At 67.8% G+C, this 51,219-nt stretch carries 42 protein-coding genes, 2 tRNA genes and 1 pseudogene; 23 read left to right on the plus strand and 22 right to left on the minus strand.

Features of this window, described 5'->3' with window-relative positions; all coding sequences use genetic code 11:
- The 3 genes from Q0M60_RS09325 to Q0M60_RS09335 form a co-directional block, all read right to left on the minus strand.
- On the minus strand, positions 1 to 508 hold a 508-nt coding region (locus tag Q0M60_RS09325; protein WP_366855771.1), incomplete at its 3' end, for a hypothetical protein.
- Complete coding sequence (locus tag Q0M60_RS09330; RefSeq protein WP_296818561.1) at positions 472 to 711, minus strand: hypothetical protein; 240 nt, start codon at positions 709 to 711, stop codon at positions 472 to 474. The genes Q0M60_RS09325 and Q0M60_RS09330, both read right to left, overlap by 37 nt.
- 7 nt (positions 712 to 718) lie before the next feature.
- On the minus strand, positions 719 to 1,954 hold the full coding sequence (locus Q0M60_RS09335) for a cation:proton antiporter (RefSeq protein WP_296818563.1): 1,236 nt from the start codon (positions 1,952 to 1,954) through the stop codon (positions 719 to 721).
- Between the two features lie 89 nt (positions 1,955 to 2,043).
- Here Q0M60_RS09335 and zwf point away from each other — a divergent pair, with 89 nt between their 5' ends.
- Genes zwf through Q0M60_RS09370 form a run of 7 tightly spaced genes read left to right on the plus strand, consistent with a single transcriptional unit; the run spans position 2,044 to position 10,107 of the window.
- Positions 2,044 to 3,489: a glucose-6-phosphate dehydrogenase gene (gene zwf, locus Q0M60_RS09340; protein ID WP_296818565.1), complete on the plus strand. Its 1,446-nt coding sequence runs from the start codon at positions 2,044 to 2,046 to the stop codon at positions 3,487 to 3,489.
- Positions 3,482 to 4,192: a 6-phosphogluconolactonase gene (gene pgl, locus Q0M60_RS09345; RefSeq protein WP_296818567.1), complete on the plus strand. Its 711-nt coding sequence runs from the start codon at positions 3,482 to 3,484 to the stop codon at positions 4,190 to 4,192. The genes zwf and pgl overlap by 8 nt, the downstream gene beginning before the upstream one ends.
- On the plus strand, positions 4,189 to 6,096 hold the full coding sequence (edd, locus tag Q0M60_RS09350; RefSeq protein ID WP_296818570.1) for a phosphogluconate dehydratase: 1,908 nt from the start codon (positions 4,189 to 4,191) through the stop codon (positions 6,094 to 6,096). The genes pgl and edd overlap by 4 nt, the downstream gene beginning before the upstream one ends.
- Before the next feature lie 15 nt (positions 6,097 to 6,111).
- On the plus strand, positions 6,112 to 7,089 hold the full coding sequence (gene glk, locus Q0M60_RS09355) for a glucokinase (protein ID WP_366855774.1): 978 nt from the start codon (positions 6,112 to 6,114) through the stop codon (positions 7,087 to 7,089).
- The gene (gene eda / locus Q0M60_RS09360; RefSeq protein WP_296818572.1) at positions 7,086 to 7,700 is read left to right on the plus strand and encodes a bifunctional 4-hydroxy-2-oxoglutarate aldolase/2-dehydro-3-deoxy-phosphogluconate aldolase; all 615 of its coding nucleotides are present in this window, start codon (positions 7,086 to 7,088) and stop codon (positions 7,698 to 7,700) included. Before glk ends, eda begins: the two co-directional genes overlap by 4 nt.
- A 59-nt stretch (positions 7,701 to 7,759) precedes the next feature.
- Complete coding sequence (locus Q0M60_RS09365; protein WP_296818574.1) at positions 7,760 to 9,070, plus strand: sugar MFS transporter; 1,311 nt, start codon at positions 7,760 to 7,762, stop codon at positions 9,068 to 9,070.
- Positions 9,071 to 9,090: 20 nt separating this feature from the next.
- Positions 9,091 to 10,107, plus strand: a complete 1,017-nt coding sequence (locus tag Q0M60_RS09370) for a LacI family DNA-binding transcriptional regulator (RefSeq protein WP_296818576.1) — start codon at positions 9,091 to 9,093, stop codon at positions 10,105 to 10,107.
- Here the strand turns inward: Q0M60_RS09370 and Q0M60_RS09375 are convergent, their stop codons facing one another.
- Genes Q0M60_RS09375 through Q0M60_RS09385 form a run of 3 tightly spaced genes read right to left on the minus strand, consistent with a single transcriptional unit; the run spans position 10,108 to position 15,559 of the window.
- Positions 10,108 to 12,522 carry a glucan 1,4-alpha-glucosidase gene (locus Q0M60_RS09375; protein ID WP_296818578.1) on the minus strand — a complete coding sequence of 805 codons (2,415 nt, stop codon included), beginning with the start codon at positions 12,520 to 12,522 and terminating at the stop codon, positions 10,108 to 10,110.
- Entirely contained in the window at positions 12,519 to 13,475 is a 957-nt protein-coding gene (locus Q0M60_RS09380; RefSeq protein ID WP_296818580.1) for an alpha/beta hydrolase-fold protein, read from the minus strand. Before Q0M60_RS09380 ends, Q0M60_RS09375 begins: the two co-directional genes overlap by 4 nt.
- Positions 13,472 to 15,559: a glycoside hydrolase family 97 protein gene (locus Q0M60_RS09385; RefSeq protein WP_296818582.1), complete on the minus strand. Its 2,088-nt coding sequence runs from the start codon at positions 15,557 to 15,559 to the stop codon at positions 13,472 to 13,474. The genes Q0M60_RS09380 and Q0M60_RS09385 overlap by 4 nt, the downstream gene beginning before the upstream one ends.
- Positions 15,560 to 15,775: 216 nt before the next feature.
- Between Q0M60_RS09385 and Q0M60_RS09390 the strand changes: the two genes are divergently transcribed.
- The 4 genes from Q0M60_RS09390 (at position 15,776) to Q0M60_RS09405 (ending at position 23,507) form a co-directional block, all read left to right on the plus strand.
- Positions 15,776 to 18,508 (plus strand): TonB-dependent receptor, encoded by a 2,733-nt coding sequence (locus Q0M60_RS09390; protein WP_296818583.1) that lies wholly within the window; start codon positions 15,776 to 15,778, stop codon positions 18,506 to 18,508.
- Between the two features lie 90 nt (positions 18,509 to 18,598).
- Positions 18,599 to 20,086 carry a tryptophan halogenase family protein gene (locus Q0M60_RS09395; RefSeq protein WP_296818585.1) on the plus strand — a complete coding sequence of 496 codons (1,488 nt, stop codon included), beginning with the start codon at positions 18,599 to 18,601 and terminating at the stop codon, positions 20,084 to 20,086.
- Positions 20,083 to 21,894 (plus strand): alpha-amylase family glycosyl hydrolase, encoded by a 1,812-nt coding sequence (locus tag Q0M60_RS09400; protein WP_296818587.1) that lies wholly within the window; start codon positions 20,083 to 20,085, stop codon positions 21,892 to 21,894. The genes Q0M60_RS09395 and Q0M60_RS09400 overlap by 4 nt, the downstream gene beginning before the upstream one ends.
- Before the next feature lie 2 nt (positions 21,895 to 21,896).
- Positions 21,897 to 23,507: an alpha-amylase family glycosyl hydrolase gene (locus tag Q0M60_RS09405; protein WP_296818589.1), complete on the plus strand. Its 1,611-nt coding sequence runs from the start codon at positions 21,897 to 21,899 to the stop codon at positions 23,505 to 23,507.
- On the opposite strand, the gene Q0M60_RS09410 is transcribed toward Q0M60_RS09405, so the two are convergent.
- Entirely contained in the window at positions 23,504 to 24,514 is a 1,011-nt protein-coding gene (locus Q0M60_RS09410; RefSeq protein WP_296818591.1) for a substrate-binding domain-containing protein, read from the minus strand. The genes Q0M60_RS09405 and Q0M60_RS09410 overlap by 4 nt on opposite strands.
- A 13-nt stretch (positions 24,515 to 24,527) precedes the next feature.
- Positions 24,528 to 26,051, minus strand: coding sequence for an MFS transporter (locus tag Q0M60_RS09415; RefSeq protein ID WP_296818593.1), 1,524 nt, complete (start codon positions 26,049 to 26,051; stop codon positions 24,528 to 24,530).
- 136 nt (positions 26,052 to 26,187) lie between these two features.
- On the opposite strand from Q0M60_RS09415, the gene Q0M60_RS09420 reads away from it, so the two are divergent.
- Positions 26,188 to 27,183 carry an aldo/keto reductase gene (locus tag Q0M60_RS09420; protein ID WP_296818595.1) on the plus strand — a complete coding sequence of 332 codons (996 nt, stop codon included), beginning with the start codon at positions 26,188 to 26,190 and terminating at the stop codon, positions 27,181 to 27,183.
- On the plus strand, positions 27,180 to 28,697 hold the full coding sequence (locus Q0M60_RS09425; protein ID WP_296818598.1) for a tryptophan halogenase family protein: 1,518 nt from the start codon (positions 27,180 to 27,182) through the stop codon (positions 28,695 to 28,697). The genes Q0M60_RS09420 and Q0M60_RS09425 overlap by 4 nt, the downstream gene beginning before the upstream one ends.
- A 98-nt stretch (positions 28,698 to 28,795) precedes the next feature.
- On the opposite strand, the gene Q0M60_RS09430 is transcribed toward Q0M60_RS09425, so the two are convergent.
- A tRNA-Ser gene (locus tag Q0M60_RS09430) sits at positions 28,796 to 28,885 on the minus strand.
- A 123-nt stretch (positions 28,886 to 29,008) separates the two neighbouring features.
- On the opposite strand from Q0M60_RS09430, the gene msrA reads away from it, so the two are divergent.
- From msrA to upp, 5 genes are all read left to right on the plus strand, one after another.
- Positions 29,009 to 29,626: a peptide-methionine (S)-S-oxide reductase MsrA gene (gene msrA, locus Q0M60_RS09435; RefSeq protein WP_296818600.1), complete on the plus strand. Its 618-nt coding sequence runs from the start codon at positions 29,009 to 29,011 to the stop codon at positions 29,624 to 29,626.
- A 2-nt stretch (positions 29,627 to 29,628) separates the two neighbouring features.
- Positions 29,629 to 29,973, plus strand: a complete 345-nt coding sequence (locus Q0M60_RS09440; protein ID WP_296818601.1) for an MmcQ/YjbR family DNA-binding protein — start codon at positions 29,629 to 29,631, stop codon at positions 29,971 to 29,973.
- A 67-nt stretch (positions 29,974 to 30,040) separates the two neighbouring features.
- A complete protein-coding gene (locus Q0M60_RS09445; RefSeq protein ID WP_296818603.1) occupies positions 30,041 to 31,297 on the plus strand; it encodes a GTP cyclohydrolase II in 1,257 nt (418 codons plus the stop codon).
- On the plus strand, positions 31,284 to 32,516 hold the full coding sequence (locus Q0M60_RS09450) for a URC4/urg3 family protein (RefSeq protein WP_296818605.1): 1,233 nt from the start codon (positions 31,284 to 31,286) through the stop codon (positions 32,514 to 32,516). The genes Q0M60_RS09445 and Q0M60_RS09450 overlap by 14 nt, the downstream gene beginning before the upstream one ends.
- Before the next feature lie 11 nt (positions 32,517 to 32,527).
- Positions 32,528 to 33,157, plus strand: coding sequence for a uracil phosphoribosyltransferase (gene upp, locus Q0M60_RS09455; protein ID WP_296818645.1), 630 nt, complete (start codon positions 32,528 to 32,530; stop codon positions 33,155 to 33,157).
- On the opposite strand, the gene Q0M60_RS09460 is transcribed toward upp, so the two are convergent.
- From Q0M60_RS09460 to Q0M60_RS09475, 4 genes are all read right to left on the minus strand, one after another.
- Positions 33,154 to 33,621, minus strand: coding sequence for a DUF1203 domain-containing protein (locus Q0M60_RS09460; RefSeq protein WP_296818607.1), 468 nt, complete (start codon positions 33,619 to 33,621; stop codon positions 33,154 to 33,156). The two genes, upp and Q0M60_RS09460, sit on opposite strands and share 4 nt — an antisense overlap.
- A gap of 69 nt (positions 33,622 to 33,690) precedes the next feature.
- On the minus strand, positions 33,691 to 34,305 hold the full coding sequence (locus tag Q0M60_RS09465) for a BA14K family protein (RefSeq protein WP_296818609.1): 615 nt from the start codon (positions 34,303 to 34,305) through the stop codon (positions 33,691 to 33,693).
- 66 nt (positions 34,306 to 34,371) lie between these two features.
- Positions 34,372 to 36,180: a DUF885 family protein gene (locus tag Q0M60_RS09470; protein WP_296818611.1), complete on the minus strand. Its 1,809-nt coding sequence runs from the start codon at positions 36,178 to 36,180 to the stop codon at positions 34,372 to 34,374.
- 96 nt (positions 36,181 to 36,276) lie between these two features.
- Positions 36,277 to 36,636: a VOC family protein gene (locus Q0M60_RS09475; RefSeq protein WP_296818613.1), complete on the minus strand. Its 360-nt coding sequence runs from the start codon at positions 36,634 to 36,636 to the stop codon at positions 36,277 to 36,279.
- 125 nt (positions 36,637 to 36,761) lie between these two features.
- Between Q0M60_RS09475 and Q0M60_RS09480 the strand changes: the two genes are divergently transcribed.
- Complete coding sequence (locus Q0M60_RS09480) at positions 36,762 to 38,627, plus strand: monovalent cation:proton antiporter-2 (CPA2) family protein (RefSeq protein WP_296818615.1); 1,866 nt, start codon at positions 36,762 to 36,764, stop codon at positions 38,625 to 38,627.
- Positions 38,624 to 39,325, plus strand: coding sequence for a DUF599 family protein (locus Q0M60_RS09485; protein WP_296818616.1), 702 nt, complete (start codon positions 38,624 to 38,626; stop codon positions 39,323 to 39,325). The genes Q0M60_RS09480 and Q0M60_RS09485 overlap by 4 nt, the downstream gene beginning before the upstream one ends.
- A gap of 120 nt (positions 39,326 to 39,445) precedes the next feature.
- Here the strand turns inward: Q0M60_RS09485 and Q0M60_RS09490 are convergent, their stop codons facing one another.
- On the minus strand, positions 39,446 to 40,234 hold the full coding sequence (locus Q0M60_RS09490) for an N-formylglutamate amidohydrolase (RefSeq protein ID WP_296818619.1): 789 nt from the start codon (positions 40,232 to 40,234) through the stop codon (positions 39,446 to 39,448).
- Between the two features lie 116 nt (positions 40,235 to 40,350).
- Here Q0M60_RS09490 and cpdR point away from each other — a divergent pair, with 116 nt between their 5' ends.
- Together cpdR and Q0M60_RS09500 are read left to right on the plus strand one after the other, a co-directional pair.
- Positions 40,351 to 40,707 carry a cell cycle two-component system response regulator CpdR gene (cpdR, locus tag Q0M60_RS09495; RefSeq protein WP_296818622.1) on the plus strand — a complete coding sequence of 119 codons (357 nt, stop codon included), beginning with the start codon at positions 40,351 to 40,353 and terminating at the stop codon, positions 40,705 to 40,707.
- A gap of 65 nt (positions 40,708 to 40,772) precedes the next feature.
- Positions 40,773 to 40,847, plus strand: a tRNA-Val gene (locus Q0M60_RS09500).
- Here Q0M60_RS09500 and Q0M60_RS09505 read toward each other — a convergent pair.
- The 5 genes and pseudogenes from Q0M60_RS09505 to motA all read right to left on the minus strand — a co-directional run bounded on the left by Q0M60_RS09505 (position 40,848) and on the right by motA (position 46,559).
- Entirely contained in the window at positions 40,848 to 42,926 is a 2,079-nt protein-coding gene (locus Q0M60_RS09505; RefSeq protein WP_296818624.1) for an exostosin family protein, read from the minus strand. It abuts the tRNA gene before it with no gap.
- Positions 42,927 to 43,044: 118 nt separating this feature from the next.
- Positions 43,045 to 43,425 (minus strand): DUF6491 family protein, encoded by a 381-nt coding sequence (locus tag Q0M60_RS09510; protein WP_296818626.1) that lies wholly within the window; start codon positions 43,423 to 43,425, stop codon positions 43,045 to 43,047.
- 51 nt (positions 43,426 to 43,476) lie between these two features.
- Positions 43,477 to 45,252: pseudogene (mnmD, locus tag Q0M60_RS09515) on the minus strand (tRNA (5-methylaminomethyl-2-thiouridine)(34)-methyltransferase MnmD).
- Between the two features lie 74 nt (positions 45,253 to 45,326).
- Positions 45,327 to 45,581 (minus strand): hypothetical protein, encoded by a 255-nt coding sequence (locus Q0M60_RS09520; protein WP_296818628.1) that lies wholly within the window; start codon positions 45,579 to 45,581, stop codon positions 45,327 to 45,329.
- A 105-nt stretch (positions 45,582 to 45,686) separates the two neighbouring features.
- Complete coding sequence (motA, locus tag Q0M60_RS09525) at positions 45,687 to 46,559, minus strand: flagellar motor stator protein MotA (protein WP_296818631.1); 873 nt, start codon at positions 46,557 to 46,559, stop codon at positions 45,687 to 45,689.
- 818 nt (positions 46,560 to 47,377) lie between these two features.
- On the opposite strand from motA, the gene rpoH reads away from it, so the two are divergent.
- Positions 47,378 to 48,265 (plus strand): RNA polymerase sigma factor RpoH, encoded by an 888-nt coding sequence (rpoH, locus tag Q0M60_RS09530; RefSeq protein ID WP_296818633.1) that lies wholly within the window; start codon positions 47,378 to 47,380, stop codon positions 48,263 to 48,265.
- Here rpoH and Q0M60_RS09535 read toward each other — a convergent pair.
- The 3 genes from Q0M60_RS09535 to Q0M60_RS09545 all read right to left on the minus strand — a co-directional run bounded on the left by Q0M60_RS09535 (position 48,262) and on the right by Q0M60_RS09545 (position 51,092).
- Positions 48,262 to 49,074, minus strand: coding sequence for a response regulator (locus Q0M60_RS09535; protein WP_296818635.1), 813 nt, complete (start codon positions 49,072 to 49,074; stop codon positions 48,262 to 48,264). The two genes, rpoH and Q0M60_RS09535, sit on opposite strands and share 4 nt — an antisense overlap.
- Before the next feature lie 43 nt (positions 49,075 to 49,117).
- Positions 49,118 to 50,413, minus strand: a complete 1,296-nt coding sequence (locus tag Q0M60_RS09540) for an adenylosuccinate synthase (RefSeq protein WP_296818637.1) — start codon at positions 50,411 to 50,413, stop codon at positions 49,118 to 49,120.
- A 61-nt stretch (positions 50,414 to 50,474) separates the two neighbouring features.
- A complete protein-coding gene (locus tag Q0M60_RS09545; RefSeq protein WP_296818640.1) occupies positions 50,475 to 51,092 on the minus strand; it encodes an acyloxyacyl hydrolase in 618 nt (205 codons plus the stop codon).
- Positions 51,093 to 51,219 lie beyond the last annotated feature (127 nt).

Consider the following 51,219-nt stretch of genomic DNA (forward strand, 5'->3'; position numbering starts at 1 on the left):
CCACCCACCCACCGGCTCCATCGCCCGCGCCCACGCACCGCGCGCCCCGCCCAACCCCCGTACCCACCCCCTCGAGCTCGCCCCCCCCCACGACGCCGGCGGCCATCGACAGTAACAGGACGTTCATGGCGGCGTAGGCCAGAACGTCGGGCCGCGGAATTCGCGAGGTCAGGGCCTCGCGCCCGGTCACCGCGTCGGCCACGGCCAGCACCACCAGTTGGAAGGCGACCCCGCCCAAAAGGTTGTTGACCGCCAGCTGCGGCCCGGAGAACAACGCCGCCGTCGTCGAGGTCGCGATCTCAGGCAGCGACGTGACCCCGCCCAGCACGACGAGTCCGACCACGGCCCCACCCAGCCCGGTCGCGGTTGCGAGGCGGTCCGCGTAGCGGGCCAGCCGGGTCCCGGCATGCCACACCGCCGCCGCTGCCAGCGAGAACAGAACCAGGGAGGGGCCAAGGCCACCCTCGCCGTTCAGCCATCCGAGAATTTCGTCCAGCGCGCCGTCCACCGCCGGAAAGCCTGCGGGCCCGACGAATGTTCCGACTGTCCTGGGGCCGCGCGGGCTGAAACCTTGGCGGTCGAAACGGGTTGGAGGTCCATGCCGTAGGCGATGACCTGGTCGCCGGCGGGCGTCTCCATGAAGTGGTCATCTTCGCTCATGAGGGCCAGATAGTACCGTCCTGCCCGATAGGCCACTGGCGCGCCTTTCATGACGCTCTCAGCGGTTGTGGTGCGTCGCGGTGACGAGATTGAAGACCGGCGTCGCCATCAGGGTGGTCACGATCGCCATGACCACCAGGATCGAAAAGACTTCGGGTCCGATTATGCCGTGGGCCAGGCCGATGTTGATGATGATCAGCTCCATGAGGCCGCGGGCATTCATCAGGGCGCCGACGCCGGCGGCCGTGCGGTTGTCCTGCCCCGAGAGCCGGGCGGCGGCCCAGCAGGCGAGCCCCTTGGCGGCGATCGAGCCCAGCACAATCACGACGGCGACCGCGGCCAGGCTCACGGTGTTGACCAGCGTCAGCTGCGTGTTGAGGCCCGAGAAGGTGAAGAACATGGGGAGCAGGAGAACCACGACGAAGGGTTCCAGCTGACGCCGGAGTTCGTCGGCCAACAGGCCGCGGGGGATGGCGATACCCAGCACGAAGCCGCCGAAGACCGCGTGGACGCCGACGGCGTCCATCGCCCAAGCGCTGAGCATGTAGAGCATCAGGACGAGGGCCAGCATGCCGAGGTCGACCTCGCCGCGCCGTTCCGCATGATCGCCCAGCCTCTGGAGAAGGCGCGGCGCGATCAGGAGCATGAACGCCGCGAACAGACCCCCGCCGATGATCGCCTTTAGTGCGACCTCTGGGCCTGCGCCGAAACTGGCAAGTACGATCGCCAGCACGCACCAGGCGACCACGTCGTCGATCGCGCCGGCGGCCAGGGCGAGAGACCCGAGCGGGGTGCCGGCAAGGCCTCGCTCGTGGATGATCCGGGCCAGCATCGGAAAGGCCGTGATCGAGATGGCGGCCCCCATGAACAGGGTCGCCTGCCACAGCACGATGCCCTCACCGAACAGGCCGAGGCCAAGCAGCCAAGGGGTGACCGCGACGGCCACGGCGAAAGGAGCCGCCATGCCGGCGATGGAGACCGACGCCGCGCTGGCCGCGTTCATGCGGAAATGATCCCGTCGGAAGGTCAGGCCGACCAGGAACATGTAAAGACCCACCCCGAACTGGGCGCCCACGAACAGCGTTGGCCTCAGATCCTCCGGAAACAGCGTCGCCTGCAGGTCGGGAACCAGCAACCCCAGGAGCGACGGTCCCAGGATCACGCCGGCGATCATCTCGCCGACGACCTGCGGCTGGCCGAGGAACCTCTTCGCCAGGCCGCCAACGACGCGGCAGGCGGCTACGGTCACCGCCATCTGCAGGAAGAAGGCGATGCTCAGCTCGGCGTTCGACATGGGTCCCCTCCCGGCCGCGGATTTGCCTCCGCTTCACCTTGGACAGCGCTACATAACAGGGTATGACAGCGCTGTCATTGGGAGGCGCCATGAGAGATCTCGTCCTCTTCGGCGGCGGCGGAGACCTGTCGCTGCGCATGCTCCTGCCGTCCCTGTTCTGGCTTGAGCGGGACGGCCTGCTGCCGGACGACCTGAGCATCTGGGCCATCTCGCGCCGGGAAGAGGAACGGGCCGTCTTCCTGGATCGCATCCGCAAGGCGATCGGCCAGGCGGCGACAGAAGGAGACGCCTTCGAGCGAATGACCTCGCGCCTGACCTATCTGGCGCTGGACGCCACGTCCGCTGCAGGCCTCAAGCCGCTGGCCGACCAGATTCCGGCGGTGTCGCAGCCCATCTATTTCCTCGCCGTCTCGCCCACCCTGTATGCGTCGATCGCCGAGGCCCTGAAAGCGGCGGGGCTGGCGCGCTCCAACAGCCGCATCCTCCTGGAGAAGCCGGTCGGCCGGGATCTGGAGACGTTCCGCGAGATCGACGACGCCGTGGGCCGGGCCTTCGACGAGAGCCAGGTGTTCCGGATCGACCACTCTCTCGGCAAGGAGACGGTCCAGAATCTGATCGCACTGCGCTTCGGCAACACCGTGTTCGAGCCGCTGTGGAACAGCCAGAACATCGACCACGTCCAGATAACCGTCGGGGAGACGGTCGGCGTCGGCGACCGGTGGCCGTACTACGACGAGTACGGAGCGCTCCGCGACATGCTGCAGAACCACATGCTTCAGTTGCTGTGCCTGGTAGCGATGGAGCCGCCCAGTGACCTGGAGCCGGACTCGGTGCGCAACGAGAAGGTCAAGGTGCTGCGCTCCCTGCGTCCCATCACGCCGGAGGAGGCGGAACGCTCGACGGTGCGGGGTCAGTATGTCGCCGGCATCAGCGATGGGGATATCGCGAGTGGTTACCTGCAGGAGCGGGGCGGGCCGTCTGACACCGAGACCTTCGTCGCCATCCGGGCGGACATCGACAACTGGCGCTGGGCGGGCGTGCCCTTCTTCCTTCGCACCGGAAAGCGGCTGGCGGAGAAGCGCACCGAGATCGTGATCCAGTTCAAGCCGGTGCCGCATTCCATCTTCGACCACGGGCGTGGGGACCTGCAGGCCAATCGGCTGGTTATCGAGCTGCAGCCCGAGGAAGACATTTCGTTGACCGTGATGAACAAGCAGCCCGGCCTCGACAGGCAGATGCAGCTCCAGCCGATCCGGATGTCGCTGTCCTGGGGCCAAGGCGACCAGCAGGCGCGTCAGCCGCGGCGACGGATCGCCTATGAGCGCCTGTTGCTCGACGCCTTGAGCGGCGATTCCACCTTGTTCGTGCGCCGGGACGAGGCCGAGCAAGCCTGGAAGTGGGTCGACGAGGTTTCGGAGGCCTGGGCCAACGCCCGCCTCAAGCCACGGACCTATGTCGCCGGGAGCTGGGGCCCGTCCGAGGCGGACATGCTGCTGGCCCGGAGCGGGCGGCGTTGGAACATAGGCCATGACTGACATCCAGGTCCTGCCGAGCCGGCATGCCTGGGCGGAGATCGGCGCCCAACTTCTGGCCGAGGCGCTGCAAGCCGGCCTGAACGAGCGGGGTCGCGCAGCGATCGCTGGTGCGGGCGGATCGACGCCGTCGCCGATCTACGAGCGCCTGTCTCGATCGTCACTGGACTGGCCGCGCGTGACTGTGACCCTGGTGGATGAGCGTTGGGTGCCGGAGAATGATCCCGCGTCGAACGCAGCCCTGCTGCGTCGGACGCTGCTCAAAGGGGCGGCCGCCGAGGCGGAGTTCGTCGGCCTCGCCCAGGGCGCGCCCACGGTCGACCGCTCGGCGCTGCTCGCCGCTCGCCTGCTGGACGGTCGCGTGGAACAGTTGGACGCCATCCTGCTGGGCATGGGCGAGGACGGCCACATCTGCTCGATGTTTCCGGGCAGCCCTACTCTGAAGTCGCTGCTCGACCCATCGGCCGGAAGGACGGTGCTGGGCGTGCCGCCGGGGCGCGATGGCTCGGCGCCTCCTCAGGAGCGTCTGTCCCTGAACCTCGCCTGGCTGAGGGAAGCGCGGCGCGTGGTCCTCGCCCTCTCCGGCGCCCCCAAGCGCGCGGTCTTCGACCGAGAAGCCGGCGGCGATCCCGAGGCTCAGCCCGTCGCGGCTCTGATCGCATCGGCGCCTGGACTGCACGTGATCTGGACGGAGGCGGCGCAATGACCTCACTCAATCCCGTCGTGGCGCGCGTCACGGACCGAATTCGCGAACGCAGCAGGGAGACGCGCGCGGACTATCTGCGCCGGATGGACGCTGCGTCGGCTGAGGAGCCCGGGCGCGCGAAGCTGAGCTGCGCGAACTGGGCCCACGCCTTCGCCGGCAGTCCGGTCCAGGACAAGCTAAGGGCTATGGGCGGCCGGGATCCGAATATCGGGATCGTGACGGCCTACAACGACATGCTGTCTGCGCACCAGCCGTTCGAGCGGTTCCCGGCTGTGATCCGGCAAGCGGTGCGCGACGTGGGAGCGACCGCCCAGGTCGCGGGCGGCACGCCGGCCATGTGCGACGGGGTGACCCAAGGCCGTCCGGGCATGGAGCTGAGCCTGTTCAGCCGTGACCTGATCGCCATGTCGACTGGCATCGCCCTGACGCATGACGCCTTCGACGCCGCTGTGATGCTGGGTGTCTGTGACAAGATCGTGCCCGGGCTGTTCATGGGCGCGCTGGCGTTCGGCCACTTGCCCGTGGTGTTCGCACCGGCCGGCCCGATGCCCTCAGGCATACCGAACGCCGAAAAGGCGCGGGTGCGGGCGCTCTACGCCCAGGGGCTGATCGATCGGCAGGCCCTGCTCGAGAGCGAGGTGGCGTCCTACCATTCGCCGGGGACCTGCACCTTCTACGGCACGGCCAACTCAAATCAGATGATGATGGAGGTCGCCGGCCTGCACATGCCGTCCACCGCATTCGTCCATCCGGAAAGCGGCCTGCGCGACGCCTTGACGGCGGCCGCCGCGAAGCAGGCGGTCTGGCTGGCCCGGGAAGGCCGGGGCACCATGGCGCGGGTGGTGGACGAGCGGACCATCGTGAACATGATCACGGCCCTGCTGGCGACGGGGGGCTCGACCAACCACGCGATTCATTTGATCGCTATGGCCCGGGCGGCCGGGGTGATCATCGACTGGACAGACATGGATGACCTGTCGTCGGCGACGCCGCTCCTGGCCCGGGTCTATCCGAACGGTTCGGCGGACGTGAACGCCTTCCAGGCTGCGGGCGGACCGGCCTTCATCACACGCGAGCTTGTGGCCAGCGGCAATCTGCACGCCGATGTCGAGACGGTGATGGGGCACGGGCTCGAGGCCTATTTCCGGGAACCGAGCCTGGTCGACGGCGAACTGGTCTGGCGTGACGGCGTCGCCGAAAGCCTCGACCGGGACATCTTGCGACCCGCCCACGATCCATTTCAGAAAGACGGCGGCCTGCGGCTGGTGCAGGGCGATCTCGGCCGGGCGGTAATCAAGGTCTCGGCGGTCAAGCCCGAGAACCGCGTCATCGAGGCGCCCGCGGCCGTCTTCGAAAGCCAGGAAGCGGCGCTGGAGGCCTTCAAGGCGGGCAAGCTGGACCGCGACGTGATTGTCGTCCTCCGCTTCCAGGGGCCGCGCGCCAACGGCATGCCGGAACTGCACAGCCTGTCGCCCGCGCTTTCGGTGCTTCAGGACAGGGGCTTCAAGGTGGCCTTCGTGACCGACGGCCGAATGTCGGGAGCCTCAGGCCGGACGCCGGCGGCGATCCATGTCTCGCCGGAGGCCCTGGCCGGCGGTCCGTTGGCCCATGTGCGGGACGGTGACGTCATCCGGCTGGACGCGGAGCGCGGGGTCCTGACGACGATCGGCGCCGGCGATATCTCAGCACGGCCGTCGAGCCTGAGAAGCGACGCCCACGCCGAGGGCTCCTCCTGGGGCTATGGGCGCGAACTTTTCGCCATGTTCCGCCATTCCGTCTCGACCGCGGAGGAGGGGGCGTCAGTCTGTTTCGGTCCGCTCTCGACCGCGGTTGGCGCCGGTGACCAGCCGCGCGCGGACGGTCCGCCGAACCCGAATATTGTCGACCGCGCCGTCGACGCCTGACGCGAGGGAGAGTCCATGACCATGAAGGACGGCACGCTCGCGCTGGTTGGCGACGTCGGAGGCACCAACGCCCGCTTCGCGCTCGCGGCCTGGAGCGACGGCCGGTTCGCCCTGGCTCAGCAGAAGAGTTTTCCGGCCGAGACGCACCCGACCTTCCTCGGGGCCGTGCGCGACTACCTCGAGGCGCAGGCTGTTCGTCCGGACTATGCGGTGCTCGCCGTCGCCGGACCCGTCAGGAACGGAGAAATCGACCTGACCAACTCGCCGTGGCGCGTGTCGGAGAGCGAGCTGGAATCGCTCGGTCTGATGCAGGCTCGCCTCATCAACGACTTCGAAGCCCTGGCCTGGGGCGCCCCCGGCGTCTCGGAGGCCCACCTGGCCTCGCTCGGCGGGCCGGATGCAGGCGACCCGAACTGCACCGTCGCCGTGCTTGGACCTGGAACCGGTTTCGGGGTCTCGGCGCTGGTTCGTGACGGACGCGGCGGCGAAATCGCCATGCCGGGCGAGGGCGGGCACGTCTGCTTCGCGCCCGGCGACCCGATCGAGGACGAGATCCTGCGCATCCTCCGCCGGCGCTATGACCGGGTCTCGATCGAACGCCTGATCTGCGGTCCGGGTCTGTTGAACATGCACCGGGCCCTGGCGGAGATCGAAGGCCGCGAGACTTCGGCGGACGATCCCGCCGAGATCACTCGGCAGGCGCTGGAGGACTGGCGTAGCCCCTGTGGGGCCACCCTCGCGCGCTTCTGCGCCATCCTCGGAGCGGTGTCGGGTGACGTGGCCCTGACCACTGGCGCGCGCGGCGGGGTCTATATCGCCGGCGGTATCGCACCGCGGATCCTGGACTTCCTGAAGGCCAGCCCCTTCCGCGAAAGGTTCGAGCGCAAGGGCCGGTTCGCGGATTACATGAAGGCCATTCCCACGAAGGTCATTCTCGACAAGCACGCCGCGCTGCTGGGCGCGGCGCGGGCCCTCGAAAGGATCACGACATGATCGAGCTGATGCAGCGCGCCATTGTCATCCCTGTGCTGACGATCGAACGCGTCGGTGACGCGGCCCCGTTGGCGAGAGCCCTGGCGGCGGGGGGGCTGAGCGTCCTGGAGGTGACCCTGCGCACCCCGGCGGCGCTCGAGGCGATCACCGCCATTGCGGCGGACGTCCCCGAGGCGGTCGTCGGGTCGGGAACCTGCCTGACCGCAGCTGACGTGGAACGCTCCGCCAAAGCGGGCGCCAAATTCGCCGTCAGTCCCGGCCTCACCCCGGACATCCTGGCTGCCGACGCGATACCTTTGCTGCCCGGCGTCGCCACCGCCTCTGAACTGATGGCGGGACTTCAGGCCGGACTATCCACGTTCAAGTTTTTCCCGGCGGTCCCGGCCGGCGGGACGGCCATGCTGAAGGCCTGGGCGGGCCCGTTCGCGGATGCGCGGTTCTGTCCGACCGGAGGCATCGACGTCGCCACGGCGCCGGAGTTCCTGGCCCTGCCGAACGTCCTCTGCGTCGGCGGCGGCTGGGTGGCTCCGAAGCCGCTGATCGATGCGGGCGACTGGGCGGGGATAACCCGGCTGGCGAGGTCTGCCGCGGCCCTTGCTCAGCGCCGTTGACAGCGCTGTCAACGCTGGTAGCGTCGCCGAAACCCGCTAGTCGGGATCGGGGGGGCATCATGGAAATCGCAGGCGGCGGCGCGCAGGGTCATGCCAGGGGCGGAGGGGTGCGGCTGCTCGTTCCGCTGGTCGTGGCGCTCTTCTTCGCGTGGGGATTTGCGACGGTCCTGATCGACGCGCTTGTTCCCAAGCTGCGCGGCCTGTTCCAGCTCACCTACCTCGAAGCGGCGCTGACGCAGTCGTGCTTCTTTGCGGCCTATTTCATCGTGTCCCTGCCGGCCGCGGCCCTGTTGAGCCGCATCGGTTATCTGAAATCTGTGGTCGTCGGCCTGATCGTCATGGCGTTCGGCTGCCTGCTGTTCGCTCCCGCGGCCCAGATCGGCGTCTATGCGACGTTCCTGGTGGCCCTGTTCATCATGGCTTCGGGGATCACCCTGCTGCAGGTGGCTGCCAATCCGCTGATGGCGCTCCTGGGCAGACCCGAGACCTCGCACAGCCGGCTCACCTTCGCTCAGTTCTTCAACTCGCTCGCGACCTTTGTCGGCCCGTTCGTAGGCGCGGCCTTCATCCTGCGCGAGGCGGGCGAGACGCCGGATCCCGCGACGCTTTCCCCCGAGCAACTCGCGGCCTTCCGCCTGGAGGGCGCGCAACACGTCCAAGGTCCTTTCCTTGCCATCGCAACAGGCCTGATCCTGATGGCGGTGCTGTTCTGGCTCCTGCGCAAGAAGGCCACGCTGCCGGAAGCGCAACGGGCGCCGGGGTTGGGCGAGACGTTCTCCCTGCTCAAGCGGCCGCGTCTCGCCTTCGCCGTGGTTTCGATCTTCGTCTACGTGGGCGCGGAGGTGGCCATCGGCAGTTTCCTGACCAACTACCTGGCTCAACCGCGCGTGCTCGGCCTGTCGCTGGACGAGGCGCACAAGCTGATCGCCTACTACTGGGGCGGCGCCATGGTCGGCCGTTTCATCGGAGGCTTCGTGCTTGGCCGGGTCGCGCCCGGCAAGGTCCTCGCTTTCTGCGCGGTCATGGCGGGCGGTCTCGCCCTCGTGTCGGCGATGACTTCGGGCCCGGTCGCGGCCTGGACGCTGATCGCGGTGGGCCTGTTCAACTCCATCATGTTCCCGACCATCTTCACGCTCGGCATCGAGGGCATGGAAGAGAAGACGCCCCAGGCGTCGGGCCTCATCTGCATGGCCATCGTCGGCGGCGCCGTCATCCCGCCGCTTACGGGTTGGGTGGCCGACCATGTCGGCCTGGCGCTGTCGCTGATCGTGCCGGCGGTTTGCTATCTGTGGATTGCGTTCTATGGATGGTCCGCGCGTCGGGCGGCTGCGGAGGCTGAGGCTCCGGTCGCCCCGCCCACGGGCGCATGATTTCGGATTAAGGACACGCCGTGGGCGTCGCCACGATCAACGACGTCGCCCGGCTGGCCGGCGTGTCGATCAAGACAGTCTCCCGGGTCATGAACCGCGAGCCGAACGTTCGCGAGGAGACGCGCGCCAAGGTCCTGTCAGTGGCCGAGTCTCTGCAGTACCGCCCCAGCCAGTCGGCCCGAAGCCTGGCGGGTTCACGATCCTTCCTGATCGGACTGCTGTTCGACAACCCCAGCGCGGCCTATGTGACGGACGTCCAGCTGGGGGCGGCGGCGCGCTGTCGCGCCAGCGGGCGCCACCTCGTCATCGAACCGGTCGACACCGCCGCGCCCGATCTCCCGAAGCTGGTGCGCGAGACCTGCCGCGCCCTGCGTCTCGACGGTGTGATCCTCACCCCGCCGGTGTGCGACGACGCGCGCGTGCTGGACGTGCTGGAGCAGATGGGCGTGCCGTATGTCCGGCTGGCGCCGAATCGCGACCCCGACCGGTCGCCGCGCGTGACCATGGACGACCGTGCGGCCGCGGCTGAGATGACCCGCAAGCTGATCGCGCTGGGGCACACGGACATCGGCTTCGTCATCGGCCACCCCGACCACGGCGCAAGCGAACTGCGCCGCCAGGGCTTCGTCGATGCGATGCGCGAGGCCGGACTGGAGACCAGGCCAGACCGCATGATCCAGGGGCGTTTCTCGTTCCGATCGGGCTTCGACGCGGGCGAGGCGTTGCTGGGACAGGGCCGGCCGACCGCCGTCTTCGCGTCCAACGACGACATGGCCCTGGGGGTCATGGCGGCGGCCCGGCAGCTGGGACTGGATGTTCCGCGCGACCTGTCCATCGCGGGCTTCGACGACACGCCGGCCGCCCAGTCTGTGTGGCCTCCGCTGACGACCGTGGCGCAACCGATCGGCGCCATGGCCGCGGCGGCCGCGGACATGATTATCGACGGCGAGGCCGCTCATCCCCACACGGGCGCGCCGCCCAGCCGCGAGCTTGGCTTCACCTTGCGGATGCGGGGCTCGACGGTCGAGCCCGCCTGATCAGCGCGAGCCGTACCGCGCCCGCACCGGTGCGTAGCCATCCCACACCTCGCCGTCGGCCAGCGAGCGCAGCAGCTTGACGTATTCCGCGTGCGACCAGGCCAACGGCGTCGCCGACTGGGTTCCCTCGCCACGCTGGTAGCCGTGAGGCGGCGCCACGCCGACCCCGTCCCAGACCTGTTCCGAGATCAGCAGGCCGTCGTTGGCGAACAGTTCCATGGCTCGCACATAGCGACTGCGGATCGCGGCCCGTTCCGTCTCGGTGAAGACGCCGTCGAGCAGGGCGAGCGCCAGTTGGTAATGCCCGCGTTCACCAGTGAAGATCGGCCAGACCCGTCCTCGCTGGCCGGGGCGCATCTGGTCGCCAGCGCCATAGTTCGACCCGCTGGCGGTGTCCTCGCCATAGCCGTCGACGCCATAGCGGCGCCAGCCGGGGAAACGGCCCTCCACGCCTGCCCAGGTGAAGTCGTAGCGAATGCGGGTGAGGTCAGGGCGATCGACTCCGTCCACTTCCGCGAGGGACTCCAACACATGCGGGTCGTCGGCCCGACGCACACCGTAGCGCACCAGCTCAAGGAAGCCCGCGTCAATCATTGCGTCCTCGGCGACCGTGTCCTGGCCGTTGCGGCTCTCGACGCGCGAATGGTTATTCGGATCCTCGTCGGTATTGATACGCAGGTAATACCGACCGTCGCCGACCGAGCCCTCGGTGGTGAACATCAGGGCCTCGATCTGGGTCTCATAGCGGTCGGCCGTCTCCCGGTACTGGGACGCGGCCTCCGTGTCGCCTACACGATCAGCCAGTTCGGCGGCCGCGATTAGCCCGGTGATGACGGCGGCGGTCGTCGAGGGCGAATGGCCGCCCTGCTCCTCCCAACGCTCCTGCTGGGTGAAGGGCGGGCGAATGGTGTTGGTGTTCCAATCGATATCCACGTCGCCGCCGGCGACCAGGAAATTGGCGGCCGGGCGGAGCATGTTGTCCCACCTGGCGTGCAGGCTCTCGTCGTCCAGCCAGCCGAACTGCGACAGGCGATAGGCCAGCATGATCGGCATGGCCGTCTGATCGAGCTGCACCGCGACCCACTCCGGCGTGCCGTCAACCTCGGACTTCTGTAGGAACCACCCGGTCGCGCCGCCGCGATAACCAGGCGTGGACGCCGAGACCTGCACGCGCGGCAAGTAGCGGAACGCAGCCAGCGGCGTTTCCCGGTCGCCCAGCGCCGCGAGCGCCATGGCGCATTGGTAGAAGTCGCGCGGCCAGACCGCCTTGTAGCCAGTCGCGGGCCGATCCGCCGATGCGGTGTCTCCCCATGGATTGGACAGGGACGCGATGAGGGCGCCGGCGTAGGTGCGGTCTTCCTGGACCTTCAGGGCGAGCGCGGACGCATATAGTAGTCGGCCCCCGTCTTCGGCCTGGCGCGACAGGCGCGGCAGCTGGTCGAGGGAAGCCAGATAGTCCTCCCATCCAGTGCGATCGCCCTCTCCGTTGTAGCGGGCGAGGGCTTCGTCATAGCCGGTCGAGAGCGAGCCGCTGGCGGCGGCTCGGCTGGCGTCCTCCGTCGCGCCGAAGCCGATCGCGAGGTCGTAGGTCGTCTCACTCGACGTGGTTTCCAGCTGGGCGCTGAGCATGAGCGGGCCGCGGTTGGCTCCGGTCGTGGCGTAACCCTCGCTGAGGACGCCGTCTCTCAGATCGGCGAGGCTTTCGGCGTCAGCGAGCCAGTTGACTGAAGCGCGTTCGAAAGGACGCGAGGGAGCCAAGGTCAGATGAACGCCTCCTTCATCCGCGTTCAGGCCCACTGTCGAGGCGGACCCGGCGTCGTTGACTCCGGTGTTGGCCATGTGTGGTTCGAGAAGCAGGAAGGGCGTGACCTCGTCGCCGCCCAGCGAACGCACGGTGACCCGCAGCACCAGAGACTGGCGGTCCGGGTCGGTGAAAACCCGCTTTTCAATCTCGACCCGCCCCTCAGGATCGCGCGTGACGATGCGATACGCCGGGGAGAGCGGCCGCCCCTCGGAGTCGGTGTGGAGGTACTCCGTCGTCGCAGTCGTGCCGTCGCCCTCCACGACCAGCCCCGACGCGGTGCGCACCGCAATTCGCATGCGGCGGATCTGCGCCTCGTGCACCAGGCCGTACATCGTTTCCGTAAGGACCCCGTCGGCGACGGAGAACCAGACACGGGACACCGCGCCGGTCGGCCCCCCGTCGCGGTATTCGCCATCGACGTAGGCCTCGTAGGATGCGCCGACCGCGGTCTTGGCCGCATAGGCCCACCGTGTGACGGGCTGGTCGCCCGCGGCGGGCGCGACGCCTGACGGGATGGGCGGCGGATCCAGGTTCAGCAAGGCGCGCGCGCTGGCGCAGCCGCTCAGCAGGGCCGCCGAACATCCGAGGAGGAGGAAGGCTCGCAGGCTCATGATTGGGCTCCTTGGCGGGCGCCGAGCAGGAAGATCAGAGGGACGTCCAGGCGCTGGTTCCATGCCCCCTCGTTGTGCTCCGCGCCGGGAAAAACGAGGCTGGTGAAGCGCTCCGGCCCCCATCCGGCTTGACGGACCGTGGAATCGATGCGGTCCTGGAAGAAGGCGTAGAACTGATCAAGCGTCTCGTCCCCGCGATCAAAATAGAGGCGGTGGTCGGACCCGGCGGGCAGACCTTCGCGCACCACGCGCGTCCACGTCTCGACCAGCGTCTCCCGGAAGGCTTCGAGCCCCGAAGCGTCCAGCCCCTCGATGCGCAGGGGCCAGTGGGTCGAGAGGCAGGCCGCGGCTGAAAACACCTCCGGGTGTTTCATCATAGCGTAGAGCGAAATGAGCCCCCCCATGCTGGAACCCGAGATCACCGTGTCGTCACGGCCGGGCAGGGTGAGGAAGCTCGCGTCCACCCGCGGCTTCAGCTCCTCGACAAGGAAGCGGAGGTAGCCGTCCGAGAGCGGCTCGCCGCCGTAAAGGGCGCGGAGCTCGGAACGGGTCGCCGCCGGCAAGGCGCGAATGAGATCTGCCGGAACGTACTCCTGGCGACGAAGCGGGGTGTTCCAGACGCCGACCACGATAGGCGCGCGCACCTCACCCTTGTCGATGAGGCGGACCAGGTGCTCATCCACGCCCCACTCTCCGAACGGGGCCCGGCTGGGGTCAAAGAGATTCTGGCCGTCGTGCATGTAGAGGACGGGATGCCGGGCGTCGCCGACGCCGTAGCCTGGCGGCAGCCAGACGGTCACGTTGCGCGGCTGCACATGGGCGGACTCCACCCCCATCCAGTCGATGACCGTCCCGCCGGCGACCACGGCGGCTGTAAGATCCTGCGACCTCGCCGCGGCCGCTAGAAACGGCGTGGTCAGGGCCGCGCCCAGGAGAGTTCTGCGGCCGATCATTGGTCGGCTCCGACCGGCGTGAAGCGGATAGCCTGACCGCCCCCGGGGGCCAGGGCGAGCGTCATCCGGTCGGAGGCTGTCACCACGCGTTCTTCGATGATGATGTCCTCGCGCACGCCCTCCCAACTCGCCGAGGGCCCGTCGCGATAGATCTGGGCGCGATAGCTGACGCCGGGCCGCAGGAAATCGAGCGCGATCTCAAGATTGCGGCCATTCTCGTCCGTGACGGCCCCGAGGTACCAGTCGTCCGACCGTCGGTCCCGGCGGACCACCGTGACGAAGTCGCCGACCTCGCCGTTCAGGACACGTGTCTCGTGCCAGTCGGTCGGGACATCGAGGATGAACTGGAACGGGCCGGGGTTGGCCTCATAGTTCTCCAGCAGGTCCGCCGCCATCTGGATAGGGCTGTAGATCACGACATAGAGCGCCAATTGCTTGGCCCAGGTGGATGCTACGCCTCCGGGCGAGCGGGTTTCCATGCCGAAGATACCGGGCGTGAAGTCCATGGGGCCGGCCATGAGGCGCGTGAAAAACAGGTTGGCCTCGTGCTCGGGCGGGTTCGCCGGGTTGCCCCAGGCGTTGTATTCCATGCCCCGCGCGCCCTCGCGGCTGATGATGTTAGGCCAGGTCCGCCTCAGACCCGTGTCCTTCAGAGGCTCGTGGGCGTTGATGGCGATGTGGTGACGGGCGGCGGCCTCGATTACGCGCTGGTGGTGCAGCACCATGTCCTGTCCTTCATGCCAGGCGAACAGGATTTCTCCGTCGGGGCCCCTGACGCGCGCTTGCCCCGCGTCGGCGACGTACCCCGTCTTCACCACCGCTACTCCCAGCCGGGCGTAGAGGTCGAAGGCCGCTTCCATCTGCTCTTCGTAGTGCGCGGCGTTGCCTCCCGTCTCGTGATGCCCGATCAGACGCACGCCCTGCTGCCTTGCATACGCCGCGAGGCCTTCGAGATCGAAGTCAGGGTAGGGGCGTGTAAAGTCCATGTCCTGGCCGTTCCCGAACCAGTCGCCGTCCCAGCCGACGTTCCATCCTTCGACCAGCACCCCCGCGAAATCATGCTCCGCCGCGAAGTCGATATAGCGGCGCGTTGGATCGGTGGTGGCGCCGTGATGGGGTCCCGACCCCCAGGTGTGGGTCCCGAGGTGCATCTGCCACCAGATGCCGATGTACCTCCCCGGCTCGATCCAGGACACGTCTCCGAGTTGGTTTGGCTCGTTCAGGTTCAGGATCAGGTCCGCTGACTGGTAGAGGGCGGCCGCGGTGGGGGCGATCTGGATCGTCCGCCAAGGCGTGACGAAGGGCGTTTCGACCACCACGGCGGCTTCGCCCGCCCCCGGCGTCAGATCGGCCCGGAAGCGCAGCCCCTCAGCGCGCGCAAGGTTCATCGCCGAGTAGTTGACGAGCGCGGCCTCGTGAAAGGCCAGATGGAGACCATCGCTAAACCGCACGGTCATCGGCGTCTGGGCTGTGCCGACCTGATCGATGCGTGTTGTGTTGTAGAGATACTCCTCGCGGTTCCATTCGTAGGCCGGGATCCACCAGGCCGTGCCTTCCTCGGCGATCGCGAATTCCGTCAGTTCCTGAGCGATCCGGACCGTCTGCAGCTCATCCTGCCTCGGGACTTCGTAGCGGAAGCCGAGCCCATCATCGTAGACGCGGAACACGACGTCGAACCGTCGCGCTAGAGGGCCGCGCTCCAGGAGTTGGACGCGCAGCTCCGAAAAGCTGTTGTCGACAAATCGATTCTCGCCCCAGGGCTGCTCCCAGACCTCGGAATGGGTGCGAGTTGTGGTTCCCGCGATTTCCAATCCGCGTTCGAGCTTGGGAGCGTCGACAAGCAGGAAACCCAGGCGAGACGGCGAGATGATCCGTCGCCCCGCCCTGGAAACCTCGTAGAACACGCGTCCGTCGCGGTCGCGGGACACCTCGACCACGACCTCGCCAGACGGCGAGGAAACCCGCGCCTGCGCCAGGGCGTCGGATGGGAGGGTGCTCAGGAGCGCGGCCGCCACCCCCGCAGCCATCACCGCGGCGGTGCGCCCTCGGCCCACCGCCTCCCATATGTTTGCAAACTTTTGCATAAAATTTGTCAAAAGAGTGCTCCCACGATTTTTTCATTTTTATCCGCGCCGCTGCGCGGGCGACAGGGTATGACAACGCTGTCTTTCGGAGGGCTGCAAGCGCTTTTTTGCCTCGGGTGTGACAAAAATGTGGTTGTTTGGCCCCCAAAACTTGCATTAGTTTGCAAATGTCGAGCGACGGTCAACGAACAAGGGCCGCGCAATGGGAGGCACCCTATGTTCATCCGAACCAACCGGTTCCGCGCGAGTCTTCTCTGCGGCGCGGCGACGTCCCTCGCGCTCGTGGCTGTCGCACAGCCGGCGCTGGCGCAGGACACGCCGCCAGACGACGAGACCACGGTGGAGGAACTCGTCATCACGGGCATCCGCGCCGGCCTCGAGAACTCGATCTCGGTCAAGCGCGAGGAAAGCTCGATCGTCGAGGTCGTGTCGGCTGAGGACATCGGGCGGCTTCCCGACGTTTCCATCGCCGAATCCATCGCGCGTCTGCCGGGCATCACGGCCCAGCGCCTGAACGGCCGCGCCCAGGTCATCAGCGTCCGCGGCCTCAGCCCGGACTTCACCACCGCGCTCCTCAATGGTCGTGAACAGGTCACTGCCGGTGACGCCCGCGGCGTCGAGTTCGACCAGTATCCGTCGGAACTGCTCAGCGGCGTCGTGATCTACAAGACGCCGGACGCCTCGCTGATCGGCCAGGGTCTGGCCGGCACCGCCGACCTCCGCACGATCCGGCCGCTGGAGTTTGGCCGCAGGGCTCTGGCCCTCGGCGCGCGGTACGAGTGGAACGACATCGGCGCGCTGAACGCGGGCACCGATGAGGACGGCTACCGCTACAACATTTCCTTCGTGGACCAGTTCTTCGACGACCGTGTCGGCGTCGCGCTGGGCTATGCGTCCATGAGCTCGCCCTATCAGGCCGAGCGTTTCAACGCCTGGGGCTATCCGACGGTCGGCGGCCATCCGGCCGATCCCGACCCGGTCGTCATCGGCGGCGCCAAGCCCTACGTGCAGTCCAGCCTGCTGGAGCGCGACGGTTACTTCGCCACGTTTGAGTTCCGTCCCAACGAGCAGGTCCGCTCCACCGTCGACGCCTTTTACTCGGAGTTCGCCTTCGAGGAGGTTCTTAGGGGCATCGAGCTGCCGCTGTACTGGTCGTCGGCTACGCTTCAGCCCGGCTCGGTCGCTCAGAACGGCCTCGTCGTTCAGGGCCAGTTCAACGGGGTGAAGGGCGTCGTCCGCAACGACGTCAACACCCGGGACTCCGAACTGTTCGCGATCGGCTGGAACACCCAGTTCACGATCAATGACTTCTGGTCCGCCGAGCTGGACCTCAGCCACTCGTCCATCAGCCGCGAAGACGTCATCCTCGAGACCTACTCGGGCACCGGCCGCGCCGGTTTCGGCGCCACGGACAACATGGGCTTCACGACCGGTCCTTCGGGCACCCGGTTCACGTCGACCCTGAACTACGCCGACTTCAACACCATCCGCCTGACCAGCCCGCAGGGCTGGGGCGGCGACGTCATCCCTGGCGGTCAGGCCGGCTACTTCAACAGCCCGTCCATCGAGGACGAGCTGAACGCCATCCGCCTGAGCGCCGAACGCTACATCGGCGGGACCTGGCTCGACTCGATCGAGTTCGGGGTCAACTACACCGACCGCGAGAAGTCCCTGACAGCGAATGAATGGTTCCTGGGCCTCAGCGCCTCGGACGTGGTGGTGCCCGAGTCGGCCCGGCGCGGGATCACGTCTCTGGACTTCCTCGGCATCCCCGGGATGATCAGCTATGACCCCTTCGCGCTCCTCAGCGCGGGCGTCTACACGCTTGTCCGCAATCCGAACGGGGACGTGGCGGCCAAGAACTGGAACGTCGAAGAGACGGTCACGACCTTCTACACCCAGTTCAACATCGACATGCCGCTGTCCGGCACCCAGGGTGTCACCGGCAATTTCGGCGTGCAGGTCGTCCAGACTGAGCAAGCCTCCCAGGGCTTCGCCGCGACGGGCTCGGGCGCCACGACCATCTCGGTGCCGGTCGACGAGTCTCACGACTACGTCGAGGTTCTGCCGAGCCTCAACCTGACCGTGGCTCTCTCGGATCAGGACTTCCTGCGCCTGGGCGCCGCCCGCACCCTGGCTCGCCCCCGCCTCGACGACATGCGAGCCAGCTTCACGTACAACTACGATGAGTCCCGGCGCCTTTCGAGCAATCTGGACTTCTCGCCCTGGAGCGGCGGCGGCGGCAACCCGTTCCTTGAGCCGTGGATCGCCCGGTCGTTCGACATCGCCTACGAGCACTACTTCGGCGGTCGCGGCTACATCTCGATCGCGGCCTACTACAAGGATCTCGAGACCTACATCTACAACCAGCGCAGACTGGCGGACTTCACCGGCTTCCCCGTCGGCCCCGCCGGCGAGCCGCTCCTGCGCCAAGGTTTCGTGAGCAACCCGGCCAATGGCGAAGGCGGCTCGATCGCCGGCGTCGAAGTGGCCTTCAACGCGCCTTTGGACATCTTCCACCCGGCGCTCGACGGCTTCGGGGTGTTCATGAGCGCCTCGATGACCGACAGCCAGATCGAGCCGAACGGCCCCGGAAGCGGTTTCACCCCGCTGCCCGGCCTGTCGGAAGAGGTCATCAACACCACGCTCTACTATGAGCGGAACGGCCTCCAGGCGCGGATATCGAGCCGTTATCGCTCCGACTTCCTGGGTGAGGTGGCGGTGTTCGCCAACGGCAGGGGTCTCCGGATGGTCGACGCCGAGAACGTCATCGACGCCCAGCTCGGCTACACCTTCGATATCGGCCCACTGAGCGGTCTCGGCGTGACCCTGCAGGTCAACAACCTGACCGACGAAGAGTTCTCGACCTACCAGGACTCCGAGGATCGGGTCATCGACTACCAGCGCTACGGGCGCACCTTCCTGCTGGGTGTGAACTGGCGTTACTAAAGTCCTGAGCGACTCAACGCCCCGGGCGGACCTCGCCCGGGGCTCTTTTTTTCTCAGGGGTCCGCTCTGCGGATCGAATGCGGAGGAGCTATGCCGGGCCCCGTGCGCCGAGTCGTGATCGTTGGAGGCGGCGCCGCAGGGTGGATGGCCGCATCCGCGCTCGCCAAGGTGTTCGGTTCGCTGATCCGGATCGAGCTCGTCGAGTCCGACGAAATCGGAATCGTCGGCGTAGGCGAGGCGACAATCCCCCAGATCAAGCTGTTCAACGGCCTGCTCGGGCTTGACGAAAAGGACTTCCTCAGGCGCACGCAGGGGACCATCAAGCTCGGCATCCAGTTCGTGGACTGGAAGCGCAGGGGCCATAGCTACCTGCACGCCTTCGGGCAATTTGGCCGCAACGTCGGCGGCCTGTCCTTCCATCAGTACTGGCTAAAAGCTCGCAAGAGCGAGCAGGCCGAGGATCTCTGGGCCTATTCCCTCAACGCCGAGGCGGCAGAGCGCGGGCTGTTCGGCCATGGCGCTGACCTCGCCTATGCGTATCACTTCGACGCCGGGCTCTACGCCCGCTTCCTGCGCGACTACGCCGAAGCGCTCGGCGTGGTTCGCACCGAGGGCAAGGTCGCGGACGTCCTCCGGCGCCCCGACACCGGCGACATCGCCGCCATCCGGATGGAACGCGGCGGCGAGATCGCGGGGGACCTTTTCATCGACTGCACGGGCTTTCGCGGCCTGCTGATCGAGCAGACGCTCGAGACCGGTTACGACGACTGGTCGGAGTGGCTGCCCTGTGACCGGGCCATGGCCGTCCCAAGCCAAAACGTGGGGTCGCCTCACCCCTACACCCGTTCGACGGCGCGGGACGCCGGCTGGCAGTGGCGCATCCCGCTGCAGCACCGCACGGGCAACGGCTATGTGTACTGCAGCCGCTTCATTTCCGACGACGAGGCGGTGTCCACGCTCAAGACGCACGTGGAGGGAGAGCTCCTCGCCGAGCCGCGACCGCTGCGTTTCGTGACGGGCGTTCGCCGCAAGCTCTGGAACCGCAACTGCGTCGCGCTGGGGCTGGCCTCGGGCTTCATGGAGCCGCTGGAGTCGACCAGCATCCACCTCATCCAGGCGGACGTCGACAAGCTGATCCGATTCTTCCCGACCGAGGGGATCCAGGCCGCCGACGTCGCCGAGTTCAATCGCCAGAGCAGGGCGGAGTTCGAAGCCGTGCGCGATTTCCTGGTGCTGCACTATGCTCAGGTGGAGCGCGATGACACGCCATTCTGGCGGCATTGCCGCACCGAAATTCGCAGACCCGACAGCCTGCTGGAAAAGCAGGCCCTGTTCGCCGCCAACGGCCGCATCCGTCAGGACGAGTTCGACCTCTTCACCGAATCCAGCTGGCTCCAGGTCCTGTACGGACAGGGCCTCTCGCCCGCGGGCTATGATCGCCTGGCCGACCGGCTGTCGGACTCCCAGCTCGCCCAGCTCATGGGTGATACGCGGCGCATGGTCAAAGGAGCCGCCGACGCCATGACCACGCACAAGTCGTTCCTAGCCGCCCTCGCGCCTTCGGAGGTGTCCACATGACCAGGCTGAAGAAGATGATGCTGGCGGGCGCCGCCGCAGTGCTGGCGCTCATTCCCGCCGTCGCGCCCGCCTCGGCGCAGGAGGCGCTGCGCCTCCGGCCTGTCGAGGACGAGGTGATCTACTTCGTGCTGCCCGACCGTTTCGAAAACGGCAGCACCGAAAACGATGAGGGCGGGCTGACAGGCGATCGGCTGACGACGGGCTTCGATCCCACCCACAAGGGATTCTACCACGGCGGCGACCTGCAAGGCCTCATTCAGCGGCTGGACTACATTCAAAGCCTGGGCGCGACCGCGATCTGGCTCGGTCCCATCTACCGGAACCGGCCGGTGCAGGGCCCGCCCGGCCAGGAGTCCGCCGGTTATCACGGCTACTGGATCACCGATTTCCTGGACGTCGACCCCCACTTCGGCACGCAGGAGGACCTGCGCGCTTTCGTCGACGCCGCGCACGCGCGGGGGATGCGCGTCTATCTGGACATCATCACCAACCACACTGCCGACGTGATCACCTACCCGGAGTGCCCGAGCGGCTGCAACTACCGCTCGGTCGCTGACTACCCCTACAGCCGCAGCGTCGACGGCGAGCCGATCAATGACGGCTTCCTGGGCGACCAGGTCCGGACGGCGGAGAACTTCGCGCGCCTGACCGATCCGAGCTGGGCCTACACGCCGACGATTCCCGCGGGGATGGAGGACGTCAAGAATCCGGCCTGGCTGAACGACCCGATCTACTATCACAACCGGGGCAACTCGGCCTGGTGGGGCGAGAGCACCACCTACGGCGACTTCGCCGGGCTGGACGACCTGATGACCGAAAACCCGCGGGTCGTCGACGGCTTCATCGACATCTTCGGCTGGTGGATCGACGAGTTCGGCATCGACGGCTTCCGAATAGACACGGCCAAGCACGTGAATCCGGAGTTCTGGCAGGCCTTCGTGCCGGCGATGCAGGCCAGGGCGGCCGCGCGCGGCATTCCGAACTTCTACGTCTTCGGAGAGGTCTACGACCTGGAAGCCGCCGGGCTTGCCCGACAGACGAGGATCGCGGGACTGCCTTATGTGCTGGACTTCGCCTTCCAGGAGACTACGGCGGATGTGATCGCGCGCGGCGAAGCGACCGAGCGGCTGGCGCGTCTGTTCGATATGGACGTGCTCTACGAGGGCGGCGCCGAGCAGGCCATGCGCATGCCGACCTTCCTCGGTAACCACGACATGGGCCGGTTCGCCCGCTTCGTTCGCGAAGGCCGGCCTGAGGCCTCCGAAGACGAGGTGCTGAACCGGGTGATCCTGGCCCACGCCTTGATGATGTTCGCCCGCGGCGTGCCGGTGATCTACTACGGGGATGAACAGGGCTTCGTCGGGGACGGAAACGACCAGGACGCGCGCGAGGACATGTTCCCCAGCCGGGTCGCCTCCTACAATGACAATCGACTGGTCGGTTCAGACGCCACCACCGCCGAGGCGAACTTTGGAACGGAGGGGCCCCTGTTTGAGGCCCTCGCCGCCATGGCCCGAATCCGGGCGGCCGACGCCCGCCTGCGCAGCGGGCGGATGATCGTTCGCGACTACGTTCAGGGACCGGGCGTCTTCGCCTTTTCCAGGGTGGACGAAGACGGCGGGGAGACGCTGGTTGTGCTCAATACGTCCAGTGAAGCCCTCCGCCGAAATGTGCGCGTGAACGAATCTTCATTGGCTTGGACCTCGGTTCATGGGCAATGCCCCGCACAGGCGTCCGCGCCGGGCAGCGTGGCCGTCGAACTGGCGCCCCTGTCCTACGTTGTCTGCGCGACCCCCGTCGGAGGCTGAACTTGATCGTCGAGCGCGCCCGCGTCCAACCTGTCACAGCGGCCGCCGAATGGTGGCGTGGCGCGGTCATCTATCAGATCTATCCACGCTCGTTCCTCGACACCAACGGGGACGGCGTCGGTGATCTGCAGGGCGTGATCGAGCGCCTCGACTACGTAGCCTCCCTCGGCGTGGACGCTGTCTGGCTGTCGCCCTTCTTCAAGTCGCCGATGAAGGACTTCGGGTACGATATTTCCGACTACCGGGCGGTCGATCCGATCTTCGGGGACATGGCCCAATTCGACCGGCTGCTTGAGCGGGCGCATGAGCTGGGTCTCAAGGTCCTCATCGACCAGGTCTACTCCCACACCTCGGACCAGCACGCCTGGTTCGTGGAGAGCCGGGCCGATCGCGCGGGCGCGAAGGCGGACTGGTACGTATGGGCGGATCCGAAAGAGGACGGGTCACCGCCCTCCAACTGGCAGTCCGTGTTCGGAGGACCGGCCTGGACGTGGGACGCGCGGCGCAAGCAGTATTACCTGCACAACTTCCTGCCGTCCCAGCCGGACCTCAATCTGCACAATCCGGCCGTGCAGGAGGCCATCCTCGACACGACGCGGTTCTGGCTGGAGCGGGGGGTGGACGGCTTCCGCCTGGACGCCGTGAACTTCATGATGCACGACCCGTCGCTCAGGGATAATCCGCCCGCCATCGACGGCGGCAAGCGCGGTCGGCCCTTCGACTACCAACAGCACCTGTTCAACAAGTCTCACCCGGACATCGTGCGCATGCTGCACCGCCTGCAGTCGGTGGTCAGCGAGTACGGAGGCCGTTTCACCCTCGCGGAGATCGGTGGCGAGCTCGCGGATCGGGAGATGAAGGCGTACACGGCCGGCCCGGAAGGTCTCGACAGCGCCTACGCCTTCAGCTTCCTGTATGCCGAGCGGCTCACTCCCGAACTTCTGCGTTCGGCGCTCCGCGCCTGGACGGGCGCCGAGGGGGAAGGGTGGCCGAGTTGGGCCCTGTCAAATCACGACGCCCCCCGCGCCGCGTCGCGGTGGGCCAGTCCTGAAGACTGTGCCGCGACCGCCAAGCTCAATCTGCTGCTTCTGACGGCGATACGGGGCAATCCGATCATCTATCAGGGCGAGGAACTGGGGCTGCCTCAGGCCGACCTGCCGCTGTCCGCCCTGAAGGACCCCGAGGCCATCGCCAACTGGCCCGAGACCCTCGGCCGGGACGGCGCGCGCACGCCCATGCCGTGGCGCGCCGACGATCCCACCGGAGGATTCACCGCCGGGGAGCCTTGGCTGCCCTGCCCGCCCGAACACCGGAAGCTGGCGGTCGAGCGCCAGGAAGGCGAGGCGACCTCGGCGCTCAACCTGACCCGGCGCCTGCTGGCGCTGCGGAGTTCGGAAGCGGCGCTGCGGCTCGGGTCCCTGCACCTCCGGGAGTCCCACGAGCCTGTGGTCGTGTTCGAACGCTCTCATCAGGGTCGCACCCTGATCTGCGCCATCAACCTGGGGGCCGGCGAGGCCTCAACACCGCCGCTCGGGCGGATCCTGGCTTCGGTCAACGGCGGTTCGGCCGAGCGGCTGCCTTATCGGGGAGGCGTGATCGCAGAAGCGCCCTAGGCGCCGCAGCTTTCGCGCACGATCAGGTCGGTCGGCAGGCGTTCCGAGCGGGCTCCGCCAGGCGCCGAGTCCAGGAGCTTTGAAACGAGCAGTCGGCCGGCCTTGGCCGCGTCCTGCGCGATGGTCGAAAGCGCGGGGGTCGCGTATCGCGCGAACGAGACGTCATCGTATCCGATCACCGAAACATCCTGCGGAACGCGTATCCCGTTCCGGTCCAGGGCCCGGATGGCGCCCAGGGCGATCAGGTCCGAGGCCGCGACAAGACCGTCGAAGGCCACGCCTTTGTGGAACAGGGCGTCCACGGCGCTCTCGGCGGACTCTACCTCGAAGTGCGCTGGTTGGATGAGGTCCTCATCGGCAGGCAGGCCGACCGAAGCCAAAGCCTCCAGATAGCCGCGGTGGCGCTGCATCGCCTCCGGCGCCTCCGTGTCGCCCAGAAACACGATGCGCTTTCGCCCCAGCCGGGCCAGATGCAGCGTCGCCCGCCGTCCCCCCATCAGGTTGTCGCTGCCGACAGAGCAATAGTCCTGGGCAGGCAGTTCTGCGCCCCAGACGACGAACCGGGGATCGATGGCCGTGAGACGGTTGAAGGCCTGGTGGAGCGAACTCTGACCCAGAAAAATGACGCCCTCGGCCCGGCTGGTGTTCATGGCCGCCGCGAGGTCGTCGAAGCTGGTCGGCGCAAAATGGCTGACCATAACATCGCAGTCGCGTTCGCGCGCCGCTTCGCCGACACCAGCCAGCAGCTCAAGGAAAAAGGGGTCGGACAAACGGCCGTCGCGGCCCTGAGGGGTAGGCGCCACCACGCAGATCGTCGCGTCCGCTCCGATCGGGCCCGCGGGCATGTAGTGGCGGAAGGGATATTCGTGCTCGCGCGCGAGTTTCCAGATGGCCTGCTTGGTGCGCGCGCTGACGGCCGGATGGTCGTTCAGCGCGCGCGAAACCGTCGAAACCGACACTCCGGCCAAGGTGGCCAGATCCTCCAGACGGGTCAGTTTGTGGCTCAAGTCGGCTCCCGTCTCACGTGGGGCTGGAAGCCGATGACGACGGGCGCGCCACGGGGTCCGAGACTGCGTAACAGCAGACGGCGGCCGCGAACATCGATCCGGCCCCCATCGCCAGGGCAAACATCGGATTGTCCCCAAAAAGACGCTGGACCAGCAGGCCGAGAATGGTCGCGGCGACGAGTTGAGGGATCACGATGAAGAAGTTGAAGATGCCCATATAGACGCCCATCTTGCGGGCCGGCAGCGCGCCGGCGAGGATCGAATAGGGCACTGACAGGATCGAAGCCCAGGCGATCCCGACGCCGATCATGCTCACCCACAGCAAGGCCGGGTCGCGGATGAACCAGAAGGACAGCAGGCCCAGACCGCCGAGGCTCAGGTTGATCGCGTGAGCGCTCCGGCGGCCGACCCGCGCGGCCAGCAACGGAATGGCGAAGGCCGCGAGCGCAGCGACCCCGTTATAGGCGCCGAACAGGACGCCCACCCAATCCGCGCCCGTGTTGTAGGCGACCGAGGTCGTGTCGGTCGTCTGATAGTGAAAGCTGGTCACGGCCGGTGTCGCGTAGATCCACATGGCGAACAGGGCGAACCAGGAGAAGAACTGCACGACCGCTAGTTGGCGCATCGTGGCCGGCATGGCGGCCATGTCCCCCAGGATCTCGACCAGTCCGTTCGACCTTCCAGCCGCTCTCATGCCGTTGGCGACGATCTGGAGCAGGCCGTAGGCCGCGAGGCCAGCGCCCAGGATGTAGACTTCCTTGTTCAGGTCGGCCCACCAGACGAGACCCGCGAGGACAACACCCGCGAACAGCCACAGCACGCCGCCCGCCGACGAGCGAGGCGAGGTCGCCTCGGCAGTTTCGTTCCCTTCCCCGAGGCGGACACGTCGCGCTGCTTCGAAACGGTCTATCTCCTCGGGGCTGTACTCGCGGCTGAAGATGACCGTCCACATGACGGCGATGAACAGGCAGGCCGCGCCGATGTGAAAGGCGAGGCGGACGGAGTCTGGCACGACGCCCTCGGGCGCCGTGTTCGAGACGTCGAACCAGTTCGACAGCATCCACGGCAACAGCGAAGCGAGGACAGCGCCCACGCCGATGAAGAAGCTCTGCATCGCGAAGCCCTGGGTGCGCTGCTCCTCGGGCAGGTTGTCTCCGACGAAGGCTCGGAAGGGCTCCATGGTGATGTTGATCGAGGCGTCCATCAGCCAGAGCATGCCCGCGGCGATCCAGAGCGAGGGCGACAACGGCATGAAGATGAGCGCGAGTGAAGTCAGGACCGCGCCCCACAGGAAGTAGGGCCGCCGGCGGCCAAACCGGCCCCAGGTCCGGTCGCTCATGTATCCTACGATAGGCTGGACCAGCAGGCCCGTCAGCGGCGCCGCGATCCACAGGATGGCGATGGAATCGACCTCGGCCCCAAGGGTCTGGAAGATGCGGGAAGTGTTGGCGTTCTGGAGGCCGAAGCCGATCTGGATTCCGAGGAATCCGAAGCACATGTTCCAGATCTGCCAAAAGCTTAGCTTGGCCTTCTCCATGTCGCCCCTCCCAAGGTCGATTTCCATGGCGTTTGCGTGAGGTAGTCTGCCTCCAACCCTCGATGGAGACAAACCCTTTGCCCCGGAAGCTGCGCCGTTCTAGCGTTTTCTTTGCAGAAAATTGCGAGATGACCGGATGGCCTGGAACGCCCGCGCCGACCGCTACAAGGGCGGCATCTTCCGCCGCTGTGGTCAAAGCGGGCTGCAGCTGCCGGCGGTTTCGCTGGGGCTCTGGCAGAACTTCGGGTCCGACCAGGATTTCGACAGCCGCCGCGCGATGCTGCGATACGCCTTCGACCAGGGCGTCACCCACTTCGATCTCGCGAACAATTACGGTCCGCCGCCAGGTTCGGCGGAGGAGAGCTTCGGCAGGGCGTTCGATCTGGATTTCCGGCCTTATCGCGACGAGATCATCGTTTCGACGAAGGCGGGTTGGCCCATGTGGCCAGGTCCCCTTGGCGACGGCGGGTCGCGAAAGCACCTGATCGCCAGCCTGGACCAGAGCCTGAAGCGGCTGGGGCTCGACTACGTCGACATCGTCTATTCGCACCGCCGCGATCCCGACACGCCGATCGAAGAGACCATGTCGGCCCTCGCCCAGGCCTGTCGGCAGGGCAAGGCGCTGTACGTGGGCCTCTCCTCCTACGACGCCGAGGACACCCGGACAGCGGCTAGGGTCCTGGCCGAGGAAGGCGTGCGCTTGCTGGTCCACCAGCCGCGGTACTCCCTGCTTGATCGCGAGATCGAGAGCGAGCTGTTCCCGGAACTGGAAGCGCTCGGCCTCGGCTGCATTGTGTTTTCGCCCCTGGCGCAGGGCCTGCTCACCGACAAGCAGATTGAGGGCGCGGCAGAGGGGTCGCGGGCCGCCTCGGCGGTCAACCTGGGCGAGCGCCTGGATCCCGGGATGCGACTCCGCCTCGGGGCGCTGGCGCGGATCGCTCGCGAGCGTAGGCAGACCCTGGCGCAGATGGCCGTCTCCTGGACGCTGCGTGACCCGGTGGTGACCTCCGCCATCGTCGGCGCGCGCACGCTCGAACAACTCTCCGAGACCTTGACCGCGCGTGAGAAGACCGACTTCTCGGTGGAGGAACGGCGGGCCATCGACGACGCGTTAGGGGGAGCTGACCGTTGACCGTTGAGAGAGACACGCGGCCGATCCAGTCGGTGCTGGTCGTGGGGGGAGGCACCGCCGGCTGGATGGCCGCGGCGGCCCTGAAGCGGGCTCTGGGTCCGGACCGCGAAGTGCGGCTGGTCGAATCCGATGAGATCGGCATCGTCGGGGTGGGAGAGGCGACCGTTCCCGCCATCCGGCAGTTCAACGCCCTGATCGGCCTGGACGAGGCCGAGTTCATGCGGGCCACCCAGGCGACCTTCAAGCTGGGGATCCAGTTCGTCGACTGGGGGCGAAAGGGTCACACCTATTTCCATCCCTTCGGCGCCTTTGGTCTGGGGACCGACCTGGGGGGGTTTCACCAGGGCTGGCTCGCGGCGCGCGCCGAGGGGCTGAACACCCCGATCGAAGCCTACTCCCTCTGCGCCCAGGCGGCGCGCAAGGGCAAGATGGCGCGCCTCGAGCCCGACCCGCGCTCGCCGCTGCAGGCGTTTCACTCCGCCTATCATTTCGACGCCTCCCTTTACGCGCGTTATCTGCGCGGCTTCTGCGAGCGCCTCGGGGTCGAGCGGATCGAAGGCAAGATCCTCGACGCCGACCTGCGCCCTGACGGCTTCGTCGCCGGCGTCAGGCTCGCTGACCAGCGCGTCCTTGAGGCCGATCTGTTCATCGACTGCACCGGTTTCCGGGGGCTGCTGATCGAGCAAAAACTCCATGCGGGCTACGAGGAATGGTCGCACTGGCTGCCGATGGACCGGGCCATCGCCGTGCCGTGCGCCCGGGTCGATCCGATCACGCCCTATACGCGCTCGACGGCGCGCGAAGCTGGCTGGCAGTGGCGTATCCCGCTCCAGCACCGGACGGGCAACGGCTACGTCTTTTGCAGCCGTTTTCTGAGCGAGGACGAAGCGGCGTCGGATCTGCTGGGCGCGCTGGACGGGGACGCCCTGGCCGAGCCGCGCGTCCTGCGCTTCACCACGGGCCGCCGCCGGAAGTTCTGGGACCGGAATGTCGTGGCGCTCGGGCTGGCGTCAGGCTTCATCGAGCCTCTGGAATCGACCAGCATCCACATGATCCAGTCCGGCGTGACGCGCCTGCTTCAGCACTTCCCGGACCGGTCGTTCTCCCAGACGAACATCGACACCTACAACGCCCGGGCCGTCGCTGAGGCGGAGCTGATCCGCGACTTCGTGATCCTGCACTATCACGCGACCCAGCGGGATGACGCGCCGCTCTGGCGGGAAGTGGCGGCCATGCCGATACCGGAGACCTTGCGCCAGCGTGTCGAAATCTTCCGCGACCGTGGCCTGCTGATCTCATCGTCGGACGAGCTGTTCTCCCACACGTCATGGTGCGCGGTGATGCTGGGCCAGGGCATCCAGCCGATCAGCCACAACCCGCTTTACGCCAGACAGGGCTCAGCCGGGAAAGCGTCCCTCTCACGCGTTGAGAGGCAGGTGGCCGAAGTGACGGACCGGATGGTGTCCCATCAGGAGTTCCTGAAAGCCAACAACCTGCTCAGCGCCCCGGCCTGAGCCTTGCATCAACGGCTGATTAGATTAGGCCGCTATTTAGGTTGCTCCAACCCGCCTATCCGCAACCCGACGAATAGTAACGAGAAACCCAGAGAGGCTGGCGGACAGAGAGGGATTCGAACCCTCGATAGGCTTGCACCTATACACGCGTTCCAGGCGTGCGCCTTCAACCACTCGGCCACCTGTCCATACCAGCGCGCGGGGCGGGCGGCGAAGCGCCCGTCGCGGCAGGAGGCGGGGGAATATAACGACGGGGCCCAGTGGGCAAGCGCCGCGGGCGATCCCATATTGGCGCCGAAGGAGTTTCAGCCATGTCCGACGCCCCCACCGGCCGCCCCGATCCGATCCCCACCGATGAGGTCCATTTCGTCAATGGCCGTCCCCTGAAGGGACCCCATCCCGAAGGCTTCGAGACCGCCGTCTTCGGCATGGGCTGTTTCTGGGGCGTGGAGCGGGTGTTCTGGAAGCTGCCGGGCGTCTGGGTCACGGCTGCCGGTTATGCGGGCGGGGTGACGCCGAACCCGACCTACCAGGAGGTCTGCGGCGGCAAGACGAACCACGCCGAGGTGGTGCAGGTCGTCTTCAACCCGGCCGAGATTTCCTATGAGGAGCTGCTCAAGGTGTTCTGGGAGAACCACGACCCCACGCAAGGGAACCGCCAGGGCAACGACATCGGCACCCAGTACCGCTCGGCCATCTACTACGCCGACGAGGCCCAGCGCCGCGCCGCCGAGGCGTCGCGCGACGCCTATCAGCAGGCGCTCCAGGCCAAAGCGCACGGCCGGATTACGACCGAGATCGCGCCCATGCCGCCCTTCTATTTCGCCGAGGGCTATCACCAGGCCTACCTGGCCAAGAACCCGGGCGGCTACTGCGGCATCGGCGGCACGGGCGTGACCTGCCCGACCGGCCTGGAAGCGGACGCCTGAGCATGGACCGGGAGGGGGTGAAGGCTGTCTGTCTGGCCCTGCCCGGCGTTACGCTCGACCATCCGTGGGACCCGGGTCATGACGCCTACAAGGTCGGCGGCAAGATGTTCGCCGTGGTCGGCGGCTTGGGGAGCCTGTCCTTCAAGGTGTCCGACATCGCCTTCGAGGTGCTGACCGAGTCGGGCCGGGCCGCGCCCGCGCCCTACATGGCGCGCGCCAAGTGGGTGCAGCTGGAGACGCCCGACGCCTGGCCGGACGATGAGCTGGCCGAGCACCTGCGCATCGCGCACGGCATCATCGCGTCCAAGCTTCCCAAGAAGCAGCAGGCGGCGCTCGGGCTGATCTGAACTCCCGCTTGCCAGCGGCCCCGGATGGTGTCTGACTGAGCGGTTCCTTCGGGGACTCGCACCACGCATGACTTCAAACCGCAGCGGCCATATCCGCCTCAACTCTCACCCCGGGGGCGGCGCGGCCAGCCGCTTTCCCATAAACTGGGGCGCGCCGACCGCGCGCGAGCGCGGGCCGGTGGTCGGCACGGTCAACGCCGGCTCGGACCGCAACGCCATCGGCGCGCACGGCGGAGCCTATTCGGTCTATCGTGCCCTAGCGGTGTCCTCGGGCGCCATGTCGGCCAACAACCGGCCGGACCTCACCAACACCTCGCCGACCACGCCGGTCGGGCCGTTCCCCCAGTGGATGGACGGATCGAAGATCGTTTCGCTCGATCCGTGGGGCGCGCGGGTGGCGGAGGACTTCGCCGAGGAGATCGCCGAGGGCGTCGACATCCGCCCGACCATCGCCGTGACCAAGGCGCGGCTGCAGCTCGGCGAGATCAACGAGGCCATCGCGGCCGGCCGCATCCAGGTCGACGGGCAGATCGTGCACGAAAGCGGCGACGTGGCGGTGACCAAGGCGGCCATCGATCCGGTCTGGTGGCTGCCCGGCATCGCCGAGCGCTTTGGCGTGACCGAGACGGCGCTGCGCCGCACCCTGTTCGAACAGACCGGCGGCATGTACGCCGACCTCGTCACCCGGCCGGACATCAAGGTCTTTCTGCCGCCGATCGGGGGTATCACCCTCTATATCTTCGGCGACGCCGACGCGATCGCGGACCCGAAGCGCAGCCTGACCTGCCGGGTCCACGACGAGTGCAACGGCTCGGACGTCTTCGGCTCGGACATCTGCACCTGCCGGCCATACCTGACCCACGGCATCGAGGAGTGCGTGCGCGAGGCCCAGGCCGGAGGCGCGGGCCTGATCGTCTACAATCGCAAGGAAGGCCGCGCGCTCGGCGAGGTGACCAAATTCCTCGTCTACAATGCGCGCAAGCGCCAGCCGGGCGGGGACCAAGCCGCGACCTATTTCGAGCGCACCGAATGCGTCGCCGGCGTGCAGGACGCGCGCTTCCAGCAGCTGATGCCGGACGTGCTCCACTGGCTGGGGGTGACGCGGATCGACCGCTTCATCTCCATGTCGAACATGAAACACGACGCGCTTGCCTCATCGGGCATCGAGATCGTCGAGCGGGTGCCGATCCCCGACGAGCTGATCCCGCCGGACGCCTCGGTCGAGATGGAGGCCAAGAAGGCCGCGGGCTACTTCACGCCCGAAGGCGCCAAGTCCGCCGAGGAGCTGACCCGCGTGGTGGGCCGCGATCTTGAGAAGTTCTGAGGAAGCGGCGGCCCGCCGCCTGCTGAGCGCCGCCGCCGTCCGCGAGCGGGCGCATGAGATGCTGGAGATCGGCCTCACGGGCGGTCTCGATCACTGGCGCGTCGACCTCGACCGGCTGCCGGAGACGGCGGCCTTCGTGGCCGAGGTGATCCGCGACCAGTATCCGGACCTGAAGGTCCCGTTCCACGCGCGCTGGCGGCACTTCGTCTTCGGCGGGCGGGACCTGTGGGCTGAACTCGCTCTGGCGGCGGGGGAGGGGACCGACGCGCGGGCGCGGACAGCCTTCGACCAGGCCATCGTCTCGGTCCTGCTCGACGCGGGCTCGGGCCCCGGCTGGCGCTATCGCGACGCGCCAACGGGGATCGAGGCGGCGAGGTCCGAGGGTCTGGCGCTCGCCTCGCTGCGCATGTTCCAGGCCGGGGCCTTCGCCGGTCCGGAGGGGAGCCTCAAGGCAACCGCCGCGGGCTTGCAGGGCCTGACCGCCGAGGGACTGGCCGAAGGATTCCAGGTGTCCGCTGACAACCCGCTGGCGGGACTGGAGGGCAGGGCGGCCCTGTTGCGCAGGCTCGGCCATCAGGTCGCGGCGCGGCCAGACCTGTTCGCGCTCGGCCACGATCCGCGGCCCGGCGGCCTCTACGACACCATGAAGGCGCGCGCGTCCGATGGCCGGGTTCCCGCGCCGGTGATGCTGGAGGTGCTGCTGGAGGCGCTCGGCCCGGTCTGGCAGGACCGGCTGACGCTCGGCGGGATCGATCTCGGGGACACGTGGCCGCATCCGGCGCTGAGGCGCGACGACGCAACCGACGGCCTGGTCCCCATCCACAAGCTCAGCCAGTGGCTCAGCTATTCGCTGGTCGAGCCGCTGCAGGCGGCGGGGCTGGAGGTGGTCGACCTCGACGGCCTCACGGGCCTGGCCGAATATCGTAACGGCGGCCTCTTCCTCGACATGGGCGTTCTGGCGCTGAAGGACCCTGGCGACGCGGCGCGCGACTGGCCTGTGTCCGATCCGCTGGTGGTCGCCTGGCGGTCGATGACCGTCGCCCTGCTCGACCGCATCGCGCCCTTGGTCCGCGCCGAACTGGGCGTCACGGCCGAGCAGATGCCCCTGGCCAGCGTGCTCGAGGGCGGCACCTGGGCGGCCGGGCGGCGCGTCGCGGCGCGGCTGCGCGACGGCGGCGGTCCGCCGCTGAAGATCATTTCGGACGGCACGGTGTTCTGATGGAGACGACGATGGACGGCGTGACGGTGGTCGGCCACCCCCTGGTCCAGCACAAGCTCGGTCTGATGCGGAGGAAGGAGACCTCGACCGCCCAGTTCCGCCGGCTCCTGCGCGAGATCTCGACCCTGCTCTGCTACGAGGTTACCCGCGACCTGCCGCTGGAGCCCAGCGACATCGAGACCCCGGTGGGCCCGACGACGGCCCAGCGGCTGGCCGGCAAGAAGCTGGTTCTGGCCCCCATCCTTCGCGCCGGCGTCGGCCTGCTGGAAGGCATGCTCGACCTGATCCCGGCCGCCCGCGTCGCCCACATCGGCCTCTACCGCGACCCCGAGACGCTGGTCGCGGTCGAGTATTACTTCAAGGCGCCCGAGGACATCGCCGACCGCCTGGTCATTGTCATCGACCCCATGCTCGCCACCGCCAACACCGCCGTCGCCGCCATCGAGCGGCTGAAGGAGCGCGGCGTCACCAACCTGCGGATGGTCTGCCTCGTCGCCTCGCCCGAGGGCCTGGAGCGCATCAAGGCCTACCACCCCGACGTCCCCGTCTGGACCGCCGCCATCGACGAGCGCCTGAACGACCACGGCTACATCGTGCCGGGCCTGGGCGACGCGGGGGACCGGCTGTTCGGGACGCGCTAGACGCGCTCCGTCCGCGCCGCATAGCAGCCGCGCCGGGCGTAGTGGATCTGCACATAGGCTGTGTCAGGCCGCGTGAGCATGGGCAGCAGCAGGCGCTCGGCCTGCGCGCCCTCGATCAGATCGGCGTCGATCATCCGGTGGGCGGCGTCGAAGGCCCTCAGGGACAGCGTGCGTCGCCGGAGCGCGGGCGGGATCTCCCCCACGCGATCGAAGGCCGTCTCGGCGCCTTCCTCGACGAAGATGGCATGGCGGCTGCGGTAGGGCGTGTCAGCCGGCTGGTGCTCATGGTTCAGCAGCAGCGCCCAGCCGCCCGGGGGGATGTCATCCAGCCCGATCCGGCATGGCGCGGCGTGCGGCTGGTCCACCCGCACCCGCTCGACCCCTCGCGCCGCCAGTTCGGCGTCGCTCAGGCCGTAGAGCGGGCGGAAGAGGTCCGGCGATAGGCCGATGATGCGAAAGTCCATAACGGGCTCCTGGAGTTCGGGTGCCCGTCATGGCCGATCGTGAGTGGGGCGTCTTCCCGCCCCTTGCCGTCAATACATCCGGCAGTAGCGCCGATAGCCGTCGTTATGGAGGTAGGTGCCTGACCGCCAGTCAAAGGACCGGTAGCGGCTCTGGCACCAGCGCCGCCAGCTGTCGTCGTAGCGGTACCGGTTGTAGTAGTCCCGGTCGTCCGTGGTGCCGACGATGTTCACGCCCAGCGCCGAGCCCAGAATGGTCAGGGCCAGGGCGGTGCCGGCGTCGACACCATAGCCGTTGCCGTAGCCATAGGTGCTGCCGTAACCGTAGCCGTTTCCGTAGTTGTTGTAGTGCCGACCATAGTCGTAGCCGTACCGGTTGTAGTCGTACTGGCCATAGCGATTGTAGCCGTACTGGCCATAGTCGTACGGGTTGTACTGATACCGGTTGTCGTAGCCGTACCGGTACGGGTCATAGCGGTAGTACCGCTCGTAATCGTCCCGGTTTTGCTGTTGTTCGATCCGGCGACGGCATTCGCTGAAGCTTTCGCCCCGGTAGCAGTCGCCCCGGTACTGGGTCGCGATGACCGATGACGAGGCCGCGGTAGTCGCGGATGTGCCGGCGGACGCAGGCGCCGCCAGGCCGATGAAGGCGGCGCCGGCCGCCAGGGTGGTGATGAGTCTGCGCATTCGGAGCTCCTCTCAGCCGAAGGCTCCCCCTGAGCAGACCCAAACGTGGTTATCGGAGAAAGGCTCCTAAGGCGCCGCTTGGGTTTCGATCCAGGCGTCGATCCGATCCTCCAGCACGTCCATCGGCACCGGTCCGCCCAGCAGCACCGCGTCGTGGAAGAGCCGCACGTCGAAACGGTCGCCCAGACGCTCTTCAGCGCGGCGGCGCAGGCGCAGGATGGTCAGCTCCCCGATCTTGTAGGCTAGGGCCTGACCCGGCCAGGAGATGTAGCGCTCCAGCTCGGTCTGGATGTTCAGCTCCGACAGGGCCGAGTTGTCCCGGAAGCAGGCTCGAGCCTGTTCGATGTCCCAGCCCATCCAGTGAATGCCGGTGTCGGCCACCAGCCGGCAGGCGCGCCACATCTCGTAGGACAGGCGGCCGAACCGCTCATACGGCGTGCGGTAGATGCCCATCTCGTAGCCGAGGAATTCCGAATAAAGGCCCCAGCCCTCGACGAAGGCGGTGGCGTCCCCGTTCCGCCGGAACCAGGGCTGGTCGCCCAGCTCCTGTTGCAGGGCGATCTGGTGGTGGTGGCCCGGAACGGCCTCGTGCAGCGTCAGGGCCGGCAGTTCATAGAGACCTCGCTGGTCGAGGCTTGAGGTGTTGACCAGGTAGCCCCCGGCAATGCCGTTCACCAGGCTGCCGGGGTTGTAGCGGCCGGTGGTGTAGTTGGCCTCGATCTCCTGGGGCACCGGCCGCACGCCGTAGGGCAGGCGGGGCAGGGTGTTGAACAGGGCCGGCATCTGGTCGTCCGCGCGCTTGGCGATGTCGCGGGCGTGCATCATCAGTTCCTCGCGCGACTGGGCGTAGAACTGCGGATCGGTTCTCAGGAAGGTCAGGAAATCGGCGAAGGAGCCGGTCCAGCCCGCCGCCGCCATCTCGGTCTGCATCTCGGCGCGGATGCGCGCCACCTCCGACAGGCCCAGCTGGTGGATCTCATCGGGCGTCATGCCCGTGGTGGTGTACCAGCGCGCCGCGAACGCATAGGCCTCGCGCCCTCCCGGTCGATTGCCGAGTCCGATGGCATTGGGCTCTGCTGGGGACGCGGCGAGGTACTCGTCGCGCATGAAGGCCGCCCAGCGCTGACGGGCCGGCATGATCTCCGCGGCGATGATGGCCTCCGCCCGGCTCCTGATCTCGGCCCAGTCCGCCTCGCTGATCGCGGCGGGCCGCTGGGCGAACGGGCGCAGCAGCGGGTCGTTCGCCGGCGTGAAGGCCGCCGCGGCCGCCGTCGAGGTCACCACGCGGTCGGCGATGATTCGGGGCTGGACCATGCCCGTTTCGATGCCACGTCGGGCGTCGGCCAAGGCGTTGTCATAAAGCGTCGAAAGGCCGCCCAGCCGCGCCAGCCAGGCCTCGGCGTCCGCGCGCGTGGCGATACGGGTCGATGAGGCGAGGTAGCCCGCGAGCGTCTCGACCCCGCCTTCGGAATCGAAGGCCAGGCGGCCCTGGTCCAGCTCGATCCGCTCCAGATCCAGAGCCACCGAGCGAGTCAGCAGGGCATGGTTCAAACGCTCTTCAGCGTTCAGCCCGCCCAGGTCCACGGCCGCCAGCCGGTCACGGAACTCCCCCAGAGGCGCGCGGGCCGCCAGCTCCGCCTCTCGGCTGGTGTCCGGAAGGCGAGACAGGGCTTCGCGGTCGCCTTCCGAGCCGGCGGTGATGGGATCCATCGACCGCGCCCAGGCCTCGTAGTCTGACACGATGTCCGAGAAGGCCTGCGAAGCCTGCGACTGCTCAGCCGCCGCCGGTTCCTGCGCGGCCAGGGCGGGCGCTACGGCCATCCCCACCGTCAGCGCCAGCACGCTCGCCGCCGCGATCCCGCTCCAAGGCTTCATGTCGTCCCTCCCGAACTGAAGACGCCACGCTAGCGCTCCGCCCTGCGCGCGCCAACTCCGCATCGTGGCGCGGCTGTGGCGCGGACCAGCCGTCAATCAGCCCGGCGGCTGCCACAGTTCGATGGGATTGCCCTCAGGGTCATGGATGCGGGCGAAACGGCCAACCTCGGGGGTGGCGTCCCATTCGTCCTTGGTGATGACCTCGATGCCCGCAGCGCGCAACAGGGCCAGCAGGCCGTCCAGGTCGTCGACGCGCAGGTTCAGCATCCAGCTCTTGTCGGCGGCGAAATAGTCGCTGTCCGCCTTGAAGGGCGAGAACACCGTGGGGCCGGCCTGTTGGGGCCAGAGATAGACGCCCTCGGGCGCGCCGACGCCCAGATGCTCCAGGTACCAGGCCGCCAGCGCCTTGGGGTCCTTGGACCTGAAGAAAAAGCCGCCGATGCCGGTCACTGCCATGGGTTCGTCCTCCGTCGACGGCCACTCTGGGCGCCGCCCCGAGGCTTGTCCAGCGAAGCGCGCGGCGCCGGCTCGCCCCGATCGCAATCCCCGCCTATATCTGCGGGACAGGGCAGGGGACGCGCATGGCTGAGGCGAGCGGGACGGAGCTGGGCCAGGTGGTGGCGCTTCTGGCCACGGCGGTCGTGGCCGTGCCCATCTTCCGCAAGCTCGGCCTGGGCTCGGTGCTCGGTTATCTCGCCGCGGGCCTTCTGATCGGGCCCTTCGGGCTGCGCCTGTTCACCGACCCCGAAGCCATCCTGCACACCGCCGAACTCGGGGTGGTGATGCTGCTCTTCATCATCGGCCTGGAGATGCGGCCGAAGAAGCTGTGGAGCCTGAGGAAGGAGATATTCGGTCTCGGCCTGGCCCAGGTGGCGGCCGCCACCGGCCTGCTGACGCTGCTGGGAGTCGTGTTCGGCCTGCCGCCCGTCGTGGCCCTGATCGCCGGCGCCGGGTTCGTGCTGTCATCAACGGCGGTCATCATGCAGATGCTGGATGAGCGTGGCGAGCTGCTGGAACCCCAAGGCCAGCGCGCCGTGTCGATCCTGCTTCTGGAAGACCTGGCCATCGTGCCGCTGCTCGCGCTGGTCGCCTTCCTTGGTGCCGCTGCCGGCAATGCGGACGCGGAAACCGCTCGGCCGCTGTGGATGACGATAGCCACAGGGCTGGGCGTCATCCTCGCGGTGGTTCTGGCCGGCCGGTATCTGTTGAACCCACTGTTCCGCATCCTCGCCAACACCGGCGCACGCGAGGTGATGACGGCCGCCGCCTTGCTTGTCGTGCTCGGCGCGGCCTGGTTCATGGATCTTGGCGGCTTGTCCATGGCCATGGGCGCCTTCCTGGCGGGCGTGCTGCTCTCTGACTCGACCTTCCGGCACCAGCTGGAGGCCGATGTCGAGCCGTTTCGGGCGATCCTGCTCGGGCTTTTCTTCCTCAGCGTCGGCATGTCGCTCGACGTTTCGGTGGTGGTCGGCGCCTGGCAGGTGATCCTGCTCTGGCTGGCCGGCTTCATGGCTGTCAAGGCCGTCGCCATCTATGGCGTGGCTCGCCTGTTCCGCGCCGCGCACAACGAGGCGCTGGAGCGCGCGGCGCTGTTCGCCCAGGGCGGCGAGTTCGCTTTTGTCCTCTATGGCGCCGCGCTGGCGGTCGGGATTTTCGACCCGCGCGTCAGCGCCATGATGACCGCAGTGGTCATCCTGTCGATGGCCTTCACACCCCTCGTGACCCTGTTCGTCACCCGCTTCCTGCTGCGCGACAAGCCTGTGTCGATTGACGACATCGACGGCGTCGAGCGCGCCGAGGGTCTGCGTGAGCGGGTCTTGGTCATCGGTTTCGGTCGCTTCGCTCAGGTGGCGTCACAGGCCCTGCTGGCCCGGGACGTCGACGTCTCCATCATCGACAGCGACGTGGAGATGATTCAGGCGGCCGGGAACTTCGGCTTCAAGATCTACTACGGCGACGGCTCCCGACTGGACGTCTTGCGCGCCTCGGGCGCCGCGACCGCAGAGGCCATCCTCGTCTGCGTCGACAAGCCGGAGGTTTCCGACCGCATAGTGGAGTTGGCCCGGTCGGAGTTTCCGCTGGCCCGCCTCTACGTCCGAGCCTTCGACCGGGGCCACTCGCTGCGCCTGGTCGCGGCCGGCGTAGACTATGAGCTGCGCGAAACCTTCGAGTCGGCCTTGCGCTTCGGCGGCAAGGTGCTGTCCGACCTCGGCCTGAGCGAAGAGGAGGTCGCCGAGACCGTGGCCGACGTCCGCCGCCGCGACGAGGAGCGGTTCGAGGCCCAGCTGACAGGCGGCCTCGCGGCCGGCCGATCTCTCCTGCGCAGCAACATGGTGACGCCCGAGCCCGAGCCCTACATGCCGCCCAAGCGCGAGGCGCAGGCCCTCAACCAGGAAACCGCCGTGGTGCTAGAGGAGGACCAGGTCCGCGAGGAGGCGGCCCGATGACCGACTGGACCTTCGGCCTGTCCTGGCTGGACGCGGCGGCGCTGGCGATCTTCCTCGCCTGCTGGCTCGGCTATGGGCCCTTCCTGCGCACCCTGGCGCGGGGCGGCGTGCTCAACCTCGACATGGACGCGGTCCGGCACGCCTGGATGCGGGCGATGTGCGCGCGCGAAAGCCGCATCGTCGACGGCCAGCTGCTCGGCCACACCATCAACTCGGCTTCCTTCTTCGCCTCAGCGAACCTGATCCTCATCGCGGCGGTCGGCGGCGTGCTCTTTGGTGGCGAGGGCGCGCTGCAGACTGTGGCGGGCGTGGTCATCGAGGCGCCCGCGCGCGTCATCGAGGCCAAGCTGGCGCTGATCGTCGTCTGCCTGTCGCGGGGCATGCTCGACTTCATCTGGGCCATCCGCCAGCTCAACTATTCGGTCGCTCTGATCGGCGCCGCCCCGGACGCCGAGGCCGATCCGCAACGCAACCGTGACTACGCCGACGCCGCGGCCGAGGTGCTCAACCCCGCCATTGCCGGGTTCAACCGCGGCGTGCGGGCCTATTATTTCGCGCTTGCGGCAGGGGCGTGGTTGGTAAGTCCGTTGTTCCTGGCGCTCGGCGCGCTTGCGGCGGTCGCATTGCTGGCCTGGCGCCAGATGAAGTCCCCCGCGTCGCTCGGGATCAGCAGGGCGCGTCGGCTGCTCGGCGTCTGATTTTTTGCAGGTGCGAAAAAAACTGCTTGCGCGTTGTGCGGTGCGGCGTATCCTGACCTCGCCCTGATTGGGCGTTTCCTCCCAAATGACTTCCAGCCGCGCTTTCGGGCGCGGCTTTTTTTATTCGGCGGCCGCCGAACGCGGCGCGAGCGCGAGGAGCGCCGTCGCCACTTCCGCCACTTCGGACTTAAGGGCCGCGAATTCGGGGCGCGGCTCCAGGGTCGTCTCGTCGAGATACATCGACCGGTCGATCTCGACCTGCAGCGCGTGAAAGCCGTCACGCGGCCGGCCCCAGGTCTGGGTGACGAAGCCCCCCGCGTAAGGCCGATTCAGCGCCACCGTTCGTCCGTGCTCCTCGAACACGGCCCGGGCCTTGGCGGTGACCGCCGGGTCGCAGGCGCGGCCGTGCAGGTCTCCGAGCACGATGTCCGGCCGCCGACCGCTTCTGCGGGCTTCAGCCTCCGCTGCCTGCGAGGGCATGGAATGCCAGTCGACCAGCACCGCCCGTCCGTGCCGGGCGCGAGTCTCGTGCATCAGTTCGGCCAGGATCGCATGATAGGGCGCGTGCGCCTCGGCCAACCAAGTCCGGGCTTCCTGCATGGACAGGCGCCGCCGATGGATCGGCTCTCCGACCGCCGTCAGTCGGGGGATCACGCCGAGGCCTGCCTGAACCCTCGACGTGCGGCCGGCGCCGCCGTCAACCAGCAAGGGGTCGAGCTCTTCCGGAGCCCGGTTCACATCCACGAAGGCCCGCGCCACGACCGCGCTGAGCGTCGTCACGCCCGCGCCCTGTATCAGCTGGTCGACCAGCGGATCCTCGAGGCTGCGCAGGGCGCGCGGATCGACCCTGGCCAGCTCCGCCAGCGCTTCGGGAATCCGCCGCCCGGCGTGGGGCGCCGCAAAGATCACAGGTCCCGCCCGTCGAGCGCGCGCCACATGATAGGGGCTTGGCGTATCGCCGCTTTTCATTCTCGATTTACGCCCGGCGGGTTACGGTCCGCGTCTGACTTTAGGGGCAAGGTCGCGTGGCGCACATCCTTTTGGCTGAAGACGACGGCTCTCTGCGCGGATTCCTGGCGCGTGCGCTCGAGAAGGCGGGCCACTCCGTAGTGTCCTGCGAGAACGGCGACGACGCCATCGACGCTCTCGACGCGGGCCCCTACGACCTGCTCCTGACCGACATCGTCATGCCCGGCGCCGACGGCATCGAGGTCGCCCGCATCGCGGCGCAGCGCCAGCCGGGCGTGCGGATCATGTTCATCACCGGCTTCGCAGCCGTGGCTCTGTCAGCGGCCCAGGCTTCGCCCCAGGCCAAGGTCCTGAACAAGCCCATCCACCTGCGCGACATCGTCGCCGAGGTGGACCGCATGATCGCCGCCTGACACCTCTTGCGGCGGGCGAAGCGCCCGGGCTATAGACCCGCCTCCGCTTTCCGAAGCGGCCCCGGGGACGCGTAGCTCAGCGGTAGAGCACTACGTTGACATCGTAGGGGTCACAGGTTCAATCCCTGTCGCGTCCACCATCATTCAGCTGCGGCCGTAGAGGCGAGCGGCCGTGCGTCCAGCCACTGCATAAGGTGCTCACTCACGCGGCTCGTAACGCGCTGGCGCTCGTCGGCCAGGAGCCGGGGGCGCCGGAAGAGATCCGCCAGGCGCTGCTGGGTGGAGACATAGGCGTCGAGGAACTCGAGCGTCGGCTGGAACCCCATCACCTTCTCGGCCGCCTCGGACGGGGTCAGGCCGTGGACGTTCAGCATGGCGCCCCCTGCCAGCTTCAGGGCGCGATGACATTCGCCGGCGAAGTAGATCGGCGCCGCCTGACAGGCCAGGGCGTCGAACAGCTTTTCGGTCACATATTGCCGCTGATGGGTGTTCTCGATCGCCGAGACCATGAACGACCGCCCGTCGAGACGACTGAGCTTGTCCAGATGCCAGTCGGGCAGGTCCTGGCGCCGGAGGTCGGATCCGTCCCATCCCTTTCCGTCGCGGAGCACGCCGGGTCCGTCGCACAGCTGGGCCAGGCGGGTCCGGTAGGCGCTCAGCCCCCGGACATCTGTCTGGGGAGGCTGAACGTCATAGACCTTCTTGTCGCGATGCTCGGCCATGAAGGCGGCGCGGATCGGCGCGCGGCTCCATAGCTGTGCGTAGTGCTGTGGAGCTTTCCGCGCGTTTCGGGCGAAGACGTGGCCGTAGCGGACGAAATAGAGATCGTCCGTGGTCAGGAAGTAGGGGATCACCTCGAACTCGAAGGCGTCGCCATTCGTATGGTTGAGACGGCGGAACGGGAGGCGGCGGCCGCCGCGCGTCATCATCGACTCGGCGCGGAACAGATCGGTCGACCAGACCGTGTCCCACAGAGGCTCTTCGGACACGACCGCCAGGACGGGGCGGTTGGAGCGTTGATGAAGGTCCCAGACGGCGTCGAAGTTGTCCCGAATGTCGATCTCGAAGCCAACGACCACGAGGTCCGCTTCGCGCGGGCTGTCGACATAGTCGAAGCGGCCAGCGAAGAGCTGCCGATAGGCCGGATAGGAGAGCGGCGTTCGATGCCCGTGCCGGCCGAACAGGCAGACCCGTGGCCGATTGCGAATTGTCGCGGGTGCGGCGGCGGGACGGGGCCGGACCGCCGCCTGGCTCGCCTCGACAGCCAGGGCGCGGATGTCGTGAATGAAATTCCCGGGGCCGTAGAGCGACCACAACTGGCGCAGGGCGCGTCGTTTGCGCGCGATGGCCGCGGGATCCGAGGCGAGCTCAGCGAGGCGGTCAGGCAGGACCTTGACTGCGTCCTCCGTCTCGTCGCACGCGACGGCCGCCTCCGCCCAGAGGGCCGCCGGGCCGGGAAGGGCGGCGGTGTCCGAGAGCAGGACCGGGATTGAGCCGAACCCGAGGGCTTCCCACAGCCGGATCGAACTGGGGCCCGCGCCGGACGGGCACAGGGTGAAGGTCGACCTGCGCAGGGCGCGCTTGAACTGCGCCTCGGCCTCGGCGTCGGTGAGGGCCTGGGGGTCCACCTCCAGACGCCGGATCTGGTGGTCATAGACCGCCCGCTGATAGTGCCAGCGGTCCCGAAGCACCACCAGGCCGCGGGGGTCGCGCTGAAGATGGTCGGCGATCCAACGCCGGACGTCGGTGAGGTACCAGGTGTTCTGCACCGCCCCGATGAAGTTGAAGAGGATCGGGCGGGTCTCGTCCTCTTCGTGCTCGCGCGCCCTCGGGGCCTGGACCGGATAAAGAGGGAATGGATGGATGCGAATGGCCCGGTTGCCGGTCCAGCGCGGCCGGCCCCTGGCGGCATGACTCCAGAACACGTCGGTGATGCCGACCAGATCGAACAGATGCTTGAATTCCTGCATCCGGACATGCTGGCAGGTGGTCACCCGGCGGACCCTGCGTTTCGCAGTCGCCGCGAACGCGTCGAGTTGCGCCAGCAGGTCCGCGGCGTCTTCGGGCCGCGATCCAAGGCGGTCGATCAGGGTCGCCCACGGAAATGCGAAATAGCCGACGCCCTCCGCCTTCAGGCCGGAGGCGCGCACCATCTCGAACGCGCGCTGCTCGGTGATGGCGGGATACTGCCAATCGCCATCGTGCCGGTACTCGAGCAAGGGCCCCCCGCGCCTGCCGTCGCGGACAGCGATCCGCTACGGCAGACTAGGCGGCGGTCTGACGGATTATCGAGCGACCTCGGGTCGTAATCCTTCAAGAATTACAACTTACAAGGGGTCAGGGCAGGTCCCTCGGGTTGAGGGCCGCAACCTCGGCGTCAGTCAGCCGGCGCACCCCAGTGACCGGGCAGGTCGTCGTCCCGCGTCCGATATCCGGGACGATGAGTTCGGCGTCAAAGCCGGAGCAGACGCTGGAGCCGCCGCCGGTCGGGCGGATACCGATCGACTGGGACCAGTCGACGTTGCCGCACGAGAAAGTGTCCAGGCGGAAAACCTCGTCACGGCTGGTGCGCACATAGACGACCCGATTTTCCGACGAGGCGAAGGAGTCGACCTCGCTGGCGAAAAAGCACTCGCGCGGTTGGCGCGGGCCATCCATCGCGGTGGGCGCGCAAGCGGTGGCGAGAAAGAGCGCGCCGAGTGCGAGAGGGGTTCTCATGTCAGGCTCCTGTTCATGACAAGGCAACGGTTCAACCCACGAAAGGTCGGGTCAACCCCCGGACGTCGAGGGTCGCATGGGCTCGGTCAGGGAGGCAAGCTGCGCAGGGAGGGGCGACGGCGAACCGACGACGGCCGCCGCCAGATGCTCGGCCAGCAGCGGGGCCCAGGCGAAGCCGCGGCCGCCAAGGCCGCCGAGCGTCCAGACGCCCTCGCCCAGGGCCCCGCACAGGGGGAGATGATCCGATGTGGTCGCCCGAACGGCCGCCCGCGCCGTGGTCTGCAACTCGGTCAGTTCCCGGGCAAGCGCCGGCATGACCGCCTGGAGCTTTGAGAGGAGCGAGGAGGTGTCCTCGGGATCGATTTCGACGTCAGAGCGTCCACGATCATGGGTCGCGCCGACCAGCGTCCCCGACCGTGTCGGCACACAATAGCCGGATCCCCAGACGGCGGGCGGTGTGCGAAGCCCTTCGGTCCAGAAGAGTTGACCGCGCACCGGTCGGAGATTGGTCAGGCCCAGGGCCGCGGTCCCCCAGCCGGCGGTCAGGATGATCGCATCGGCCTCCAGGCGTTGGTCTCCGTTGAGGCGGACCGCAGGGCGCGCGCCAGGCTGGACGCCGATGACCCGCCCGCTTCGAATGTCGGTTTCCGCGAGTCAGGCGCGCAGCAGGGTCGGCGGTTCGACTACGAGGGCGTCGGCCATCAGCAGACCGGTTCGCGATGTGTCCTCGCCAAGGATGGCGGCCGCTGAGCGGGCGTCCACGGGACGCAAGGCAGCCTCGGGCCAGAGAGGCTGCGCGGCGATCCGCGCCAGGCGGGCGGCGTCCCGCTCATCCCGCGCCAGGCGCAAGACCCCCTCGGTCAGCACCGCGTCGGCGGCTTCGCGCCGATAGATATCTACGGCTCTGAGAAAGGCCTGGGCGCCGAGGGCGGCGACGGGACCTCTGCCTGCGTCCAGACGGGGCGTAACAAGCGCCGCCGGCGCGCCTGACGCCCCGGCGCCGGGCTCCTCGGCTTCGACCACCAGCGGTTCCACTCCGTGGCGTCGAAGCGCGCGGACGACCGCGGCTCCCGCCACGCCCGCTCCGACGACGATCACGCTTGGCAGGGGTGAAGCGGTCCTGACGGCTCCAGCCAGGCGGGCCTCCAACCTCTCGCGCTTGCGGCCGAAGCCTGCCACCTTCGAGACGTCGAAGCCGTTCGCGGCCAGCCCGCGGCGAACCGCGCCCGCAACCGTGAAGGTCGCCAGCCGGGCGTCCGGCGCAGAACGCGCGGCGATCAGGCCCAGCACCTCCTCGCGCCACATGTCCGGATTGGACGAGGGCGCAAAGCCATCGAGGAACCAGGCGTCGGCCCGGCCCTGCCAGCCCTGAAGCATCTCGGCCGCGTCGCCGTGACCGATGTCCAGCGTCGCGTTCCAGGCGGGCAGGTCGATGCGATGAAATCCGGGCGTCGGCTTCGGCCACTGGTCGAGCAAGGCCTCGGAAATCCCGGCCAACTCAGGCCAGGCGGCATGGGCGCGGGCGGCGTCGGCGCGCAGCAGAGGGTGAGCCTCGACGGAAAACACATGGAGGCGCGCGCCCGGCTCACGGGTCCGGCGCCACAGGTCGAGCGTGGCCATGATGTTCAGGCCAGTCCCGAACCCGGTTTCGGCCAGTACGTAACGGCTTCGCCCGGACCAGGCTTCAGGCAGACCGCACCCGCCCAGGAAGACCGCCCGCGTTTCCTCAAGCCCCCCTTCCGCCGAGAAATAGACATCGCCGAAGACGCGGGAGACCGGCCCTTCGCCGGTCCAGTCGAGTTCAGCGGGCTTGATGGTTTCGGTCACGGTCAGCGCGAATGGAAAAAGGGGCCGCCCGACGGGCGACCCCTTCTAATCCGTTTGCGCGTTGGCGCGTGGGATTACTGGGCCGGAGCCTCTTCGGCCGGGGCTTCGCCTTCCATGGCTTCGCCAGCGGCTTCGGCGGTTTCGCCCGCGGCCATGGCGGCGTCGTCGGCGGCTTCGCCGGCGGTGTCAGCGGCCTCCTCGGCGGCGTCTTCGGCCGACTCGGCGGCCACTTCGGCGTCGTCAGCGGCTTCTTCGGCGGCGGGCTGGCAGGCGGCGACCGACAGGGCGGCGACGCCGATCGAGGCGATCAGGAGCTTACGGATGATCATGAGTGTTCCTTCCCAAGGGATTTTTATCGCGGGCTCATGACACCCGCAGGCGGGAGGTAACGCCGATTTGAACGGCGTAGCAAGCCTAGAATCACGAAGCCGTGATCAGGCGGCGGCCGCCGGCTCGGCCGAGAGGGCCTCTTCGAGCTGGGCGAAAGTAGGCTGGGCGGGGCTGGGGATATCGGTCCGGCCAAGCTCCACGGAGATTTGCGCCGCGTTGCCGTGCAAGTGGGCGACGAGCACCGACTGGATGATCTTGTAGAAGGCGCCTTCCTCCTCGACGATCGCCTTCAGTCGGGCCGCGAGGGGGCCGACGAGACCATAGGCCAGGAAGACGCCGAGGAAGGTGCCGACGAGCGCGCCGCCGATCATGCCACCCAGAATTTCCGGCGGCTCGGTGATCGAACCCATGGTCTTGATGACGCCGAGCACGGCCGCGACGATGCCTAGCGCCGGCAGCGCGTCAGCCATGTTCTGAAGCGCATGGGCCGGGGCCAGCGCCTCATGGTGATGCTTCTCGAGCTGCTTTTCCATGGCGTCCTCGACCTGGTGGGGGTCCTCGAGGTTCATGGTCATCATCCGCAGCGTGTCGCAGATGAAATCGATGGCGAAGTGGTCCTTCATGATCTTCGGGAAGCGGGTGAAGATCGCGGACTCCTTGGGATTTTCGATGTGGCTCTCCAGGGCGATGACGCCCTTGGACTTCATCGTCTTGGTCAGCTGGAAAAGCAGGGAAAGCAGGTCACGGTAGTCCGAGGCCTTCCACTTCGGACCCGCGAAGGTCTTGCCCAGACCACCCAGCGTGCCCTTGATGACCGCGCCGTTGTTCGAGATCAGGAAGGCCGCGATCGCAGCCCCGCCGATGGCCATCATCTCGTGCGGCAGGGCGTGCAGGATTACCCCAAAGTTGCCGCCGGCCAGCATGTAGCTGCCGAAGACCATGGCGAACAGAAGCACGATGCCGATGATCTGGAACATGTAAGGCCCGAACCCGCGTGAGGTCGGCATGGTGAAAGGGAATGCTTAAGGGGAGGTTTTGAGCGAGGGGCCGCACAGGCGTCATGCTCCTCCGGCTCTCGCTTGGAGATTGGGGAGGGCGGTGGAGCGCCGGGCCTTCGCCCGGAGACCGTATGGGTTGTGTGTTTCGGCAAAGGAGACGCTCCGCCGCGGATGTTTTCCCGAAGCCCCTGCTGGGCGCCCTTCGTTAGGGGCTACGCAGCTGTTTTGGCCCCGGACGGCGGGCCCTGGCGCAGCGACCAGGGTCCCGGACCCGACGGGTAATCCGCCCCGCCGCTCAATCCGCTCATCCGCATCCCGCCGCCCGCAGGGTCGCTGGCCTTGCGCCCTCCCCGTGCGACGGGACGGGTGCAGGATAGACGGGCAGCAGGGGACGGGGGTTCAGAGCGCCGTCTTCCCCCGTGGCCCCTGCATCTCGACCGTCATGTCCGGGCTTGTCCCGGGCATCCATCAGTACCGCTGGGCCAAGGCCTGCAACGGACTGAGGTAATGGATCACCGGGACAAGCCCAGTGATGACGGATGTGGGGGGCGGTCGGGAACGCTCGTTTCGAAGGGAGAATCGAACGTCCGTCTTGAAAAAGGACGGACGTGGGTGTATACACCTGTCAGGTGAAGTGGCGCTGGAAAGCCACGGGGCGAACCGATTTCGCCGAGCGTGGCCTTTGAACGGGCGCAACCAATCACCAGATTGTCCGGTTGAGGGGCGAGGCTCGGACGCACAATCCGTGGTCAGGGCCGATCAGCTCGCTCGCAAGGGACGGAAAGACGAGGGGTCCAATGGCCGTTAATTCGATCGCGATCATGTCGCCTGAACAGGGACTGTCGCGCTATCTGACTGAAATCCGTAAGTTTCCCATGCTCAGCAAGGACGATGAGTTCATGCTGGCGAAGCGCTGGACCGAACACCAGGACACCGAGGCCGCCCACAAGCTGGTGACGTCCCACCTGCGGCTCGTGGCCAAGATCGCCATGGGCTATCGCGGCTACGGCCTGCCGATCGGCGAAGTGATCTCCGAGGGCAACGTCGGCCTGATGCAGGCCGTCAAGAAGTTCGACCCGGACAAGGGCTTCCGCCTGGCGACCTACGCCATGTGGTGGATCCGCGCCTCGATCCAGGAATACATCCTGCGCAGCTGGTCGCTCGTGAAGATGGGCACGACCGCGGCGCAGAAGAAGCTGTTCTTCAACCTGCGCAAGGCCAAGAGCCAGATCTCGGCCTTCGAGGAAGGCGACCTGCATCCGGAGCACCTGTCGCAGATCGCGACCAAGCTAGGCGTGACGGAGGACGAGGTCACCTCGATGAATCGCCGCCTGTCGGGCGGCGACGCCTCGCTGAACGCGCCGATGCGCGCGGACGGCGAGAGCGAGTGGCAGGACTGGCTGGCCGACGACAACGCCGTCAGCCAGGAGACGCAGCTGGCGGAGTCGGAAGAGCACACCCTGCGCATGGAGCTGTTGCAGGAGGCCATGCAGGAGCTGAACGAGCGCGAGCGTCATATCCTGACCCAGCGCCGGCTGATCGAGGATCCGCTGACGCTGGAGGAACTGGCCGGCCAGTACGGTGTGTCGCGCGAGCGCGTGCGCCAGATCGAGGTCCGGGCCTTTGAGAAGCTGCAGAAGGCGATGCGCGCCGCCGCCGTGGACCGGCGGCTGGTCGAAGCCTAGGCGGCGCGGCCGCCCGTCTCCGCGCTGCTCTGAGCGATCAGGGCGAGCACCGCCACCGCGGGACCGCGCACCGCCGTGGCGGTGGCTTGGGGCGCGGACGCCGCGCCTTCGAGCTCGGCGGCGTTGACCGCCAGCCGGGTCTGTCCCTTTTCGATGGCGTGCGCCTTCAGGTCGGCGGCCTGGGCGCGGATGGCGCGCAGCGCCTGGGGCGGGTCGCGATCGAACTGGTCAAGCGCGGCCACCAGGATGCGGCGGGCCTGATCGAGCGTGTCGATATGATCCGGCGCGGCGGCGGCGGATTCCTCGCGCCGCTTCTTCGGACCCTTGTAATCGCCCGAGTTGAACCGGCGGCGGTCCGGCCCGACGTAGCCGACGGCCTCCACCCAGTTGCGGGGGCGGGTCGCGACATTAATCACCCGGCGCACGAGATCGCCCGCGGTGAACGGCTTGACCATGAACTCGTGGACGCCGGCGTCACGGGCGCCCTTGATATTGGTGGCCGTGGCCTCTGCGGTGACCATGATGATCGGGACCTGCCGGCTGGCCAGGTGCGAGCGGCGGATGCGCCGGGCCAGGGTCTCGCCGTCAAGGCGCGGGCCGGTGCGCTCCACGAAGATCAGGCTGGGTTCGAAGTCCCGGATCAGCTCCAGCGCCCGCTTCTCGTCGACCTCGACCAGCACCTCGCGGGCGCCCAGGCCCTTCATCAGGTCCGTCAGGAGACGCGAGGCCGCCAGGTTGGCGTCCACGATCATGACGCGCCGCAGGACTGGCTCCAGCCGGGTCAGAATCTTGGGATCGTCGATCAACATGGCCGCTAGCGTAACGGCGCACGGTAAAGATCGGCTTGACGGGCTAGCCCAGGAACGGGTCCCGCACCAGGATGGTGTCCTCCCGCTCGGGGCTGGTGGACAGCAGGGCCAGCGGCGCGCCGATCAGCTCCTCGATGCGGCGCACGTACTTGATGGCGCGCGCGTTGAGGTCCCTGAAGCTCCGCACCGAGGCGGTGCTTTCGCTCCAGCCTTCCATCGTCTCGAACACCGGCTCGGCCTGGCCTTGCGCCTTCAGGCTGGAGGGCAGGTAGTCCAGCACCTCGCCGCCGATGCGGTAGCCGACGCAGATCTTCAGCTCCTTCAGCCCGTCGAGCACGTCGAGCTTGGTGAGCGCGATGCCGTCGATGCCGTTGATGGCCACGGACTGGCGCACCAACACGGCGTCGAACCAGCCGCAGCGGCGCGGGCGGCCGGTGTTGGTGCCGGCTTCGCGGCCGACGGTCGCTAGGTGCCTGCCGATCTCGTCATTGAGTTCGCAGGCGAAGGGGCCTTCGCCGACGCGGGTGGTGTAGGCCTTGACGATGCCGAGCACATAGCCGGGGCCCCTGGGTCCCATGCCTGAGCCCGCCGAGGCCTGACCGGCCACGGTGTTGGACGAGGTGACATAGGGGTAGGTGCCGTGGTCGACGTCGAGGAAGGCGCCTTGGGCCCCCTCGAACAGGATGCGCTTGCCGGCCTTCTGGGCCTGGTCGAGCACGCGCCACGCGGGCCGGGCGTAGGGCAGGATCTTCGGCGCGATCTCCAGCAACTGGGCGAGCAGGGCTTCGGGGTCGATCGGCTCCAGACCCAGACCGGCGCGCAGGGGATCGTGGTGGGCGCGCAGGCGGTCGATCTTGACCCGCAGGTCGTCCTCATTGGCCAGGTCGCAGACGCGGATGGCGCGGCGGCCGACCTTGTCCTCATAGGCCGGGCCGATGCCCCGCCCGGTGGTGCCGATTCTGGCGCCCGGTGCGCTCGCGGCGGCTTCGCGGGCCACGTCCAGCGCCGGGTGGATAGGCAGGATCAGGCAGGCGTTGTCCGCGACCATCAGCACATCGGGCGTGATGCGGACGCCTTGCGCCTCGATCTTCTCGATCTCACCGAGCAGGTGCCAGGGGTCGATGACGACGCCGTTGCCGATGACCGACGGCTTGCCCTGGACGACGCCGGAGGGCAGCAGCGCCAGCTTGTAGACCTTGCCGTCGACGACGAGGGTGTGGCCGGCGTTATGACCGCCCTGGAAGCGGACGACCATGTCGGCCCGGTTCGACAGCCAGTCGACGATCTTGCCCTTGCCCTCGTCGCCCCACTGGGCGCCGACCACCGCGACGTTCGCCAAGACTCATAGCTCCGCTGGAATGCGGCGGCGGTATAGCGGAGGGGAGGGGGCCTGTCGCCCCTCAGCCGCCGAAGCGGTGAACCAGGCGGATGCCGACCTCGTCCAGGCCCTCGTTCTTGCCCTGGTGGAAGATCTGACCGTTGGACAGGTGGACGTAGGACAGTTCGACCGCCGTGGAATCGGTGATCCGCCAGCCGACCGCCAGTTCAGGCTCGAACAGGACCTGGGAGCCGAACTCGATCCGTTCAGAGCGCAGGGCGACGCGGCGGTTGAACTCCTCGGGCGTGATGCCGGGCTCGGCGTAGTCCGGGAAGATGTCGTACCCGTCGTGCACGGCCAGGCCGATGCCGGGCTGGAGATAGAGGCGCCCGTCGTCGGTCAGGGGGACGTGCCAGTTCAGCCCGGCGGCGATGTAGCTGGTGTCACCGGCGGTGTTGCCCGAGACGAAGATGTGGGCGCGTGGACCGCGCATCCAGGACGGGAAACCGTCCAGGCGGTCGGAGCGCCAGCCGAGATGGACGTTCTGGCCGTCTTCCTTGCCGGCGGCGCCGAGGCCCACAGCCTCGCCCAGGAAGGTCACGTCGTGGGCGTAGACCCCGACCATCAGTTCGCCGGCCGCGGCGGGCGCAGCGACAGCCAGGGAGGCGGCCGCGACGGCCAGGGAGACGATCTTGCGCATGAACAGCCCTCGTATGCAGCGAGCGCAGTTATGGCCTGAACCAGGGCGGCGTCAAAGCACCTCTGAATAGGCGCGTTGGAGCCAAGGCAGCAGCGCACGGACATCAGCGGTCTCGACGGTCGCGCCG

This window comes from Brevundimonas sp. (genome assembly GCF_024711105.1).
Lineage (GTDB): Bacteria > Pseudomonadota > Alphaproteobacteria > Caulobacterales > Caulobacteraceae > Brevundimonas.

Coding starts and splice junctions, on each gene's coding strand:
- Q0M60_RS09330 (WP_296818561.1), bottom strand. CDS start 711: ATGAAAGGCGCGCCAGTGGCCTATCGGGCAGGACGGTACTATCTGGCC.
- Q0M60_RS09335 (WP_296818563.1), bottom strand. CDS start 1,954: ATGTCGAACGCCGAGCTGAGCATCGCCTTCTTCCTGCAGATGGCGGTG.
- zwf (WP_296818565.1), top strand. CDS start 2,044: ATGAGAGATCTCGTCCTCTTCGGCGGCGGCGGAGACCTGTCGCTGCGC.
- pgl (WP_296818567.1), top strand. CDS start 3,482: ATGACTGACATCCAGGTCCTGCCGAGCCGGCATGCCTGGGCGGAGATC.
- edd (WP_296818570.1), top strand. CDS start 4,189: ATGACCTCACTCAATCCCGTCGTGGCGCGCGTCACGGACCGAATTCGC.
- glk (WP_366855774.1), top strand. CDS start 6,112: ATGACCATGAAGGACGGCACGCTCGCGCTGGTTGGCGACGTCGGAGGC.
- eda (WP_296818572.1), top strand. CDS start 7,086: ATGATCGAGCTGATGCAGCGCGCCATTGTCATCCCTGTGCTGACGATC.
- Q0M60_RS09365 (WP_296818574.1), top strand. CDS start 7,760: ATGGAAATCGCAGGCGGCGGCGCGCAGGGTCATGCCAGGGGCGGAGGG.
- Q0M60_RS09375 (WP_296818578.1), bottom strand. CDS start 12,522: ATGAGCCTGCGAGCCTTCCTCCTCCTCGGATGTTCGGCGGCCCTGCTG.
- Q0M60_RS09380 (WP_296818580.1), bottom strand. CDS start 13,475: ATGATCGGCCGCAGAACTCTCCTGGGCGCGGCCCTGACCACGCCGTTT.
- Q0M60_RS09385 (WP_296818582.1), bottom strand. CDS start 15,559: ATGCAAAAGTTTGCAAACATATGGGAGGCGGTGGGCCGAGGGCGCACC.
- Q0M60_RS09390 (WP_296818583.1), top strand. CDS start 15,776: ATGTTCATCCGAACCAACCGGTTCCGCGCGAGTCTTCTCTGCGGCGCG.
- Q0M60_RS09395 (WP_296818585.1), top strand. CDS start 18,599: ATGCCGGGCCCCGTGCGCCGAGTCGTGATCGTTGGAGGCGGCGCCGCA.
- Q0M60_RS09400 (WP_296818587.1), top strand. CDS start 20,083: ATGACCAGGCTGAAGAAGATGATGCTGGCGGGCGCCGCCGCAGTGCTG.
- Q0M60_RS09415 (WP_296818593.1), bottom strand. CDS start 26,051: ATGGAGAAGGCCAAGCTAAGCTTTTGGCAGATCTGGAACATGTGCTTC.
- Q0M60_RS09420 (WP_296818595.1), top strand. CDS start 26,188: ATGGCCTGGAACGCCCGCGCCGACCGCTACAAGGGCGGCATCTTCCGC.
- msrA (WP_296818600.1), top strand. CDS start 29,009: ATGTCCGACGCCCCCACCGGCCGCCCCGATCCGATCCCCACCGATGAG.
- Q0M60_RS09440 (WP_296818601.1), top strand. CDS start 29,629: ATGGACCGGGAGGGGGTGAAGGCTGTCTGTCTGGCCCTGCCCGGCGTT.
- Q0M60_RS09445 (WP_296818603.1), top strand. CDS start 30,041: ATGACTTCAAACCGCAGCGGCCATATCCGCCTCAACTCTCACCCCGGG.
- upp (WP_296818645.1), top strand. CDS start 32,528: ATGGACGGCGTGACGGTGGTCGGCCACCCCCTGGTCCAGCACAAGCTC.
- Q0M60_RS09460 (WP_296818607.1), bottom strand. CDS start 33,621: ATGGACTTTCGCATCATCGGCCTATCGCCGGACCTCTTCCGCCCGCTC.
- Q0M60_RS09465 (WP_296818609.1), bottom strand. CDS start 34,305: ATGCGCAGACTCATCACCACCCTGGCGGCCGGCGCCGCCTTCATCGGC.
- Q0M60_RS09470 (WP_296818611.1), bottom strand. CDS start 36,180: ATGAAGCCTTGGAGCGGGATCGCGGCGGCGAGCGTGCTGGCGCTGACG.
- Q0M60_RS09475 (WP_296818613.1), bottom strand. CDS start 36,636: ATGGCAGTGACCGGCATCGGCGGCTTTTTCTTCAGGTCCAAGGACCCC.
- Q0M60_RS09480 (WP_296818615.1), top strand. CDS start 36,762: ATGGCTGAGGCGAGCGGGACGGAGCTGGGCCAGGTGGTGGCGCTTCTG.
- Q0M60_RS09485 (WP_296818616.1), top strand. CDS start 38,624: ATGACCGACTGGACCTTCGGCCTGTCCTGGCTGGACGCGGCGGCGCTG.
- Q0M60_RS09510 (WP_296818626.1), bottom strand. CDS start 43,425: ATGAGAACCCCTCTCGCACTCGGCGCGCTCTTTCTCGCCACCGCTTGC.
- Q0M60_RS09520 (WP_296818628.1), bottom strand. CDS start 45,581: ATGATCATCCGTAAGCTCCTGATCGCCTCGATCGGCGTCGCCGCCCTG.
- motA (WP_296818631.1), bottom strand. CDS start 46,559: ATGTTCCAGATCATCGGCATCGTGCTTCTGTTCGCCATGGTCTTCGGC.
- rpoH (WP_296818633.1), top strand. CDS start 47,378: ATGGCCGTTAATTCGATCGCGATCATGTCGCCTGAACAGGGACTGTCG.
- Q0M60_RS09535 (WP_296818635.1), bottom strand. CDS start 49,074: ATGTTGATCGACGATCCCAAGATTCTGACCCGGCTGGAGCCAGTCCTG.
- Q0M60_RS09545 (WP_296818640.1), bottom strand. CDS start 51,092: ATGCGCAAGATCGTCTCCCTGGCCGTCGCGGCCGCCTCCCTGGCTGTC.